At 58.4% G+C, this 57054-nt stretch carries 54 protein-coding genes and 1 other RNA gene (2 of these 55 only partly in view); 23 read left to right on the forward strand and 32 right to left on the reverse strand.

The genetic code is table 11. The annotated features are described in order from the left end of the window. The 3 genes from BCS36_RS10870 to BCS36_RS10880 all read right to left on the reverse strand — a co-directional run. Positions 1 to 96: the start of a DMT family transporter gene (locus BCS36_RS10870; protein ID WP_291302914.1), read on the reverse strand. The gene continues 840 nt to the left of window position 1, outside the view; 96 of the gene's 936 nt are visible here — the first part of the coding sequence; it begins with the start codon at positions 94 to 96; its stop codon lies beyond the left edge, outside the window. 411 nt (positions 97 to 507) lie between these two features. Continuing rightward, on the reverse strand, positions 508 to 1422 hold the full coding sequence (locus BCS36_RS10875) for a D-alanine--D-alanine ligase (RefSeq protein WP_291302915.1): 915 nt from the start codon (positions 1420 to 1422) through the stop codon (positions 508 to 510). After that, a complete protein-coding gene (locus tag BCS36_RS10880; RefSeq protein ID WP_291302916.1) occupies positions 1385 to 2041 on the reverse strand; it encodes an HDIG domain-containing metalloprotein in 657 nt (218 codons plus the stop codon). The genes BCS36_RS10875 and BCS36_RS10880 overlap by 38 nt, the downstream gene beginning before the upstream one ends. 656 nt (positions 2042 to 2697) lie before the next feature. On the opposite strand from BCS36_RS10880, the gene BCS36_RS10885 reads away from it, so the two are divergent. Continuing rightward, positions 2698 to 2928, forward strand: coding sequence for a hypothetical protein (locus tag BCS36_RS10885; RefSeq protein ID WP_291302917.1), 231 nt, complete (start codon positions 2698 to 2700; stop codon positions 2926 to 2928). A gap of 180 nt (positions 2929 to 3108) precedes the next feature. Here BCS36_RS10885 and BCS36_RS10890 read toward each other — a convergent pair whose 3' ends face one another. From BCS36_RS10890 to BCS36_RS10910, 5 genes are all read right to left on the reverse strand, one after another. After that, positions 3109 to 4395 carry a lytic murein transglycosylase gene (locus BCS36_RS10890; RefSeq protein ID WP_291302918.1) on the reverse strand — a complete coding sequence of 429 codons (1287 nt, stop codon included), beginning with the start codon at positions 4393 to 4395 and terminating at the stop codon, positions 3109 to 3111. Positions 4396 to 4397: 2 nt separating this feature from the next. Beyond that, positions 4398 to 5126: a helix-turn-helix domain-containing protein gene (locus BCS36_RS10895; protein ID WP_291302919.1), complete on the reverse strand. Its 729-nt coding sequence runs from the start codon at positions 5124 to 5126 to the stop codon at positions 4398 to 4400. Then, entirely contained in the window at positions 5126 to 5974 is an 849-nt protein-coding gene (gene hflC / locus BCS36_RS10900) for a protease modulator HflC (RefSeq protein WP_291302920.1), read from the reverse strand. The genes BCS36_RS10895 and hflC overlap by 1 nt, the downstream gene beginning before the upstream one ends. Next, on the reverse strand, positions 5974 to 7137 hold the full coding sequence (gene hflK, locus BCS36_RS10905; protein WP_291302921.1) for an FtsH protease activity modulator HflK: 1164 nt from the start codon (positions 7135 to 7137) through the stop codon (positions 5974 to 5976). Before hflK ends, hflC begins: the two co-directional genes overlap by 1 nt. A gap of 525 nt (positions 7138 to 7662) precedes the next feature. Next, a complete protein-coding gene (locus tag BCS36_RS10910) occupies positions 7663 to 7923 on the reverse strand; it encodes a hypothetical protein (RefSeq protein WP_291302922.1) in 261 nt (86 codons plus the stop codon). 76 nt (positions 7924 to 7999) lie between these two features. Here BCS36_RS10910 and BCS36_RS10915 point away from each other — a divergent pair, with 76 nt between their 5' ends. Then, the gene (locus BCS36_RS10915) at positions 8000 to 8311 is read left to right on the forward strand and encodes a hypothetical protein (RefSeq protein ID WP_291302923.1); all 312 of its coding nucleotides are present in this window, start codon (positions 8000 to 8002) and stop codon (positions 8309 to 8311) included. A gap of 194 nt (positions 8312 to 8505) precedes the next feature. Here the strand turns inward: BCS36_RS10915 and BCS36_RS10920 are convergent, their stop codons facing one another. Continuing rightward, the gene (locus BCS36_RS10920; protein WP_291302924.1) at positions 8506 to 10164 is read right to left on the reverse strand and encodes a ribonuclease J; all 1659 of its coding nucleotides are present in this window, start codon (positions 10162 to 10164) and stop codon (positions 8506 to 8508) included. 38 nt (positions 10165 to 10202) lie between these two features. Beyond that, positions 10203 to 11528: a TolC family protein gene (locus BCS36_RS10925; RefSeq protein ID WP_291302925.1), complete on the reverse strand. Its 1326-nt coding sequence runs from the start codon at positions 11526 to 11528 to the stop codon at positions 10203 to 10205. A 79-nt stretch (positions 11529 to 11607) separates the two neighbouring features. Between BCS36_RS10925 and BCS36_RS10930 the strand changes: the two genes are divergently transcribed. From BCS36_RS10930 to ffs, 11 genes are all read left to right on the forward strand, one after another. Next, complete coding sequence (locus BCS36_RS10930) at positions 11608 to 11811, forward strand: hypothetical protein (RefSeq protein WP_291302926.1); 204 nt, start codon at positions 11608 to 11610, stop codon at positions 11809 to 11811. Positions 11812 to 12383: 572 nt separating this feature from the next. Then, positions 12384 to 13079 carry a protein TolQ gene (tolQ, locus tag BCS36_RS10935; protein ID WP_291302927.1) on the forward strand — a complete coding sequence of 232 codons (696 nt, stop codon included), beginning with the start codon at positions 12384 to 12386 and terminating at the stop codon, positions 13077 to 13079. Between the two features lies 1 nt (position 13080). Beyond that, positions 13081 to 13539, forward strand: a complete 459-nt coding sequence (locus BCS36_RS10940) for an ExbD/TolR family protein (protein ID WP_291302928.1) — start codon at positions 13081 to 13083, stop codon at positions 13537 to 13539. A gap of 8 nt (positions 13540 to 13547) precedes the next feature. Beyond that, positions 13548 to 14519 carry an energy transducer TonB gene (locus BCS36_RS10945; protein WP_291302929.1) on the forward strand — a complete coding sequence of 324 codons (972 nt, stop codon included), beginning with the start codon at positions 13548 to 13550 and terminating at the stop codon, positions 14517 to 14519. Positions 14520 to 14738: 219 nt separating this feature from the next. After that, complete coding sequence (locus BCS36_RS10950; RefSeq protein ID WP_291302930.1) at positions 14739 to 14909, forward strand: hypothetical protein; 171 nt, start codon at positions 14739 to 14741, stop codon at positions 14907 to 14909. Between the two features lie 126 nt (positions 14910 to 15035). Further along, positions 15036 to 16265: a TonB C-terminal domain-containing protein gene (locus BCS36_RS10955; RefSeq protein ID WP_291302931.1), complete on the forward strand. Its 1230-nt coding sequence runs from the start codon at positions 15036 to 15038 to the stop codon at positions 16263 to 16265. A 30-nt stretch (positions 16266 to 16295) separates the two neighbouring features. Beyond that, the gene (locus BCS36_RS10960) at positions 16296 to 17612 is read left to right on the forward strand and encodes a translocation protein TolB (protein WP_291302932.1); all 1317 of its coding nucleotides are present in this window, start codon (positions 16296 to 16298) and stop codon (positions 17610 to 17612) included. Between the two features lie 226 nt (positions 17613 to 17838). Then, on the forward strand, positions 17839 to 18306 hold the full coding sequence (gene pal / locus BCS36_RS10965) for a peptidoglycan-associated lipoprotein Pal (protein ID WP_291302933.1): 468 nt from the start codon (positions 17839 to 17841) through the stop codon (positions 18304 to 18306). Between the two features lie 478 nt (positions 18307 to 18784). Further along, on the forward strand, positions 18785 to 19756 hold the full coding sequence (locus BCS36_RS10970) for a D-2-hydroxyacid dehydrogenase (RefSeq protein ID WP_291302934.1): 972 nt from the start codon (positions 18785 to 18787) through the stop codon (positions 19754 to 19756). A 2-nt stretch (positions 19757 to 19758) separates the two neighbouring features. Beyond that, on the forward strand, positions 19759 to 20649 hold the full coding sequence (locus BCS36_RS10975) for an amidohydrolase family protein (RefSeq protein ID WP_291302935.1): 891 nt from the start codon (positions 19759 to 19761) through the stop codon (positions 20647 to 20649). A 29-nt stretch (positions 20650 to 20678) separates the two neighbouring features. Next, positions 20679 to 20768, forward strand: an RNA gene (ffs, locus tag BCS36_RS10980) — signal recognition particle sRNA small type. A gap of 330 nt (positions 20769 to 21098) precedes the next feature. Here ffs and BCS36_RS10985 read toward each other — a convergent pair. Further along, complete coding sequence (locus BCS36_RS10985) at positions 21099 to 21875, reverse strand: FCD domain-containing protein (protein WP_291302936.1); 777 nt, start codon at positions 21873 to 21875, stop codon at positions 21099 to 21101. Between the two features lie 284 nt (positions 21876 to 22159). Here BCS36_RS10985 and BCS36_RS10990 point away from each other — a divergent pair, with 284 nt between their 5' ends. After that, positions 22160 to 23407, forward strand: coding sequence for an NADP-dependent malic enzyme (locus BCS36_RS10990; RefSeq protein ID WP_367209440.1), 1248 nt, complete (start codon positions 22160 to 22162; stop codon positions 23405 to 23407). A 719-nt stretch (positions 23408 to 24126) separates the two neighbouring features. Here the strand turns inward: BCS36_RS10990 and BCS36_RS10995 are convergent. The 10 genes from BCS36_RS10995 to BCS36_RS11040 form a co-directional block, all read right to left on the reverse strand. Next, on the reverse strand, positions 24127 to 25506 hold the full coding sequence (locus BCS36_RS10995; protein WP_291302938.1) for a sigma-54 dependent transcriptional regulator: 1380 nt from the start codon (positions 25504 to 25506) through the stop codon (positions 24127 to 24129). A 4-nt stretch (positions 25507 to 25510) separates the two neighbouring features. Beyond that, a complete protein-coding gene (locus tag BCS36_RS11000; protein WP_291302939.1) occupies positions 25511 to 27094 on the reverse strand; it encodes an ATP-binding protein in 1584 nt (527 codons plus the stop codon). Positions 27095 to 27103: 9 nt separating this feature from the next. Continuing rightward, positions 27104 to 28444 (reverse strand): glucose-6-phosphate isomerase, encoded by a 1341-nt coding sequence (locus tag BCS36_RS11005; protein ID WP_291302940.1) that lies wholly within the window; start codon positions 28442 to 28444, stop codon positions 27104 to 27106. A 261-nt stretch (positions 28445 to 28705) separates the two neighbouring features. Continuing rightward, complete coding sequence (locus BCS36_RS11010; protein WP_291302941.1) at positions 28706 to 29092, reverse strand: hypothetical protein; 387 nt, start codon at positions 29090 to 29092, stop codon at positions 28706 to 28708. Beyond that, a complete protein-coding gene (locus BCS36_RS11015) occupies positions 29089 to 29601 on the reverse strand; it encodes a YchJ family metal-binding protein (protein WP_291302942.1) in 513 nt (170 codons plus the stop codon). Before BCS36_RS11015 ends, BCS36_RS11010 begins: the two co-directional genes overlap by 4 nt. 244 nt (positions 29602 to 29845) lie before the next feature. Beyond that, complete coding sequence (locus tag BCS36_RS11020; RefSeq protein WP_291302943.1) at positions 29846 to 30766, reverse strand: hypothetical protein; 921 nt, start codon at positions 30764 to 30766, stop codon at positions 29846 to 29848. Positions 30767 to 30801: 35 nt separating this feature from the next. Continuing rightward, on the reverse strand, positions 30802 to 31116 hold the full coding sequence (locus BCS36_RS11025; protein WP_291302944.1) for a hypothetical protein: 315 nt from the start codon (positions 31114 to 31116) through the stop codon (positions 30802 to 30804). A 68-nt stretch (positions 31117 to 31184) separates the two neighbouring features. Beyond that, the gene (locus tag BCS36_RS11030) at positions 31185 to 31778 is read right to left on the reverse strand and encodes a DUF4881 domain-containing protein (protein ID WP_291302945.1); all 594 of its coding nucleotides are present in this window, start codon (positions 31776 to 31778) and stop codon (positions 31185 to 31187) included. A gap of 13 nt (positions 31779 to 31791) precedes the next feature. Beyond that, a complete protein-coding gene (locus BCS36_RS11035; RefSeq protein WP_291302946.1) occupies positions 31792 to 32856 on the reverse strand; it encodes a sulfite exporter TauE/SafE family protein in 1065 nt (354 codons plus the stop codon). A gap of 11 nt (positions 32857 to 32867) precedes the next feature. Next, a complete protein-coding gene (locus tag BCS36_RS11040; protein ID WP_291302947.1) occupies positions 32868 to 33173 on the reverse strand; it encodes a DVU0150 family protein in 306 nt (101 codons plus the stop codon). 244 nt (positions 33174 to 33417) lie between these two features. On the opposite strand from BCS36_RS11040, the gene BCS36_RS11045 reads away from it, so the two are divergent. The 8 genes from BCS36_RS11045 to BCS36_RS11080 all read left to right on the forward strand — a co-directional run bounded on the left by BCS36_RS11045 (position 33418) and on the right by BCS36_RS11080 (position 45711). Further along, complete coding sequence (locus BCS36_RS11045; RefSeq protein WP_291302948.1) at positions 33418 to 36318, forward strand: sigma 54-interacting transcriptional regulator; 2901 nt, start codon at positions 33418 to 33420, stop codon at positions 36316 to 36318. Positions 36319 to 36353: 35 nt separating this feature from the next. Then, a complete protein-coding gene (locus BCS36_RS11050; RefSeq protein ID WP_291302949.1) occupies positions 36354 to 38915 on the forward strand; it encodes a PEP/pyruvate-binding domain-containing protein in 2562 nt (853 codons plus the stop codon). Positions 38916 to 39137: 222 nt separating this feature from the next. Then, the gene (locus BCS36_RS11055) at positions 39138 to 40391 is read left to right on the forward strand and encodes an MFS transporter (protein WP_291302950.1); all 1254 of its coding nucleotides are present in this window, start codon (positions 39138 to 39140) and stop codon (positions 40389 to 40391) included. A gap of 822 nt (positions 40392 to 41213) precedes the next feature. Then, on the forward strand, positions 41214 to 41840 hold the full coding sequence (locus BCS36_RS11060; RefSeq protein WP_291302951.1) for a rhodanese-like domain-containing protein: 627 nt from the start codon (positions 41214 to 41216) through the stop codon (positions 41838 to 41840). A gap of 115 nt (positions 41841 to 41955) precedes the next feature. Then, entirely contained in the window at positions 41956 to 42825 is an 870-nt protein-coding gene (locus tag BCS36_RS11065; RefSeq protein ID WP_291302952.1) for an MBL fold metallo-hydrolase, read from the forward strand. 156 nt (positions 42826 to 42981) lie between these two features. Further along, the gene (locus BCS36_RS11070; RefSeq protein WP_291302953.1) at positions 42982 to 43488 is read left to right on the forward strand and encodes a DUF1269 domain-containing protein; all 507 of its coding nucleotides are present in this window, start codon (positions 42982 to 42984) and stop codon (positions 43486 to 43488) included. A gap of 93 nt (positions 43489 to 43581) precedes the next feature. Continuing rightward, the gene (locus BCS36_RS11075; protein ID WP_291302954.1) at positions 43582 to 43872 is read left to right on the forward strand and encodes a hypothetical protein; all 291 of its coding nucleotides are present in this window, start codon (positions 43582 to 43584) and stop codon (positions 43870 to 43872) included. Between the two features lie 741 nt (positions 43873 to 44613). Beyond that, the gene (locus BCS36_RS11080; protein ID WP_291302955.1) at positions 44614 to 45711 is read left to right on the forward strand and encodes an NADH:flavin oxidoreductase/NADH oxidase; all 1098 of its coding nucleotides are present in this window, start codon (positions 44614 to 44616) and stop codon (positions 45709 to 45711) included. A gap of 351 nt (positions 45712 to 46062) precedes the next feature. Here the strand turns inward: BCS36_RS11080 and BCS36_RS11085 are convergent, their stop codons facing one another. The 10 genes from BCS36_RS11085 to BCS36_RS11130 all read right to left on the reverse strand — a co-directional run bounded on the left by BCS36_RS11085 (position 46063) and on the right by BCS36_RS11130 (position 55858). Beyond that, positions 46063 to 46203, reverse strand: a complete 141-nt coding sequence (locus BCS36_RS11085) for a hypothetical protein (protein WP_291302956.1) — start codon at positions 46201 to 46203, stop codon at positions 46063 to 46065. Positions 46204 to 46285: 82 nt separating this feature from the next. Next, positions 46286 to 46591: a hypothetical protein gene (locus BCS36_RS11090; protein ID WP_291302957.1), complete on the reverse strand. Its 306-nt coding sequence runs from the start codon at positions 46589 to 46591 to the stop codon at positions 46286 to 46288. A 520-nt stretch (positions 46592 to 47111) separates the two neighbouring features. Beyond that, positions 47112 to 47657 carry a hypothetical protein gene (locus BCS36_RS11095; RefSeq protein WP_291302958.1) on the reverse strand — a complete coding sequence of 182 codons (546 nt, stop codon included), beginning with the start codon at positions 47655 to 47657 and terminating at the stop codon, positions 47112 to 47114. Between the two features lie 222 nt (positions 47658 to 47879). Continuing rightward, complete coding sequence (locus BCS36_RS11100; RefSeq protein ID WP_291302959.1) at positions 47880 to 49106, reverse strand: sulfite exporter TauE/SafE family protein; 1227 nt, start codon at positions 49104 to 49106, stop codon at positions 47880 to 47882. Between the two features lie 1393 nt (positions 49107 to 50499). After that, positions 50500 to 50901: a 4Fe-4S binding protein gene (locus tag BCS36_RS11105; RefSeq protein ID WP_291302960.1), complete on the reverse strand. Its 402-nt coding sequence runs from the start codon at positions 50899 to 50901 to the stop codon at positions 50500 to 50502. 3 nt (positions 50902 to 50904) lie between these two features. Further along, the gene (locus BCS36_RS11110) at positions 50905 to 51987 is read right to left on the reverse strand and encodes a nickel-dependent hydrogenase large subunit (RefSeq protein WP_291302961.1); all 1083 of its coding nucleotides are present in this window, start codon (positions 51985 to 51987) and stop codon (positions 50905 to 50907) included. Then, entirely contained in the window at positions 51984 to 52463 is a 480-nt protein-coding gene (locus tag BCS36_RS11115) for an NADH-quinone oxidoreductase subunit C (RefSeq protein ID WP_291302962.1), read from the reverse strand. Before BCS36_RS11115 ends, BCS36_RS11110 begins: the two co-directional genes overlap by 4 nt. Positions 52464 to 52481: 18 nt before the next feature. After that, positions 52482 to 53039, reverse strand: a complete 558-nt coding sequence (locus BCS36_RS11120) for an NADH-quinone oxidoreductase subunit B family protein (protein ID WP_291302963.1) — start codon at positions 53037 to 53039, stop codon at positions 52482 to 52484. Between the two features lie 12 nt (positions 53040 to 53051). Continuing rightward, positions 53052 to 53903 carry a respiratory chain complex I subunit 1 family protein gene (locus BCS36_RS11125; protein ID WP_291302964.1) on the reverse strand — a complete coding sequence of 284 codons (852 nt, stop codon included), beginning with the start codon at positions 53901 to 53903 and terminating at the stop codon, positions 53052 to 53054. Next, positions 53903 to 55858: a proton-conducting transporter membrane subunit gene (locus BCS36_RS11130; protein WP_291302965.1), complete on the reverse strand. Its 1956-nt coding sequence runs from the start codon at positions 55856 to 55858 to the stop codon at positions 53903 to 53905. The genes BCS36_RS11125 and BCS36_RS11130 overlap by 1 nt, the downstream gene beginning before the upstream one ends. Before the next feature lie 422 nt (positions 55859 to 56280). On the opposite strand from BCS36_RS11130, the gene BCS36_RS11135 reads away from it, so the two are divergent. After that, the gene (locus BCS36_RS11135; RefSeq protein WP_291302966.1) at positions 56281 to 56547 is read left to right on the forward strand and encodes a hypothetical protein; all 267 of its coding nucleotides are present in this window, start codon (positions 56281 to 56283) and stop codon (positions 56545 to 56547) included. A 506-nt stretch (positions 56548 to 57053) separates the two neighbouring features. On the opposite strand, the gene sdhE is transcribed toward BCS36_RS11135, so the two are convergent. After that, on the reverse strand, position 57054 holds a 1-nt sliver of the coding sequence (gene sdhE, locus BCS36_RS11140; RefSeq protein ID WP_291302967.1) for an 8-methylmenaquinol:fumarate reductase membrane anchor subunit. It continues 854 nt past the right edge of the window; a 1-nt sliver of its 855-nt coding sequence is all that appears in the window; its start codon lies beyond the right edge, outside the window; the stop codon is cut by the window's right edge — 1 of its three bases falls inside, at position 57054.

Below are 57054 nucleotides of genomic sequence, written 5' to 3' on the forward strand. Positions count from 1 at the left end.
ACGCAACAGCACCTTGGTCGAAATAAACGTGGTGCCCCATACAAGAGTGCAGAACAGGGCCGCAAGATGGCCGGGCAGTTTTTTACTATCAGACATAAGACCGTAACTGTTGGAGGATACCCGTCATAAAGGCGCTGCAATCTCCCGCCGCGCAGCATTGTCTGCGTCAGGGAAGCCACAGCCCGCCCCGGTAGCGCGCAATGACGCGCTACCGGGGCGGGCCGGTCAGTGCCATGTCCTTGCCATATCCCCAGGCTTGCAATAAGGCTGCCTGCAAAAGCTGCCCCTGAAGCGGATTACCGCTGAGGATACGCATCCCAAAGGCCGCAATTCACCCGCTGCAACGCGCGCCGGCGCAGACAGACTGCACTTGCGGCGGGCGCTCACGCGGTTGTCGGAACAATTTCACGCGCAGACGTCAGGCGACCAAGGAGCCGTACGGCTGGCGTCCAGAAGCCTTATGGCTGCCACAGCATCGCCTGTGACCATGCCCGACGCTGCGAAAAACTATTTTTTGGCGCAGTCCGCCAGGCCCAGTTCCATAAGGCGCTCAAGCAACTGGCCAAAATCCAGCCCTATGGTTCTGGCTTCACGCGGCACAAGGCTGGTCGCGGTCATGCCGGGCAGCGTATTGACCTCCAGAAGCGTGAGGCTTTCATCCGGGCCAAGGATGAAGTCTGCCCGGCTGTAGCCCCTGAGGCCAAGCGCCTTGTGCGCGGCCAGGGTCAGCTCCTGCACGCGAACCGTAATCTCGTCGCCGATGGGCGCAGGGCATATTTCGCGTGCGCCGTCCTGCGCGTACTTGCTTTCGTAGTCGAAAAAATCGCCAGCCACAGGCTCGATAAGAATGGGGGGCAAAGGCTCGTCGCCCAGGATGCCGCACGTCACTTCCTTGCCATGCAGCACTGGCTCCATAATGACCTCTTCACCGGCAGCGAATATCTGGCCCATGACGTCGTCAAGCTCGGCGCGGTTGGCGGCGCGGCCAAGCCGCAGTGAAGACCCGCCGGTATTGCTTTTGACAAAAAGAGGATACGGCAGGCGCGGCTGCCAGCCCTTTTCGGGCGGCACGGGCACAAATTCCCAGTCGGCGGTGGGCAGGCCAGCAAGGAGGAACAGCTGCTTGGCCGCGCACTTGTTGAGCGCCAGAAAAGAACCCGCCGGGCCGGAGCCCTGATAGGGGCAGTCCACGCGCTCAAGCATGGCCTGCACAAGACCGTCCTCACCCGGCGCGCCGTGCAGGTTGATGAGGGCGAAATCATGCTTTCTGGCTTCATCCAGCAAGCGGTTGAAGTCGGCAAGAAGGTCAAAAAAAGTGACTTGATGGCCGCGCGCTTCCAGGGCCGGAACCATGGCCCGCGCGCCGTTCAGTGAAACCTGACGTTCAGGGGACCAACCGCCCGCAATCAAAAGAATCTTCATACAGAGTCCACCCCAACTGCGCCGAGAGCGCGCTTTCAATATTTTTTCCCTGACGGAAGGCGGCGTAAATTCCTTCACGGGCAGCCTCGCTGTGGCCATAGCGACCCAGCAGGTCGTCGTACCGCTCCTCCAGGCTGACGCAGGCATCATGCCTGACCCTTTTGTCAGCATACATCACGAAAAATGGCAGAGCGCAGATGCTGCTTCCTTCAGGAAGCGGCCACGGCCACCAGACATGCATCATAACGCCCTGAGCGATGGCGTAATTGCCGGTTTCTGCCACTGTCCAGGCAGCGCCCACCTGGGCATGGCTGCCGCCGTGGCGCACGCAATAGGTCTTGGCTATGTCGTGCAGCAAGCCTCCGGCGCGGACTTCATCCACATTGACGCCAAATCCGAGATCTGCGGCTCTGGCAGCCAGAGACGTGGCAATGTGGGCCACCAGCAAGGAATGCCGCCGGATGTTAGGCAGCATGTCGTATTTGTCCCAAAGGGCGAAACAGGCCTCATCACCGGGAACGGTGTTCGCCTGCCGCCCCAGGCCGGGCAACCGTGGAAGATCGGCCAGAGGACGTGACGTCCCTGCCGTGGAGGAGTCGGACCGCGATGTGCACTTCATGTCGAAAGTATGCCACCCGATGGGCGCGATGGCAAGAAAAGCTGCGGGGAACGTGCGTTCCTGACGTGCGCCCGCCTGGACCAGATTCCCACTGAACCATGTGATATTTCAATTTTCCATTCTGCCGAAACATGTGATCTTCGGCTGACTCCGCACCCCGTAGCGCCACGCTGCTCACGCGCGCAGCGCTGGAGCATTTACCCTTGTTCAAAGGTAAAGTGCCCCAAAAAAACGTGCGTCCGGCGCTCGCTAGAACGCCGGACGATTTGCGGGCACACTTACCGCAAATACCCACTTCATGCCCATGTCCGGCTTGCGCCGACGCGATGGAGAATGAACGGGCCGGAGCCGGGCACAGCCCGGCATCGTGGCTTTGGCATTTCTGCAAACAAGAGTGTTCCAGAGATGTTCCTGTTGACGGGACAGGCAGCCACGCATGGGGCAAAGCCCCATATCTTGTTTATCGACTGATGAAAGAATTCCTTGAGAGAAACCGGCGCCCTTGAACAGGGTTACCTTTATGAATATATGTTTTCAAATATCATGTCACGCCTTTTGAGGCGCTTCAGCGAGAACAAAACGCGCATGTCAGCGTGGAGCCGCGTGCCGAGCAGGCCGGGGAAATTCTACCCTACTCTGCTCCGGATCAGATCCCCATGAAATACTTCACAGTTCGATTTGTCATTCTGCTGAAGAATACGATTTCCAGCAGAATTCACGTCACGCTATGGCGCGCTGCGCTCTTGTCAGCGTCAGGACATTTGACCTTTTTCAAAGGGAAAATGCGCTATTTTCCATATTGCCATGGTCAGATCATTGCCGCAGCGTTGCGGCTTGCGGGCGACGTTTTTATTGTTTGCGCCGCGCTCGCAGTGATCCGGCAGTGAACACGGCTTCCGTCCGCTCCTGGGGGCGCTGCCGTCGTTCATCCGCCTCTGCGCCATTGGCGTCCGTTCAGGCAGCAGGCGGAGGATATAAGGGCGACACGGCTTTGGGAGCCTTGGCTCCAGAAATACGGATGCCGCGCCAGCCCCTATGAAAGACGGCTATTCGGGCAGCGAAAGAGCTTAACGGGGCGTTTTCTGGCTGCCCGACGGTACGCCGCCGGATGCCGCCTTGCCCTTGGGCAGAGCTTTTCCGCCCTGTCCGGCGGTTCCGCTGTTGCTGACCTTGGCCTTTGGAGCGGTTTTTCCCGGTGTGCCAGGGCCGTCGGCTTTAACGGGAGCCGCAGGTTTGGCAACGAGGTCAGCCAGGGCCAGAATGGTGTTGGCGTAGACCACCGATTTATTGTAGGCCATAAGCACTTTGTGCTGCTGGGCGCGGTTTATGCCCGGCTTCCAGCCATGGCGCGCAAGATAGTTGGACAGGCTGGCCACGGCGTCGGGAACGTGAAACAGATCCACCTTGCCGTCTCCGTCGCCGTCCGCGCCATAAGCCGCAATGTTGGAAGGCATGAACTGGCACAGGCCCACGGCCCCGTAAATGGAGCTCGGCAAATACCGGGGGTCCAGATCATCCTGCAAAATATGGGTTACCAGAGCGCGCACTTCCTTATAGGCCCAGTCGGCGCGCTTGGGCATGGTTTCGTCAAACCAGGGCAGATGCTCTTCATAACCCGGCATGCGGGGCAGCCATTGGCTGATATCGTCAGGCTGGCGGCTTACCGCCATGCTCGCCAGAGTGAACAACGCGTTTTCGGGCACATCGGCAAGAATCTTGCCCAGGCGCGTCTCCACAAAAAGAAGAGCCACAGCCACGGACGAGGGCACGCCAAATCTGGCCTGGGCCTGACTGAAGGCCAGCTTGTGCTCGGCCACAAAATCGCGGCACAGGCGCGCGTTCTGTTCTGTTACGACGCCTTTATAGTATTGCATTGTCGGAGGCGTTACGGAGGGCGGCTTGGGCATGAAGCGGCTTTTATACAGCTCAAGCATTTTGCGGCCCATAGGCGACTGGCTGGGCAAGGGCGCCAGGGTGGCCAGCAGGGCGTCCACCCTGGGGCCTAAAAGCCCATCGGCGGCAAGCCGCTGGGCCAGCGGCTGCCACACGACGGGAAGCCCTTCACGGCTCTGTCCGGCAGGGGCGCCGGACGGAGGTTGCAGAGTTTGACCGGTAGGCGTCACAGCGGCTTCGCCGCTTTGATGAACGCCCGGCAGAACGCCCTTTGCCTGAAGGTCAGTGGCAGTGGTGTTGCCATATCCCGCAGATGTCGGGCTGGCCTGGTCTGGGGGGGACACGGGCTCGGTGTGCGCGCCGCCACAGGCAGCCGCAAGCATACAGCACGTCAGACAGCAGATCAGCCAGACATTCCTGAACAAAGGCAACGCCACGTCACCAACCTGGCTCAGGCTCATTCTTAAAGTTCCTGAAGAATCCATACCACCCGACCTAACAGACGCTTGGCCAGCAGGTCCGGCGTGAGTGCAGTTTCAGGAAAATCCGACGAATCAGAGCGCAATATATAACCATCCTGGGAGCCATTCAGGAACACGCGCCGCAGGATCACGCCCTCGTTGGGCGCGAAAAGCGCGTATATGCGTCCCGAAATCACGTCCTTATCCAGGGTGTCCACTCCAAGAAGAGCGTCGGACATCACCGTGGGGATCATGTTGGTTCCACGCATGCGCAGCACACATAGTCCGTCTCGCGTAAATGAATGCGGCAGGGATATCTTGCCCGCTATATCCAGAGACGGTCTCGGCTGGTCGTCGCTATAATCAGAGCGCATCTGATAAATGGAAGCCACAATTCCTCTGGCCAAAGTATCGCCGTAGTGGGCGGCGCTTTCAGCCAGTGAGGCAGGGGCGTCCTGCGGCATATAGCCCTGTTCGGTACGCAGGTACATTGGGCCTATGCCCTGTTTGAGCCAGTCGGGGTTTAGCCCGAACTTTTCAAACAGTTTCATAAACCAGTCGCCAGGCACTGAATTACGTCGTTTGGCATCAGAGATGCTCGACTGACGTATGTCCAGCACTTCGGCTAATTCAACCTGGGTGCGGCTGTTTGTCGCCAGCTTGATACGTTCGTATATTTCTGCAAAGGCAGGCATGGTCTTGGACTCCGTAACGCGGCGAAACCGCGTCATCAATGTTGAGGATTAAGAAGAGGCGCTTCGTTGGCCAGCACCATCTTGCTGTTCTCCTTGAGAGATTTTCGCATGGCTTCCAGCCAGCGTTGGTACGCGTAAAACTGGGGAGCCTTGTTATAGGATTGTGCGTAGACAGAGGCGGCTTTGGCATCGCCCGTGCCTCGCGTAATCTGCGCTTCGCGCGCAGCTTCAGCCAAAATGACAGCGCGCTGGCGGTCTGCATCGGACCGGATACGCGTGGACTCTTCTTCACCTTCAGAGCGGTACTGCTTGGCCTGGCGTTCACGCTCGGCCCGCATACGCCCAAAGATGGCACGCTGGTTTTCCGGCGGCAGGTCTGTGCGCTTGATACGCACGTCCAGCACTTCGACACCGTAACTGTGCATCAGGGCTGAAACTTTATTTGTCACTTCCTTCATGATGGCCGCGCGGTGAGATGATACAACTTCTGTAAGCGTGTATGCGCCCACCAGGGCCCGCAACTGGGAGTAAACAACATCGTCAAGTCGTGCTTGCGCGCCAGGGATGGTGCGCATGGTACGATAAAACTGCAAAGGATTAATAATCTTCCAGCGGGCGTAGTTATCAAGCACAATGGCCTTCTTATCTACCGTAAAGGCCTCACGCGAGCGGGCTTCGTAGTCCAGCACCCGCGAGTCGAAGTACACCACATTCTGGATAAAAGGCATCTTAAAGTGCAGTCCGGGTTCATACACCCTATCCAGGGGTTCACCCAGTTGCAGTACCAGGGCTGTCTGCGTCTGATGCACAGTAAAAAAACATTGACTGCCCACAACCGCGACAACCAGCAACACTATCACTATTGTCAAAGAATTATTACGCATCACTTCTTCTCCAAAACCCGGGGGGCAGCAGGCGCGCTCAGTCCGGGCAAGGTCAGGTAGGGCAGGGCCCGCGATGCCGCTGGGCCGTCCATGAGCACCTTTTCGTCAGCGTTGGCAAGAATGTCTTCCATTGCTTCGTAATAAAGGCGCTGTTCCGTAACCTTGGGAGCCTTGCTGTGCTCCGCGCTCAGGGCGTCGAAGCGGGCGGTTTCACCTTCGGCGTTGCGCACGCGCGTGGCCTGATAGGCTTCCGCCTCGTTGAGCATGGCCGCCGCCTGACCCCGTGCCTTGGGCAGAAGTTCGTTGCGGTAGGCTTCAGCCTCATTGATGATGCGGCTTTTGTCCTCTCTGGCGCTGGCCACATCCTTGAATGCGTCAATAACTTCCTGCGGGGGGTGCACGTCCTGCAACTGCACGGCCAGCACCTGAATGCCCGCTCCGTAACGGTTAAGAATCGTCTGCAAAAGCTGCGTGGCTTCGCTCTGGATCTTCAGCTTGCCATCAGTGATGGCCGAGTCGATCTGGCTGTTGCCGATAACCTCGCGCATGGCCGCCTCGGCCGCGTTGCGAACGAGGGCCGTGGGCGCGCTGACGTTAAAAAGATACTGAACCGGGTCGTCAATCTTGTATTGCACGCTGAACTGGACGTTGACAATGTTTTCATCCCCGGTGAGCATCGACGCTTCTTCCGGAACGGTGCGTACCTGTCCCTGCTGGAAGGTCGCGCTCTGCCCCACGGAACGGAACCCTACCTCACTGCGAAGCACCTGGGTTACCTGAGGCTTGTATACGCTTTCAATGGGCGCGGGCAGCGCATAGTGCGGCCCGGGGCCTTCAGTACGGTCATATTTGCCAAACCGCAGCACAACGCCCTGTTCGTCAGGGTTGATTATATATATGCCTGACAGCAGCCAGAGAACCACCACGCCAAGCCCTACAAGCAAAAACCCTCTCCCGTTGGGGAACCGTAACTGCGAAAGCTTCTTGAAGGGGTTGTCGTCCCCTCCGCCGGGTCTATTAAAAGGGGTACGCTTTGCCCGAGGGGCTTGCTGGCGTTCCTGCCCTTCGTCATCGGGTTCTGTCTCTCGTTGTGGTCGGGGGGGAGGATTGCCTCCCTGCTGCCGTTGCCGCTTTTCTTGTAGCTTATCCCAATCCCAATTCATGACGGAGTTTTACCTTTTTTACGTCGTAGCATGATCCCGACTTTTTGAAGCCAGGAAACACCTACGTTTTAGTATGGTGTGAAGTGGTAAAAATAGGGCATGAATGCTGCGCGGTCAAGAACACCGTGCCAGTTGCGTAAACAAGTGCATACTGGATAAGGTATAGACCTTTCTTCGTCAAGACTACCTAGTAATTTACTAGGCTGGCTTGCGAACTTCCGTATTCTCCCTTCTATTCACACCGTAAAGCTCACGCACGAAATTCAAAAAATCGGGCAATCCATAACTGCAAGGTATACGAAACCGCCGAGGCCTGACGTTGCATTTGCAATATTTTTAAAAATTTTTGCGTATTTTATGCAAAAATCATTGGACTGCCGAACTTTGCGCCAAATCCAGGCTGGCGTAAGCGCGGCCGCAGGCCGCAAAAAGGCGGCCAGACGCACCCTCGCGGCGCTGCGGTTACATGCCGCAAGGCGCGCCGGGTGTTCTGCCCGCAGAGACAATGTCGCAATGCGCGTAGCGTTAGTGTGCCAGTTGCACTACATACCCTGTATCGGCATCAACGCTTGGGCTGCGCAGCCTGGCTCCGGCAAAGGGCACAACCCGCATCACATCCACCACCTCAGCTTTGACGACAAAACCGGGAGCATACAGCAGACCGTCCCGAACTTTCTGACCTCCGCCCTCCTGCCAAAGCAGCAGGCCGAAAAATAGCCCACAACCCGCAAGGGCAGTGCACAACACAACATAAGGAAATCTGGCAGCCTCGCTTGCCTTGTTCATGACAGCTCCTTGCGGCAGTTTTTACCGCCGTCAATATCTTGTCATGAAAAAAGCAAGATCCATGCCGTTAAGGCGCATGTCGCGCGGCATTATCCGGCAGGGGCTTCTTAAAAAAGACGAAAGCCTCACCTCAAGCCCACGCCAGACAACGCGAATTTCGCGGCACACTCCCCCAGTAAACGCCGGAACCCACAGCAGCGCTCAAAAGCGCGCCAGAGCCTTTGCCCTCTGTTCCGCACGGGCTGAAGCCACAATCCTGAAATTTCCGGTCTGGCCGCGCGCCCAGGACAAGCGCCAGGACCTCTGGTCCAGCAGCGCCATGCCGAAGGTCTGCGCAGCCAGTGGCCGCCGTCGGGCCGTCTGGCCCCGAGGGCCTAACGGCACGTAACAGCCCATATTGGCCCATACTGCCCGTAACGGCCAGTCATGCCAGCCAAGATCAGGCCACAGACGCAAACATATATTTGCAGCGCATACGGCGCGCCCTTTACGACGTCTGGCAACTCAGACAAACCGCGTCTGGCCTTCACGACAGGCGTCTGCCCGGCGCAGCCGCCAGAGCGGTTTTGCCTTGAAGCCGCGCTAAACCTCGCTGATAATGGCCACCACCACAGGATCGCGCTCAAGCACGCGGCGGAAGAACCGCCGCAGCGACGAGCGTATGCCCTCCTGCATGCGATTGAGCTGTCCGGGACGAGCCGCTTCAATTTCGTCCAGCACAAGGCACTTGGCGTCTTCAAGCAGATGGCTGTAGTGCTGCTCGAACACAAATCCCTTGGAAATCATCTCCGGCCCGTGCAGTACGCTGCCGGTTTCAGAATCCACGACCAGCACGACAATAACCATGCCCTCATCGCCGAGGATGCGGCGCTCACGCAACACTGCGTAGCCCACGTCGCCAACGCCCTTGCCGTCCACGAGCGTACACTCCACGGACACCTTCTGCTCCAGCCTGAACGAGTCTTCCAGCAGGGTCAGGGGCTGCCCGTCCTCCAGAAGAATGACGTTCTCTTCTTTGACGCCACACTCCACAGCCAGACGGCCATGCTTTACGAGGTGCTGGTACTCGCCGTGCACGGGCACAAAAATCTCGGGCCGTACGGCCTCGAACATTGCCCGCAGTTCTTCGCGCTGGGCGTGGCCCGAGGCGTGTATGGCGTGGACGCTTTCATACAGCACTTCCGCGCCCATGCGATACATTTCATTGATGAGCTTGGACACGGCCTTGGCGTTGCCCGGTATCATGCGCGAACTCATGACCACGGTATCGCCCTTGCGGATCTCAAGCTGCCGGTGGCCGCCAAGCACCATGCGCGACAAGGCCGACATGGGTTCGCCCTGCGCGCCCGTGACCACAAGAACCTGTTCGTTGTCAGGAAGGTCGGGCACGCCGTTGTGGGCGTTGAAAAACTGCGGCGGCAGCTTGGCGATGCCAAGATCGCGGGCCATCTCTATATTGTTGGCCAGGGATTTTCCGCTGATGACGACAGTGCGCCCGAATTCGCGCGCGAGGTCGAACACTTCCTGTATCCGCTGGATATGACTTGAAAAAAGCGTAATGACAATGCGTCCTTCCGCCCTGGCAAAGATCTTTTCCAGCGAATCCTTCACTTCCCGTTCCGTGAGGGAATGCCCCTCACGCATGACGTTTGTGGAGTCTGAAAGTAGAAGGCGCGCGCCCTGCGGCCCCGCGAAATCGCGAAAAACGCCAAGATCAGTGCCCGTGCCGTCAAGAGGATGCGGATCAATCTTGAAATCGCCGCTATGGACGACGCGCCCGATGGGCGTTTCCACCCCAAGGCCGAAGCCTTCAGGAATGGAGTGACAGACCGGAAAAAAATGGAAGGTCAGATCGCCCAGCGGCAGCACCGTTTGCGCGTCCACGGGGCACAGTTCCGCCCAGTCGAGAATTTCACGTTCGCGCAGCTTGTGTTCCACAAGGGCAAGGGTAAACCGCGAACCATAGATCCGCGTGCCCTTGAGTTCGGGCAAAAGCCAGGGCAGAGCCCCTATGTGGTCTTCGTGCCCATGCGTGAGCACAATGCCGAGCAATCTATCCTTTACGGCGCTGACTGCGCCAAAATGCGGGATAACCACGTCCACGCCCAGATGGGCGTCGTCAGGAAACATGAGGCCGCAATCCACCATGACCACACCGCCAGCTGTTTCCCACAGCTGACAGTTAAGGCCGATTTCCCCAAGGCCCCCCAGGGGCGTAATAGTAAGGTAGGGTTCTTTCATTCCTCTTTCGCTTGTGCTTGGCGCTCCAGGCATTCGGGTCAGCGCCTCATGAGTTCCGGTTGAAATTCGCCCATGGCCACATACAATTGCGACAGGGCAGTAAGGTAGTCGGCCTTGGCTCCCGTCAGGGCTGCCTGGGCCGTGGTGAGCTTGGACGATGCGTCCAACACGTCAAAGTTGGTGCCCACCTGTTCCTGGTAGCGGGCCAAAGCCACATGGTAGGCCTCGGTGGCCTGCTCCACGGTTTTTTCCGCCACATTAATGCGTTTTTCTGCTTCGCGCACGGCCAGCAACTTGGACTTGATGTCATACCCCACGCTGAGCTTCAGATTTTCCGCCTCATAGCGCATCTTGGTGACAAGCCATCCGGCTTCCTTGTCAGCGTAATAGGTAGTGCCCCACTGAAAAACATTCCAGGTGGCGCGCGCGCCCACTTCCCAGGTCTGCGAACGCGAGCCGTTGCCGCCGTCCTTTTGCAGGTCGGGCGTGTTGCCGCTCTGGGTTATGTTGTAATAGCCCTCTACCTGCGGATAATAGTCGCTCTGTACCGCCTGCTGATTCTTGCCGGCAATCTCCACCGACTTGGCGGCCATGTACAGATCGGGCCGCTGGCGATAGGCAGCCTCAAGGCATTGCTCCAGCGACCGTGTAAAAGGCACGTGGACAAGCTGCCCCGTGTAATTTACCTGCGCGGTGGCCGGAAGCCCCAGCAGCGTGTTCAGCCGGGCATAGCTGGTTTCACGATTGTTTTCAGCGATGATTACCGAGTTTTCCGCCTGGTACACGTCAACCTCGGCCTGCAGCACATCCAGCCTGGGGCGCAGACCCACATCAAAGAAGGCCGTGGTGATGCGCAGCTGATCGCGCAGACGCGCCAGAGCGTCACGCTCGCTGCGCACGCTCTCTTCATAGCGCAAAAGATTCAGAAACTCCGCCTGCACCTGTTCCGTCATGGACAGTTCGGCATTGCGCAGGGCCGCCTTGTCGCTGTCGGCCTGGAGGGCGGCCCGCTGGTAGTTGGCCAGCAGCTTGAAGCCCTGAAACACCGGCTGTGAAATCTCCACTCCCCAACTGTAGGTGCCCATCTTTGGCGGCTTGACCGTGGCAGGATTGCTTGTTCTTTCCTGCTTGGCCGTTGAATAGCTCATGCCAAGCCTGGGGCCGAAAGCGCCGCGCGCGGACTTGCGGCTTTCTTCCGACGACCGCCCCTGCGCTTCCTGCGAACCGAGACTGGGGTTAAACTCCAGAGCGCGGTTCACGGCGTCGTGCATGGTGATGCGCAGCGCCTTGCCCTCGTTTTTTCCCGTACCTGCCGCTGTTCCGTCTTGCGGCCCAAGGCTGCGCTGCCCCTGAAAAAGCGGCACAGCAGCCCCTGGCCCCGTGCCGCGCTGCGCCGCATCGGAGGGGGAGCAAAAAAAGGCCAACAGGAGTACGAGAAAGAGGATGGACGAGCGAATCACTGAAACCGCCGTAATTGAAGAGGTGGCACGCGCCCTGGAAGCGGCGTATGGAAAGGTGGCTCTCGCATTGCCTGCATACAACGCGCAACACGTCATTGGCAATACAGCCCGGCACACCCTTGACGTGGCGCTATGGCCAGCCTGGCATGGCCCCGGCTGGCTCGGCAATATGCGCCCAAGCATATAGGACTCAATGAAAAAAATAAATATAAAATATTCCATGCCGCCAGGTGGCATCACCCCCCATCCAGCGCAGGCCGGGCATTTTTTCACCCGGCTTGCCAAAAAAACTTCTTCATATACTATCTGTACCGTGCACGGCACAGCGGGCCACACGCAAAACGGCGGCATTCAGGCCGCCAGACGCGCTCTACAGGTCCTTCACAGCCTGTTTTTTCAGCAAAAGGCGGCAAGCGGACAAGGCCGCCGCCACGCGCAACTGCCTCATGCAAGACTGCCCAACTCTGCGCCGCGCGGGCGCAGATCCGGTACTTTTCAATCATCGGACTTGACGAACCGCCCGGACAGGTGCATTCCGTTCCGGCGTGCAGGTTTAAAAACCCCGGCCAAAGCGGGCCAGGGGCAAAAGGTCTAAAAAAAATCTTGAAACTTTGCCCCACTCGTTGCATTCTCCGCCAGAGCCTTATGCGGCTGTGACGGCGCTGCCGTCATGACCGGCGCTTTTTTGCGTCCTGCGTTCCGGCACTACTTGCGGCGATTTGTGAAAAACACGGCTGCTGCGCACTTATGGAGAACTTCATGGAATTCAGTTTCTTTTCAATGATTGCCCAGGCGAGCCTGGTGGCCAAGGCGGTGCTGGCTCTTCTGGTCGTTATGTCCATTATCAGCTGGGGGCTGATGATCCAGAAATTTTTCGCGCTCAGCGCCGCCAACAACAAGGCGCTTAACGGCACGGAAGGGTTTGAAAAAGCCCCCAATCTGCGTGAAGCCGTGCAGTCTCTCGGCGCAGATCCCGCATCTCCCCTCTACTATATAGCGCATCAGGGCGTGCTGGAATTCAACCGCTCCAAGGAGCTTGGCAACAGCAGCGAAGTTGTGGTGGACAACGTCCGCCGCGCCCTGCGTCAGGGTGTGGGCAGTGAACTGGCGCGCTTGCAGCGCTCGCTCTCGCTTTTGGCCACCACGGCCAATACCGCGCCCTTTATCGGCCTGTTCGGCACGGTGTGGGGCATCATGAGTTCGTTCCACTCCATCGGCATGCTCAAATCCGCCTCGCTGGCCACCGTGGCCCCCGGCATTTCCGAAGCCCTGGTCGCCACCGCCATCGGCCTCGCTGTGGCCGTGCCTGCCACCATCGGCTTCAATATCTTTATGGGCAAGCTTTCTCAGGTGGACACGCTGCTGGTGAACTTTGCGGGCGTCTTCCTGAACCGCGTACAGCGCGAACTCAATGCCCATCGGCCCGTGCAGCGTACGGGCGCCACGGAGATGTAGCATGGGAGCCAACGTCGGAGGCGGCAACAAATTCGTTTCGGATATCAACGTCACGCCCTTCGTGGACGTCATGCTGGTGCTGCTCATCATTTTTATGGTGGCAACGCCCATGATGAGCCAGGGGCTTGAGGTTGACCTGCCCCAGACCACGCAGGTTGAAGTGCTGCCCACAGAAGCCGACCATATGGTGCTTACCGTGCGCAACGACGGCAAGATATATCTGGACGAATACGGCGTGGACAGTATGGAAGACCTTGAAGGCTACCTGCAGCGTCTGGTCAAAGAAAAAAATAAAACGCTCTTCCTTCAGGCAGACAAGGCCGTACCTTACGGCACTGTGGTGGAAGTTATGGGACATATCAAGGCCGTCGGCATTGAAAAGCTCGGCGTCATCGCCGAACAGCCCGATCAAGCCCCGGCCAAGGGCGGCAAAAACGCCCCTGCCCGTGCCCCGAAGTAGGTTTTCGTATGCGTCTGGCCTCCTATGTTCTTTCCCTGTGCCTGCACCTGGCGGCTTTTCTGCTCATCTGGTTCTGGCCCAGCACGCCGCCTGTCCGGCTTGACGCGCCTCCTGTCATGATCAGCCTGGTGGAGGGCGCGCCTGGCGGCAACCGTACGCCTTCCCCCATTCTCGGGCATATGGGCGCGCCGGGCGACGGGCCTCTTGCGCCCACTCCGCCTGCGCCCAAGGCAGAAGTTGCTGCCCCGGAACGGGTTGAAGTAAAACAGCCTTCTCCCGTGACGCCGCCGCCCAAGCCCGATGTGGCCCCGGTCAAGAAGCCCGAACCCAAGCCGGAACCAAAACCGGAACCCAAGCCCGAGCCCAAGCCGGACGCTACGCCCGTGGCCGCCAAAAAAGAAAACAAGCCCAAGGAACCGGAGAAACCCAAGGAAGCTGAAAAGCCCAAGGATCAAAAAAAGCCGGAACCTGCCAAAAAAGACGACAAGAAGGACGACAAGAAAAGCCCCCAGAAGTCAGCGGAAGATCCGGTGGCCGCAGCTTTGCAGCAAGCCAAGCGTAACGCCACGTCGCGTGCCGATTCCGGCGACAGGGGCAATGCCGTTGAGCAGGCCCTTGCCCAGGCCCAGAAAAGGGCTGGCGGCAATCGCGGCGGCGGCGGCGGCGAAGGATCGGGCCCTGGCGGCGGCGGACTCGGCGACGTCTACCAGGGGCAGGTCATGCTGGCGGTGCGCCCCAACTGGGGCTTTACCTCGGCAAGCCGCAGAAATCTGAGCTGCGTCGTACATGTGCGCGTGGACATGCAGGGCAAAGTGCAGCAGGCCGTCATATCGCAAAGTTCTGGCAACTCCCAGTTTGACGCCTCCACGGTGAACGCCATCATCCGCACCAGCCAGAGCGGGGACTTCCCCGCCCCGCCTTCTGCGGAATACGGCGACATGGACCTTGTGTTCACCTATGACGAACTGATGGGCAGATAACGCCAGCAATCCACATCCGCGAAGGGATCTGAGGCCGCGATGCCGCTTTTGCGCATGACGACAGGTCGCGTTCTGGTTCATATGCTCTGCACTTTGTGAGCCTCGCATTCCTGCTGGCGTCATGAGCTGGGGCGGCATCAGCCCCTCAGATCCCGCCCGATGCGCAAAAAACGACAGAAAACGCGCCCTCCCCGGCCAACGCCAAAACCGCCGGGACAGATGCCTGAAAAGCTGCGTGGAACTGGCTTTCACATCGGCGCACTGCTGTGGTTCAAGAATCCGATAGCCGCAGCAGTGGACAAGAGCGGCAAAGTACAGCAGATTACAATGGTGCAACGCTCTGGCGCGAACAGTTTGACGCCTTGCGGCCAAGGCCATTACGCGCACTGACAGAGAAGAAGGTTTTGCGCGCCGCCTCTGATCAGGATTGTCAGATAACTTTTTTCTTCACTATGGACGGAGACATGAAACGTCCTTTTTAACATACAGGCTATTCTGTGCCTACAGGAGGTAACCATGCCGTCCGCGCAGCGCACGTCGCTTCTCTATTTTTCCTGCAGACTGTTTCAGCTTTTTGGCATACTGGCCCTGAGCCTCACGGCGACGGGGGCTTGGGCCGCCGCCATGTCATCAGCGGACGCTTCTGGCGGCTATGCCGGTAAAATGCTTGATAAAATAGTGGACATATGGGCCCCGCCCCCGGCCCTGAAAGGGGACTTTCAGGTTCAACTCAAAGTGGGGATCGACGGCAAAGGCCATGTGCTGAGCTGCACCCCGGTGCGCCCATCCGGCATGGAAGCGCTGGACAGTTCCGCCTGCGGCGCAGTACGCCAGATAGGCTCCTTTGGCAGAACGCCGCATGAAAAACCGCTGGAAGTGCACCTGTCCTTCTGGACAGGCACGCCCAAGGGCAAGACGCGCAACCAGATCCCGGACGATGCGGAATCGCTGCGCCTTGAGGAGCGAGCCCGCGTCAAGGCCGAGGCCGCCAGGAGCGACAACATGGCCGCTGGCGCGGAAGAGCGCGCGCGCCAAAGGGCGGAAGAAGCCGCCAAGGCTACCGGCAAGGATCTGCCCGATATCAGGCCCACGGTTGTGGCTCCGACGCCGCCCGTCAAAGAAAGCTCCGGCGGCAAGAAGGAAAAAACCGCCGAAAAGGCCGCGCCAGTGACAGGCCGTAGCCAAGACAGCACCCCGGCCAAGGTAAGCCTTGGAGGCCCGCAGTCAAAAAAGGATCAAGGCAAGGACAAGGCAGGCGAAAGCGCCACACCGGCGAAAGCAGCGCCCCTGACCATCGCGCCATCTCCCCTGCCGGTCGTAGCCGATGCAGGGCAAAAGGCGTCCGCCTCAGGCGACGTCGCAGGGCCTGCAGGCCGCAGCGTGGCTCCCTCCCCTGCCATTTCCAAGTCTGCCGCAGGTCAAAAAAGACTCTACGGCCCGGAAAATAAGGCCCAGCACAAATACGGCAAAAATTACGACAAATATTTTTCCAATGTGACACGGCAGCTTGCCGAGTCTATCATCATACCGGTTGAAACCCCGCCCGGTACCTATTATCCTACGGTGCGGCTGAAGGTGAACCCCAAAACAGGGGCCATTGAGGATGCCGCCCTTACTGAAAAAAGCGGCGACAAAATGCTTGATTCCTTCGTGCGCAAAGGCATTGGCAAGGTTGGCAGCATCCCGCCGCCACCCGAAGGGCTTGACGCAACGCTGGATATAACTCTTACCCTGGTGCGCCGTTAGCGCGCCGATGCAACAAGGACTGCTGACGCCATGAAAAAACTGCTTCTTCTCCTGGCTCTGGGGCTCTGTCTGGCCCTGGGAAGCGGGGCACAGGCCGCCATGCGCGTGGACATTTATGGTCCGGGCCAGAACATCGTCAATCTGGCTCTGGCCGCGCCCCTCAAAGGCCCGCAAACGCCAGCCTCGGGCATGGGCGCAGACCTGCAAAAGATTGTTCAGGAAAACCTGAGCTTTCTGCCCTTCATGCGCCTGACCGACCCCAAGGCCGTGCTGGGCGGCGTGGTTCTGGCCGGTTACGAACCGCCCTCACTGGATTTCAAGCGCTTTCAGCTTGCCGGGTCTGACATAGTGGTGACCACCTACTGGCCTGAAGGCGACAGCGGCACCCGCCCGGTGCAGATCCGCGCCTTTGAAACCAACACCGGCGGCCGCCTTTTCGGCAAGGAATATCCCAAGGTCAGCTCCCGCGATCTGCCCGAAGTGGCGGACCGCTTCTGCGCCGACCTGCTGGAGGCCCTGACGGGCAACGGTTCCTTCTTCCGCTCCACGCTGGCCTTCGTCAAGAAAAACGGCAAGATGGATTCCAACGTCTGGCTGGTCAAGCCTACGGGCCGCGATCTGCGCCAGATCACCAATATGCCCGGCGAGGCCATGTCTCCTGCATGGTCCCCTGACGGGCGCTTTGTGGTCTTTACCCAGATTGATCCCCAGTCGCACGCTCTGGGCGTTTGGGATCGCGCCACCGGCAAGGTGCAGCGTATCCGCTTCCCCGGCAACGTGGTCATCGGGCCTGCGTTCATGCCCGACAACAAGGTGGCCGTGGCCCTTTCCAACGGCAAATACCCCGTCATCTTCCAGCTCAACCACGTTTTCCAGAAAGAAAAGGTGCTGGAGCAGAGCGACGCCATCAACGTCTCGCCGACCTTTGACTCCACCGGCACCAAGATGGCCTTTACCTCCTCGCGGCTGGGCGGGCCCCAGATCTTCCTCAAAGACCTCAGCAGCGGCTCCATTACGCGGGTGAGCAAAAACGGCACCTACAACTCCGAAGCCAACCTCTCGCCTGACGGCACCCTTGTGGTTTACAGCCGCATGACGGATTACGGCCACCGCATCTTTGTGCAGGACATGCTCACGGGCATGGAGCGCCAGGTGACCTTTGGCCCCGGCAGCGATGAGCAGCCCGCGTTCTGCGCAGACAGCTACTTTATCGCATTTTCGTCCTCACGCGGCGGCGGACGCGGCATTTACCTGATCACGCGACATGGCGGCGACGCCAAACGGGTGCCCACCGGTGGAGGAAACACCTCATTTCCTCGTTGGGGCATGCCTGGGGTGCAAAAATAATTATTACGGCTGATTGATTGGATAAAAATATTTTTTACCCGGTTTTCAAGGATTTCACGCCATGCCGGGTAAAAAATATTTTACGAAAGTGGGCCGAAAACCCAACACACTTCTTGACAAAAATTACGGTGCAGATACCATCTGTTATGCAAGGGCAATGCGCCCTTATGTGTGCAGAAAGGAAAGGTATTAATTTCTTGGAGAATGAGCTGTTCAGGAGGACACAATGAAACGCTACGCTCTTATTCTCGCTCTGGTTATGGCTCTGGCCGCCGGTTTTGGTTGTGCAAAAAAGACCACTGGCGAACCCGGCTATGACGATGGCATGACCCCTGAAATGCGCGCTGCTGTTCAGCAGATCACTGATGGCCGCGTGTACTTCGCTTTCGACAAATTCAACGTTGAAAACCAGTACAAAGAAATGCTGAAGCAGAAGTCTGATCTGATGAAGCAGTTCCCCAGCATCCGCGTTCGCATCGAAGGCAACTGCGACGATCGTGGCACCCAGGAATACAACCTCGCCCTTGGCGAACGCCGCGCCCGCGCTGCGTACGAATACCTGGTTATGCTCGGCGTGAACCCCAACCAGCTTGAAATGATCAGCTACGGCAAGGAAAACCCCGCCGTGCAGGGCAACAACGAAGCCGCTTGGGCCAAGAACCGCCGCGACGACTTCCGCGTGATCGCCCACTAGACCTCTGGTCTGTGTGACGAACTTGAAGGCCACCCGCAAGGGTGGCCTTCTTTGCATTCTGTTTCCCACCACTAAAATACGGTATATTTAGCGCACCCACGGCAGCAGCGCTCTGGCGGCTGCACGGCAGACGCCCGCCGCGCGCCGCAGCGGGCGTCGCACCATTGAGAATATCCATTCTCAATGGTACGTTGCGCCAGATCAGAGAACCTTTGAAGCGCTTTGCAGGTCAATTTGTCATTCTGCCGAAGAATTTGATGTTCGGCAGAACCGCGCCACGTTGCGGCGTTGCACTCTCGTGCAGCGGCAGAGCATTGCATCTTTGAAAAAAGCAACATGCTCTGGCCATCTCAGAGGCGGACAGATTCACGCACTGTCAGGCTCAATGCCTGCTCAGACCAACAGCGGCCTCCCTGACCCGGGCCACTTGCGGAGGCTTCCGGCTCGGGCTACACTGCCCACAAGCGAGGATATTTCAATGAAGATTGTCATTCTTGACGGTGGGGTGCTCAACCCCGGCGATGTAGACTGGGGCCCCATCAAGGCTCTGGGCGATGTAACCATTTACGAGTCGACCACCAGGGACCAGCTGGCTGAACGGTCCAAGGGCGCCGACGTTCTGTTGACCAACAAGACCCCGCTTCTCAAGGAAGACCTGCCCGCCATTGAAGGCGTGCGCATGGTGGGCGTGCTGGCCACCGGTTACAATATCATTGATGTCGATGCGCTGGCCCAGCGCGGCATACCTGTGTGCAATGTTGTGGCCTACGGCGTGAGCGACGTAGCGCAGCATGCCATGGCCATGCTGCTGGAACTGTGCCGCCACACCAGCCTGCACACTGAGAGCGTAAAAAACGGCGACTGGCTGAAATCAAAGCAATGGTGCTACTGGAAGCTCCCGCCTGTCTGCCTTGAGGGGCTGACCATGGGGCTTATCGGTTTTGGCTCCATTGGCCGCCGTATGGGCGAACTGGCGCACGCTTTCGGCATGAGCGTCCTTGCCCACTGCCGAGTGCCCAAAAATCCGCCCACCTACAGCCCCTTTGCCTTTGCCACGCTGGAGCACCTCATCTGCTCTTCGGACGTCATTTCCCTGCACTGCCCCCTGACCAAGGAAACGCGGCATATAATCAACGCGAAAAGCCTGTCCAACATGCGCAAGGGCGCCATACTGCTCAATACTTCCCGTGGGCCGCTTGTGGACGAGGCAGCCGCCGCCGAGGCCCTCAAAAGCGGCCAGTTGGGCGGACTTGGCACGGACGTTCTTTCCGAAGAGCCGCCCAGCGCTGACAACCCGCTGCTCACAGCCCCCAATACGCTTATTACGCCGCATATCGCCTGGGCCACTACCAGGGCGCGGCAGAACATCATTGACCTCACTGCGGAAAACATCCGCCGCTGGAGCGCGGGCACGCCCGTCAACGTCGTAAATGGGGTGGGCAACGCCTAGCCATGTACATCGACATCCACACCCACGCCTTTCATCCCAAGATTGCGCACAAGGCCGTGGAGCACCTTAACGGACATTATGATGTTGCCTGCGCTGGCAATGGCACTATCGACGATCTGCTGCAACGCGAGCGCAAGGCCGGAATCGACAGGTGCGTGGTGCTGTGCGCAGCCACAGCGCCCGCACAGGTCATTCCGGCAAACAGTTACGCCATCAGCCTGCAACGGGCCTACCCCGACCAGGTTATCGCCTTTGGCACGGTGCACCCCGGTTATGAGCAGTGGGAAGCGGAACTGGACCGCCTGGAGGCGGCTGGCATACGCGGCATTAAGCTGCACCCGGATTTTCAGGGATTCTGGCTCAACGACCCGCGCCTTTTGCCCATCTTTGAGGCATCTCAAGGCCGCTTTGTGTTTGAAATGCACATTGGCGACAGAATCTCCCCTGAAAAAAACCCTTCCTGCCCCTACAAGCTGTCGGCCATTCTGGACGCCTTCCCCCGGCTTCAGGTCATTGCCGCGCATTTCGGCGGCTACCGCATGTGGGCGCACGCGCTCAAGACCCTTATGGTCAGGGAGCGGCCCAACCTCTGGTTCGACACGTCCAGCACCACGCCCTTTTCGACCCCCATGCTGGTCAAAAGGCTGCTGGCGGCCTGCCCCCCGGAAAGAATACTCTTCGGCACGGACTGGCCGCTTTACGATCCGGTTGAAGAACGCCAGCGGTTACAGCAGATGGGCGGCTTAAGCGACAGCATGATGGACAGGATACTGAGCAATGCCGCCGCCCTGCCCGGCCTGCTTGATCGGGAAAAAACCAGGATCGGGGCCACACTGGAGAACCAGCGAGCCCAAATGCAACACACTGCCGGAACGACACTGGCCGGGCATTGACAGCCCACATCTTTGCAGGTAAAGCATTTGCCAGGCCGGGCGGCGGCAACACTGCCAACTCCGTCAGGTCCGAAAGGAAGCAGCGGCAACAGACGTTGCCGGGTGTCCGGCCTATAAAAGCCGCAACGGAAACTCCGTTGCGGCTTTTACTTTTTAGGGCATTGCCCCTTGTTCAAAGGTAAAATACTCCAGCTGCGCGGCAGTGCAGATTGACCCGCCAGAGCCAGCCCCGCATCCGTCAGGATGCTCATGCAGTAAATGCGCCCCGCGCTCTCGTGCAGCGTTCGAGCATTTACACTTTTTCAAGGTTAACATGCTCTGGATATAAAGCATGTACCGCTTGAAACGCTCGAGCCCGGCAGGCAAGAGCCTGCCTGCCAGCATTTCGTGGCAAGGATTTTCAGAAAAATCCTTGCAGAGCAGTTAATTCATTTCATTCGCAAACGGATTTAACGGCTTTTTTCCGTATCAGACATGACATCCACCTGATAAATGCCGCGCATTTCTCCCAGGTGGGCGCGCATGGCCTCTTCAGCCGCATCGGCGTCACGCTGCTTCAGCGCTTCGTAAATCCGCACATGGGCTTTGTATGCCAGTTCGCTCTGCTTGCGCACCTGCATGGAGGCGTACAGGGGCGTGATCAGCCAGCCCGCAAAGCCGTTGGAAATGATGTCCAGAAAACTGTTCGACACGCAGTGGACAAGGTAGCGGTGAAAATCAATGTCCGCCTCGGCAAATTCACGTATTTCCGAATTGTCCAGCAAGGTGCGCTGCCGTTGCAGTATGCGCTCAAGTTCGGCCAGATGCTCGTCTGTCATATGCCGGGCCGCATGACGCGCCACCGCCGTTTCAAAAAACTGTCGCAGATCGTGCATCTGCCGCCAGCCGTCATGCGTGCTGGAATAAATTTCCATAGTGGCGCGCATTTCGCGCAGCAGGGGGTTGAGCGTAAGCCGACAGACCCGCGCGCGCATGCCGGGCGACACTTCTATAAGGCCCATGCGCGCAAGGGCTGAAAGCGCTTCGCGCACAGCAGGACGCCCCACGCCGAATTCATCCATAAGTTCACGTTCAGAAGGCAGTTTTTGCCCCACCTGGTATACGCCAGATTGTATATCTTCCAACAGGCAGGACAGCACCTCCACATGCACGCGCGGACGCTGGATGCTGCGCCTTCTGCCCTGCAGCCTTTCCGCACTGCCATTATTCGCATTGGTGGTCGTCATGGCGCTATCTATCTCCTTTAGACAGTAAGTAATCATGGCATGGATAACCTTGCCACGCGGGTTTTCAAAATACAATTGGCATCACAGGTCAACATGCCCCACTTGCCAGCAATGGACGCAAAGAAGCTGTTTGCTTGCCTCGGCTCTTCCTGTATACCTACGGAGCAGCAAGGATTACGGCGCACAGCGCCCCTTGCCATTTTTTTCGTCTTAACCGCCCGCGAGGCCGTTCATTTCGACCCCCCAGGCAGAACACGTCAGTCAAGGAGTGTATCATGTCTCGTATCAAGAATCTGCGGGATGAAGCCCTGGCCATGCACAAGGAGTATCAGGGCAAGATAGAGGTGCGCGTCAAAGTGCCCGTGAATGACGCCGATGACCTTACCCTGGCCTATTCGCCCGGTGTTGCCGAGCCCTGCATGGAAATCTACCGCCAGCCCGAAACGCTTGATGTCTATACAAACCACTCCAACTTTGTCTGCGTGGTTTCCAACGGCACTGCTGTGCTGGGCCTGGGAGACATCGGCCCTGCCGCCGCCATGCCAGTTATGGAAGGCAAATCCCTGCTCTTCAAAACCTTTGGCGATGTGGACGCCTTCCCCGTTTGCGTCAACACCAAGGATACCGCTAAAATCGTTGAACTGGTGGAACTCATGTCGCCCACCTTCGGCGGCGTGAACCTTGAGGATATCAAGGCTCCTGAGTGCTTTGTCATTGAAGACAGCCTGAAAAAGAACGGCATCTTCAAGGGCCCCATCTTTCACGATGACCAGCACGGCACGGCTGTTGTCACGCTGGCCGGGCTTATCAGCGCTCTCAAGATCGTGAACAAGAAGCTGGAAGAGATCACCGTCGTCACCAGCGGCGCAGGCGCAGCGGGCATTGCCATCATCAAGCTGCTCATGGCGCTTGGCCTGAAAAACGTCATCATGTGCGACTCGCGCGGCCCCATATGGGAAGGACGCCCCGATGGCATGAACTCCTACAAGGAAGACATCGCCCGTCGCACCAATCCCCAAAAGATCAAGGGCGGCCTGGCCGACGCCATCAAGGGCGCGGACGTCTTCATCGGCGTGTCCGCTCCCGACACCCTCACTGAAGACATGATTCGCAGCATGGCCAAAGACCCCATAGTCTTCGCGCAGGCCAACCCCATTCCTGAAATCTGGCCGCTGCAGCGCGCCAAGGACGCCGGTGCCAAAGTGATTGCCACGGGCCGTTCAGATTGCCCCAACCAGATCAACAACGTGCTGGCCTTCCCCGGCATCTTCCGCGGGGCTCTGGACGTGGCCGCCACGGATATCAACGACGCTATGAAAATTGCGGCAGCCTATGCCATAGCTGATCTGGTCAAGCCGGAAGATCTGAACCCCGAGTTCATCATCCCCTCCACGCTCAACCCCGAAGTAGCGCCGCGAGTGGCCGCCGCCACAGCCAAAGCTGCCATGGAAAGCGGCATTGCCCGCAAGCCGATGGACCCTGAAGTTGTGGCCCAAAACCTCAAAAAACGTCTGGCCAACCGCAAAGGCTGATGCCCCGGGCCGAACCGCACATAGTTTCTGCAGTTCCGGCGGCTGCCCAAGGCAGCCGCCGGACAGAAAACTGGCTACCCTGTCTTCCCTGACCTGCTGCCTTTTTTGTAAAAAAGGCATTAAAGCGCTTTCTCGCTGAAATTTCCCTGCGACTGCGCGCAGACGCCCGCCACGAAGCGCAAGCGCTGCCTGTGGCGCTGAAACGCAGGTGAGCCTGAGTCTTCAGGCATTGAGAACACGATTCTGACGACTGACACTCTAGCTGATCAATCAATCAGCATTTCTGGGTGGTTGTCGCCCTTCACGCGCTCCCAAAACCGCGTTCTATTCGAGCAGCCCTGGCCACAGTTTATGCAGTGGGGTATCCTTACGTAAAAAATCAGGTTTGACAAGTTAAATAAGGATACCACTGACCACTCCACCGACAAAGGCAGCAGGCTGCGCCTTTCTGTTCCGACTCAACAGCGGAGCATCTTTGAGAATATGTATTCTATAAAATTTTCTTTAGCAGCATACCCCCTGCACGCCAGTCGTCACGCCGTTATTTGCCAGCGCTTTTGCCCCGCCCATACGCGAACAGGCCCGTCTTCCACAGAAGACGGGCCTGTTCGCACATTGTACAACAAAAAACCAATAAAAGTTTTAGGGGGTGGGGGCGTGGGGGAGGAACCCCTTTTTCAAAGGGGTCCCTCCCCCACAAAACATCTCAGTAAAACTCTCTAATGCCCTGTTATGGCATACTTTTTCAGTTTGTACTGCAGCAGGCTTTTTGAAATACCAAGATATTCCGCAGCTTTGACCTGCACAAGATCCGCCCGCACCAGCGCTCTGCGGATGAGGGCGGCCTCAATTTTTTCCAAGGTGTCGGCAAGGTCCAGCTGCACGGGCAAAAGGTCCACGGCGCTTTTGAACTGCGACTCTTCATCACGGATCTCTGCGGGCAGATTGTCCACATTGATGACCGCGCCGGGCACCAGCACAAGACAGCTCTCCACCACATTTTCAAGCTGCCGGATATTGCCCGGCCACTCGTAGCCCGTCAGGTAATTGAGGGCCTCGGTGCTGAAAGTTTTGGGGGGCATGGTGTTGTCGGCACAGACTTTTTCCACAAAGTGGGCCACCAGCAGCGGGATGTCTTCACGGCGCTCGCGCAGGGGCGGCAGGGGAACCTGCACCACGTTGAGCCTGTAATACAGGTCATCACGAAACGCGCCCTTTTCCACCAGGGCGGCAAGGTCCTTGTTTGTGGCTGCCACCACGCGGATGTCCACCTCGATTTCTTCGCCGCCGCCCACGCGCTCGAACCGCCGTTCCTGAAGCACACGCAAAAGCTTGACCTGAAGATCGGGCGTGAGTTCCGCTATTTCGTCCAGAAAAAGCGTGCCCCCGTCGGCCTGTTCAAACCGGCCGCGCCGCATGGCCACAGCGCCGGTAAAGGACCCTTTTTCATGACCGAAAAGTTCGCTTTCCAGCACGCCGGGGTTGAGGGCCATACAGTTGACGGACACAAAGGGGTTGTCCTTGCGGGGGCTTGTATAGTGGATGGCGCGCGCCACAAGCTCCTTGCCGGTGCCAGATTCGCCGGTGATGAGCACCGTGGAACGGCTGGGCGCGGCCCGCTCGACCATGACAAGCACGTCGCGTATGGCGCGGCTGCGCCCCACGATCTTGTGCACGCCGTAGCGGTCTTCCATAACTTCCTGCAGCAGGCGGTACTGCCTGTGCGCGCGGGCGAGTTCCACCGCGTTGTGGATGGAAAGCAAAAGCTCGTCATTGGAAAAAGGCTTGGTAATATAATCAAAGGCCCCGTACTTCATCACGTCCACAGCGCTTTCGATGGATCCGAAGGCCGTCATGATGAGCACCGGAATATAGGGCCAGCTTTTTTTGACTCTTTCAAGCACCTGACGCCCGGTGACCTTGGGCATCTTCATGTCCGTCACCACCACGTCGACTTCGCTTTCTTCAACAAAGGCCAGGGCGGTTTCGGGGTCGCTGATGGCGGTGACTGCGTATCCTTCGTCTTCCAGCAGGGTTTGCAGAACAAGCAGATAGTTTTTTTCGTCGTCAATAATAAGAATATGCGCTTTTTCGCTCATAAGACTATTCCTGTGCCCCGGTATGGGCCTCGGGCAGCAGCACACGCACAAGAGCGCCGCCTTCCGGGCCGTTTTCCAGCTGGATCACGCCGCCGTGGCTGGTGATAATGGACTGTACGATAGGCAGGCCCAGCCCTGTGCCCCCATCTTTGGTCGTAAAGAAGGGATCCAGCAGATTGCCCACAATGGCGGCGTCAAAGCCCGGCCCGGAATCAAGAAATTCCAGCCGGACATGGCCTTCGCCGTCGTGGTTGCCGCTGATGCGCAGGATGCCCGGCCCATCCATTGCCTGTTGTCCGTTAACAAGGATATTGTAAAAAGCGCGGTACAGCAAATCCTTGTCGCCGTGCACAAAGAGAGATTCGTGAGTTTCACGCTCCACCGCGATGCCGCGCCGGGCCATGTCGCCTTCAAGAAAGGCCAGCAGCTGATCCAGCACAAGGCTCACATCAACAAGGTCCTGCTTGGGCTGACGGGGGCGGGCGTAGTCCAGAAAATCGTTTACCGTCTGCGACAGACGCACGGATTCATCAAAAATGGCGCCCAGGATGCGCCGCGTGCCCGCATCGGCCTTGTCTGTGCGGCGTTGCAGCAATTCAGCGCTGGAGCGGATGATGCCGAGGGGATTACGTATTTCGTGGGCAATGCTGGCAATGACGCGCCCCATGCTCACAAAACGCTCGTTACTGTGCAACTGCTTTTCAAGTTGCCGGTTTTTTTGCATGCGCTCGGCCAGCACGCGCTCCGAACGGTGGATAAGCATGAGCAGAAGGCCAAAAAGCACCACGGACGACATCAGGCACATGACCACAATGATGCCCTGAAAGGTCAGCACCTGCTCATAGTCGCCCGTAATATCCTGCGTCAGCTCCAGAGCGCCCATGATGGGAGCCTCCTGCCCGGGCTGCAGGGGTTCGCCCTTCAGCGGATAGAGCACCCGCAGAACAAAGGTGCCCTCCTCCAGCGGCAGCCTGAACGGAGCCTGCCAGGCGGGTATGGTCGAGACGATATCAGACGAGGGTGGCCCGCCGTGCAGGATGTCGTCCAGATTGGCAGGAGAAAGCCCGGCCCGGCCGACTTCTTCCTTGTGGGTGGAATAGGCCACCAGCCGGGAAAAATCATAAATGCGCAGGCGCTCCACCGGCAGCCCCTGAATGACGGACTGCACGACCTGGTCAAGTCTTTCGTACTGGGCGGGCTGGCGCAGGGCGATGCGCCCGTAGCCCATCAGCGTAGGCAGGGCGAAACGCCGGAATATCTGGCTGTTGAGGTTTTCTACCAGCAGGCGGGCAAAGCCCTCCTGACGGGTCAGCAGCGTTTCGCGGGCCGAATTGGAGATAAAGAAAGAAAGCCCCAGACTGGTGAGCAAAATGACCACCAGTGAAAGCCATGACAAAGGGCGAGCGTAGCTCAGCGGCAGGCCGCCGTCAGCTTCGCCCTGTGAATTGGGAACAGGCCCGCCCGGATTGCTCGGGCTCCAGTCCTGAACGCCGCCCACATACGGCTGCGCGCAGTCCTCGGCCTGCGGGCCACGCGGCGCGCTGCCCGAATCACTGTTCGCTGCGCTCCGCTTTTTTTTGAAGAACATCTGCTTTCCTTAAAATGCCTGCTCTTGTATGGGCACGGCCATAAAAGTATCCAAATCCGCATGCTCGGTCACATAGCCGGGCGCGCCCAGGCGGGCGTTGGCCAGGCGCTTGCCCAGCTCCACCGCTGGCTGATCCAGCGGGTTCACGCCCATGAGCCAGCCAGTAAACAGGGTCGCCGCCTCCATCAGCAGCATAAAAGCCCCGGCGGCCCTGGGGCCAGTGCCGTCCATATCAATGCGCACCAGCGGCACCTCATTCATGCAAAGGGCCATGCGCGTGCCTAGGGCCTCGGCTTCAAGCAGCGCGCCCAGAGGCTTGCCACGCAGCCATGCCCATTCCTGCGGCAGATCCTGACCAAAGGCGCGGCCTGCGGCCTGCCCCCGGCTGGTAAGGAAGATGCAGCCCTTGTTGCGCGGGCCGCTCAGAAACATCTGGTTTACCGAATGCTGATCCGTAACGCCCGTGGCAGCCACAGGCAGGATGCCCTGGCCGTCCTTGCCCAGACTTTCCGCCCACAGCTGCGCAAACCACGGGCCGAGGGCCGCCCATTGCGGCACGTAACAGAACAGGATGAGCTCGCTGTATTCCTGCAATTCCAGCGCTCTGGCCCAGCAGGCAAGCGCATAGGAAGGATGTTGCCCCAGGGCGCGCGGGTTTTCCACCAGATGACGGGCCACACTGGCCGCGCCGTCCAGGAGGGCCTGCCAGTCAATGCCCAGAAATCCGGCGGGCAGCAGTCCCACAGCGGAAAGCACCGAATAGCGCCCGCCCAGATGGTCCGGGACTTCCAGCGAAGCCAGACCGTGCAGGGTGGCCTCCTGCCGCAGATAGCCGGATGTGGCGTCGGTAACCACCACCATATGGTCGTGCCAGCCTTGGCCCAGAGCGTCCTGAAGCCACTGGCGCACAAGAAAATACTGGGCCAGGGTTTCAATGGTGCCGCCAGACTTGCTGATGCAGACCACGGACGTGTCTGCCGCCTCAAGGCCGCCAAGCAGGGCTTCAAATTCTTCAGCGCACACATTGTCGGCAATCCACAGGCACGGCCCGTCATGCCCCGGCCTGTCCTGGCCCGGCGCAAAGGCTTTTTGCAGTGCCCGCGCGCCCAGAGCCGAACCGCCTATGCCCAGAACAAGCATGTGCCTGAGGGTGCGCACCTTTTCAAGAACAGGCGGCAGATCCCGCTCAAGCGTCGCCCTGTACGGCATTGAAAGAAAAGGCAGAACGCCCTGAGCCAGCTCACGCTCAAGCCGGACGCCCAATTCGGCGGCTTTGGCCTGAAGAGGAGCGGCATCCGCCGCGTTCAGCCTGTGGCTGTAGGCCCGCGACCATTCAAGATAATGAGACATAGGCTTCTCCCTTATACCTTTTGCCAGTCATTATACCGGCCCAAGGTGTAAAGCAATTTCAAAACAAAACTGCTTTGGCGGCGACATGGACGGGCTCCCTGAAAAATAGCGGCGCGCCTTGTATTTGCCCGGCGCGGCCCGCCTGACAGCAATCCGGCTGGCGGCGATCCGGCTGGCGGCAACCTGTTTGGCCTTAGCCAGCCTGAACCCGATCAGCCTGGCCCTAGTCAGCCTGGCGGCAGCCCGCGTGCGGAGCGCGTTTCACAGCAGACTCAATGGTTTGGGAGCAAAAAAACGACGGCGTACCAGCTTGTAGGTCTGGGGGCGCACGCCGAAACGGTAACGCCACAGCGCACAGGTCTCACGCGTGGCGCAGGCGCGCACTTCTTCCCTGTCGCCAGCGCAGAGCATGCACTGCCGCCGGATTGCGCGCAAAGCCTGAAGCCCTGCCTCCGCCTCGGGCGCGGGGCAGGGTTCGTCAGGCAAAGATGCAAGACGCCATTCCCAAAGGGGGCAATGCCTGTCCGTACAGGCGCGCACAGCCCTGCCCGATGCGCCCTGGCATTCAAGGCAGAACTGGCGGATGGCCGTCAGCGGCCCGCTTTTGCCGCCGCCACGGGCAGGCGTATCTGTGCTTCGCTGACTCAAGCTTTTCCGGCTCCACAGCATTTTTTGTATTTCTTTCCACTGCCGCAAGGGCAGGGATCATTACGCCCGACCTTGACCTCCGGCCTGCGGTAGGCTTCAGGCCGCAAGCCGACGCCGTCCACATAGTAAACCTTGTCTTCGTGCCGGGCAAAGAAGCTGCGTTCACCCAGCTGCCGGGGGATGCCTTCCATTTCGTAGTAGGCGTGAAACTCCACCACATCGAAAATTTCGCCGTTCCGGCCCGCAGGCACGCCGTCTTCCACGCGCCCGACATCAAGCCGCAGCCAGTGGACATCCTTGGCCTGTTCCGTCAGCTTTTGCACGGAAATGTCATCCCGGTAGTCCGGGTGCGTGCTGTCCACAAGCCATTGATACCGGCCAAGCACATAGGCCGAATACCGTGAGCGCATAAGCGTTTCGGCATCATTGGGCCAGACCGACCCATCCATATAGGGGGCGCAGCACTGGTCCAAAGAACGCCCGCTGCCGCAAGGGCACTGTTGTAGCATGAAATCCACCTTGGTTTTGCGCCCGTAATGGGCATATAACCCATAAATATTAACGCATGCCCGCACGGGCGGCAAGAGCGGGAAAGGGCTGACCCTCGGGTTTGCGCCAGCCTTTGCGGGCCTATGCGCAAAAAATCCGCCCTGGCGGCGCTCCTTCGGGAACAGCCGGTCCAAGGCGGACTGGATATGGTAAATGCGGCATGCACAAAGGCGCGTATGTGCATGCCGCGCAACGCCGGTTGGCTCAGCTTGTGGGGGCCGGAGGAGACTGCGAACACGGGGGTCGCAGGCAGACAAGGCAGCCGGGCCGCACGGCGAAATAAATTTCTTTTTGTGCCGGGCCGGATTCATGTTGTACCGGGCCGGATTCTTTTTGCGCAGGGGCACGCCGCGAGATGAAAAGCTGCAACGATCCCTTGGCCGCCGTACCGGCGCGGGCATGGGCCAGCACCACGCCTTCAGTGGTGATGACAGCACAGACGGTTCCTTCATACGGCGGCCGTGAACCGTAAAGGAAGCACCACAAGCGCACGCCGTCTTTTTCTTCCTGAACCCGTACAACTTCGCCGCAACCCATGCGCACCAGCATGCGGATAAGCCTGCTGCCCTGCCGGTAAACGCCCACGCCAACCAAAAGCGCCAGGCCGACAAAGCCCGCCGCCAGCACAAAAGGATTGACCCCGGTCAGCCGCAGGACAAAGGACGTGGAATGGGCGCGCATGTCATTGGCATCGGCATGCACCTGCACCGTATAATTTTGAAAGGTGCTGGCAGCAGCGCCCCTGAAGGCAACCCGCATGCGGTATTCACCAGGTTCCGCCTGATTTTCGGCGCTTACCGCGCCGCGCCACATGCCGTTGCCGAACCAGTATCCCGCAAAGAAGCCTTCCAGATTGAAATTCAGGGGAGCTCCCGCCGGGGTAAAGCTTACTTCGATATCCCGCATCACGGGGTTCTTGATCGTCAGCGGGCCTGAAAGCGCCGCCGTTTTTCCCGGCAAAAGCTCAAGCGTGTTCGCCCCTGACCGCATGAGCCCCTGAAGCCCGTCCACCAGTCCCAGCAAAGCCACAGCCAGCAAAACGGCGCAGACCAGCCCCAGCCTGTGCTGGCGCTGGCGGATGCCCTGACAGGTTTCCCAGGTGTTGGCGTCAAGAACTGTCTGCATGGGCAAATCATATCCTCTGCACGTGGAGGCGGCAATCATGAGCGCTGCACCGTCAAGGACTGCTGCGAAGGCTCCAGCACGCGCCAGCTGACAAGGCTGAGCCCCTTGCGCGGCAACTCCACCATGCTCTGCCCTTCAGCGGGAAACCGCCGCCGCACCAGCCGCGTCAGCCAGAAAGCTCCGGCCCACAGCGGGACGGAAATGCCAAAAAACCAGGCGCAGAAAACGAGTTCAGCAGAATTAAAGCTGTGCGACGATTGATACATGGCCGCAAAAACCGCCGCCACCATGAGCGCGTTGCCCACTACGCGGATGCAACTGATATAAAGGTGCTGCTTGTAGCTGTTCATTCTGCTCTCCAAAGGCTTTTGCCGGGGCGGATTTATGGCCCGCCCCGGCAGTGTGACACCGTGTATGCTTACTTGCTGAAGATGTTGGTCTTGCTCACGTTCATGATGCGGATGGCCTGATCCTTGTCGCTGGTGCGGAAGGCGATGCGCATCTCGTTGCCGGCCGTCCAGGCATAGATCGGCAGGTCGATTTCGCTGGCGGGCACCTTGAAGGTGATCAGGGCGCTCAGACGGCTGGAGTACACCGTAACGGTCTGCTGTTCCTTATCCACAACGGGGAAAGTCTTGCCAGCCACCTTGGGATGCTTGGGCTGGATGTTCTTTTCCACGTCCACGAACTGCACGGGTATTTCACGTACGGCCTTGGCATCGCGGTCATAAATGAGCACGGTGTTCTTGGCCAGGTCGATCATCAGGCGGCCGCCCACTGCAGGAACGGGGCCCATTTCGCCGGGGGCTGCGGGCAACTTGTAGGTATGCGCGCCGCCACTGTAATGGGGATTGAACTGGTCATGGGTAACGTCAACAACAATGGTTATTGATTTGGCTTCGGGGTTGAAGGCCACGCAGCGGCCCTGCTCCACCCCGCCTTCAAAGTTGCAGGCGGCAAGAAAAGTGGTCAGTCCAAGAACCAGTATAAGCAGCAAACTACGAATCTTCATGGCTGTGTTCCTCCTAGCTGTTCGCTGCCCGCATCTTCTTGGCGGCCAATTCCGCCTTGGCGCCCTGCACCATCTTCACCGCGATGTAGATGGAAATGGCACTTACGAAGCCAAGCACTTCAACTGTGGCCATAGGGCCAAGCAACCAGCCCCAGGACGGGAATTCAGCCTGAAGGAGCTTGAGCACGACCGACATAAGGCAGCCGAGCACGGCCAGACCAAAGACAAAACGGATGCCGTAACCCTTGACGTACTTGGTGGCCACCACGCCTATCTGCGCTCCAACGGCAGCGCCAGCCAACATGATGAGGGCGGCCAGGAGCTCCACGCGACCCTTGTACGCGTAGGACGCCGTTCCATACAGGCCGGAAATGGCAACTTCAAAGAGGTCCGTGCCCACTGCCAGATGGGTGGGGCAGCCCACAAGATAGACGAGAGCGGGCATACGGATGAGACCGCCGCCGATACCGAGGATACCGGCCAGCCAGCCCGTGAAAAAGCTGACCGCGATGGGCAGCCACGCTGAGCAGGTGATATTGGCGTGCTTGAAGTGTACAACGGGAGGAATCCTGATAGCTTGCAGGCGTGAAGCCCAGTCAATACCCACAGCGGTGGCGTCCAGTTCCTTGTGCTGCGCCTTGGCCTCGCGCTCCTTGCGGCGGCGCACGGCGGCGTCGTGGAAAACCAGCCAGGCAATGGAGATGAGCAGCACGACATAGAGCCAGCGCACGACCTTGTCCACCGAACCGATGCGCTCAAGCCACATGACCATCTGCGCGCCGATTTCAACGCCGATGACCGTACCGATGAGCATGGTGATGCCCAGCATGTAGTCGACGTTGCCGAACTTGCCGTGACGCATGGTAGAAATAAGTGATTTGCCGGCCATCTGCGCAACGTCAGTGCCAATGGCAAAAGCCATTGGGAAGCCCAGGATGTTCAGACCCGGGGTCACCATCCATGCGCCGCCCAACCCGAAGAAGCCGCCGATAATACCCACGCCGAATCCAAGAATGATCAGTCCCGGCCAAAAAATGTTCACGCCGGAAATGGGCATCAAAATATACAGCCATTCCATACTGTGCCCCCTTACTTTTCGGCCAGTTCGCGGTGCTTGAGGTCAATGCCGATGTGCGTCATGACGATGTCGGCCAGCCAGCCCAGAATGCACCCCACGATAGGAATGATGAGCATGGTCAGAATGGCGAAAAACAAATGGCTCTCATTGTACATCTCAGCCCACCAGTACAGGATGCCGTCCAGCTTGCGCGTATCGGCCACAATGACCACCGCCGCTTCCTTTCCTCCGCCAGCTGCCAGGGCCAGACCAGGCATGGCGGCAAGCATGAGCGCGCAGCCTGCCAGCCACGTCATGAGCTTGCGCATCTTTCTCATAAAACCCTCCAGTCAGTTTGCGTTCCCTTTAGACTCTTTTCGGCTGCTCCCACACCGGGCCACACCGACTGTCACGCAGTGAATGTGAAAAAGATAGCAATCCTCGTGCCATTGCATGATATTTGCCGTAATTTGCTGTTTTTTCCCTTTGTTTGCACGAAATATCTTGCCAGCTTTTCGCAACTATTCTATAGTCGACACAAAGATTGCGCTTTTTTGCGCAACCACAAGAGGGGGCTCCCTGATGCGCTTCTACAGAACGCTTCCCGGCGGCAGCACGTTGGACATCACCTCTTTTTTCATGAACCGCAGCCTTGTCAGCCGCATGCTCATACTGGGCCTCCCCCTGCTGACCGTGGTTCTGCTTCTTATCTTTGTTGCCACAGGCAGCAGCATCGAAAACATCGTCAATCGCGCAATAGCGCGCAACGCGCAGCTTCAGGCCCAGGGCATGAGGCTGGCCCTTGAGCACGCGCTGGCAGAAACACGCAACCAGTTGCTCATTCTGGCCGCCGGATCAATGGACCCGGCGGACATGAAAAACAGGCTGGAGTTCCGCACGAAAGCCAATGGCCTGCGGTACCGCGAGGTCGCCTACCTGGGCCTTGCCCCCGAAAGCCGCTACCTTCTGCTCAACCACGAGGGCCAGGTCATCAATGTGCCCATGCATGTGGCGCTGGACAGCCCCTCGAGCCCCTTTCACAACCTCAGCGGCGAACAGCGGCCAGGATATGTCAATGTGGGGCAACCCATGGAGGCCGTGTACTCAATGGTGCCGGTCAACAAATCCCTTCAGGGCCTGTCTCTTCATGTGCTGCGTTTTTTTACGGCCGTGCACGACAGTGAGGGCAACTTCAAGGGGTACCTGCTGCTGTCCCTCGACATGAAGGACCTGCGGGACATCGTCTCGCGCTATTCATCCCCCGAAGCCCCCATAGCGGCGTCAGGTACGGAAACCCGCGTGCGCAGCCTGTTTTTCGACAGGGACGGCTGGATGCTCTTTCAGTCCGAAACGCCCGACGCGGCTCTGGCAGGCAAAAATCTGGCCAACGACTCCGTGCGGGCGGGATTTTGGGGAGACTACGGGCGTCCCGGCTTCAGCATGGCTTTTCGCCCAAGCCCGGAACATATCAACTACTGGAGCATGGTTGCCGACGTGCAGGCAGGGCAGGCCAACCAGCTGCCCATGACAGAAAGCAGCACCGTATGGAGCAACGGCCAGATGCGGGTGGAGCGGGTAAGTTACGTGCCCATCAGCTTCACGCCCGGCTCGGACGGCGACCCCATTGTGCTCGGCGGCCTGGCCGTTCTGGATACCAGTTTTACGACCACCCGCACCGGCATGCAGGTCATGGGCATATACGCCGTCAGTTTTCTTGGGGGCATGCTGCTTTTGACGCTGAGCCTGTGGTGGCTGGCGCGCCAGATGAGCAAATCGCTCAACACCCTGGGGTGGGCGCTGCACAAGCGCAACATCACGGGTGGTTCCGACGACCTTGATCTGCCGCCCCTGCCAAGGGAACTGGAAGGCGTGAAGGCGGACATCAACACCCTGCTGGGACGTCTGCGCCAGGCCAGGATACAGCGCCTCAGCCACGAGGCCCTGCAGGACGCCCAATGGCAGCGCGAACCTGCGCCCGACCTGCCCCACCCTGAAGACCTGCCCGCCAGCGGCCTTGTGGGAACATCATCCGCCATGCAGATCCTGTATGACCAGGTGCGCAAGGCCTCTCAAGTTCTGGCCGACGTGCTTGTCATCGGCGAAACCGGCACAGGAAAGGAACTTGTGTCCGAAGCCATACACCGCCTGAGCGCGCGGGCCTCCGGCCCGTTTATCACCATCAACTGCGGCGCGCTGGATGAAAACCTGCTTATGGACACCCTGTTCGGCCATGTGAAGGGTGCCTTTACCGAGGCCCGGCAAGCCAGAAAAGGCGCTTTTCTGGCGGCGGAAGGCGGCACCCTCATGCTGGACGAAGTGGGCAACGCCGCGCCCAAGGTGCAGCAGGCGCTGCTCCGCGCGCTGTCCACCCGGCGCATCCGCCCTCTTGGCAGTGATCAGGAGGTTCCCTTTGATACGCGCATCATCGCCGCCACCAACGCTTCCCTGCTTGAAGACGCGCGCGAGGGCTCCTTCCGCGAGGACCTGTATTACCGCCTTGCCGTCATTACCATCCACACGCCTCCCCTGCGGGAGCGAAAGAGCGACATTCCCTCGCTGACCGTGTATTTTCTGACTGAAGCCGTGAAGTCCCGGGCCAGGGCGGACGAGATGGATGCGGCAGGCGACGCCGACGTAGAAAGCAACGGCTCTGCGTCCACGCCGTCTTCCCGTGTGGTCAAGGGGGCAAGGATGCCCAACGCGGCGCAGATGCCGCAAGTAAGCCGTGGCGCGCTTGCCAAACTCATGGCCCATACCTGGCCCGGCAATGTGCGCGAACTGAAAAATACGCTTACCCGCGCCCTGACGTTCTGCGAAGAAAACATCCTTTATGCCGAAAATATCCAGTTGGGGCCGATAGCCACGCCCAATGGCGGCAATGCCGCCGACACCCGTGAAAAACAGGTGGCTGACCCGCAGATGCAGGATGCGCGTGACGGCCTGCAGGGCCGTGGTGGCGCTGTAGCGGGTGGCGCCGGCAACGACGCCGCAACCTGGGGCGACCCGCAACCCTCCAATGGGGCAACGGTCATGGCCTCTGCGGATTGTTGCGAAACCCAGGCTTGCGGGCAGAATTCTTCTTCCGTGCCCGGCTCCGCGTCACCGGTATCGGGCTTCACCGCCTCTGCCAGCCCTCCACGCCAGACGCCGCTGCACACCCCCGGCTTTGAACCCGCTCCCGGCCAGGAATCCGCAGGGGCTTCGGCCTCGGTCAGCAGCGCAAACACCGCTGATGCCGCAGACGACACGGCAAACACGGTCATGCCCCGCCTCAACTCCCGCCAGACTGAGATGTGGCCGCGCCTTGTGGCCATGGGCAGCATAAGCCGCCAGGAGTATCAGCAGATGCTCGGCAAGGACATTTCCATGCGCACGGCGCAGTACGATCTGCAACTCTTTGTGCAGATGGGGCTTGTGCGCAAGGAAGGCCGCGGCCCGGCCCAGCGTTATGTGGTTGTTGGCGGATCTCTTTCCGAAGGCTGATACAACGCCTCTAACAGCATACCAAGGGTGTTTTCGTGGTCAGCAAGCTGAAAAAACTTTTTGGCCGCAAGCCGCGTATCACGCGCGAGCAGGCCATGGTCGCCTTTCATCGGCGGTATGCCTCGTTCAAGGAACTTTTGCAGGCCAACGCCGACCTTGCGGGCATTCTGGCCGGTCTTAACGCCACCCAACAGGGCGAGCGCCATATGGAAACCAGCGAAGTACGCAAGGAGGCCCGTCGGGCCATCTTTCGCTGCGACCGTATGATCACCACGCTCAATGACATTTCCAATCAGCGGCATCAGGATCTGCATGACGCCTTGCAAAATATTGCCAGGCGCATTGAAAAAGAGCTGGACCAGCGCGCCAGCGGCGATGTGCCCACCCTGACCCTTGATCTCACTGAAATAGACGCCAGCATGGCCTACAGCGTGGGCGGCAAAAACGCCAACCTGGGCGAACTGCGCAACATGCTGGATCTGCCGGTGCCGCGCGGATTCGCCATCACCATCCGGGCCGGGAGCATTTTTCTTTTGCGCACTCCCGGGCTTTTCAAGAGCATATATTCCCTGCTGCGCTCCATAGACCCGGAAAAACCGGACAGCGTCAGCGCCATTGCCCGTCAGGTGGAACAGCTCATTTGCGAAGCGCCAGTGCCGCAGGAGGTTGAGGAAGCCCTGCTCAAGGCCTGGGACACGGCCTACGGCGACTCTCCGCAGATGGTCGCGGCCCTGCGCTCAAGCGCCATTGCTGAAGACGGGGTGCAATCCTTTGCCGGGCAATACCGCAGTCTGCTCGGCGTTACCCGCAATGAGCTGATTCCCGCCTTCAAGACAGTGGTGGCCAGCCTGTTTTCTCCCCGTGCCCTGGCCTACCGCGCCGAGCACGGCTACGCCCTGGACGCCACGGGCATGGGCCTGTGCTGTCTGGAGATGGTGCGCTCCCGCGCCGCCGGGGTGGCTTTTTCGCGCCATCCCGTAGACCTGCGCTCCAACAGCATTGTCATCAACGGCTTGTGGGGATTGGGCGAAATGGTGGTGGACGGCTCCGGCACGCCCGACCAATGGCTTGTTTCACGGGCCACGGGCAAGATCACCAAGGCCACCATCGCGCACAAGGCCGTGCGCCTGCGGCTGGTGCGAACCGAAACCGGGGTGGAAAGCGAACTGACGCCCGTGCCGGAAGACCTGCAGGACGTGCCCTGCCTCAGCGACGATCAGGTGCGCCAGCTTGCGAACATGGTTATGGAGCTGGAACGCCATTACCAGTATCCGCAGGATATGGAATGGGCCGTGGATGAGGACGACCAGATTGTGCTGCTGCAAACGCGCCCAATGGGGCTCGACAGCATGGCGGAAGAAAAGACGGCCCCCATCCTGGGGCATCTGCGGCCCCTGCTTTCCGGAGCGGATGTGGCGGCCAGGGGCGTGGGCTGCGGCCCCGTGGTCTTTGTGGGCGACGGCGAGGATATCACGCATTTTCCTGAAGGCGCCGTGATGCTTATGGACCACTCCTCGCCCAGCGCCATGTCGGCCATGCGCCGGGCCTCGGCCATTATTGCCCAGACAGGCAGCCTCACGGGGCACATGGCTTCCATATGCCGCGAATTCGGCGTGCCCACGCTCATGAACATACCCGGCGTCACAGGCGTGCTTGCCGCCGGGCAGGTGGTGACGGTAGACGCCCTCACGGGCAGGATCTTTGACGGCGAAGTGCCGGAACTGCTGGCCCTGCGGCTCACCCGCCCCCAGGCCAGAGCCGACAGCCCCGCCCTTGTGCTGCTGCGCCGCATTACTCCCTATATTCTGCCCCTGCATCTGGTGGACCCGAGGGCCGACACCTTTACCCCCAAGCACTGCACCTCGCTGCACGACATCATGCGCTACGCTCATGAAATGAGCTATTCCGAGATGTTCAAGATATCCGACAGCGTCTCTGAAAACAGCGCCGGGGTGGCCAGCGAGCTTGTCAGCTCCATACCGCTGGACCTGTACATCATCGATCTTGGCGGCGGGCTGCGCAACCCGGAATCGCGCCGCGTGCACCCTGACGATGTGACCAGCATACCCTTCAAACACGTTCTTGACGGCATGCTCAACCCCGCCGTGCAGGCGCGCGGCCCGCGCCCCATAAACATGCGGGGCTTTTTATCCGTCATGGGGCAAAGCGTTATCGGCGGCAACCAGGAAGGCTGCTCACGCTTTGGTCAGCGCAGTTACGCCATTGTTTCCGACCGCTATTTGAATTTTTCATCCCGCGTGGGCTATCACTACGCCATTCTGGACACATGGTGCGGCGACTCCCTGAGCAAAAACTACATACGCTTCGAATTTGCGGGCGGAGCGGCCAGCGATGAACAAAGAGTGCGCAGGGTTCGCTGTATCGGCCTGATACTCAAAGAACTCGGCTTTACCGTTGAACTGACGGGTGATAGGATACGCGCACGTTACCAGAAGTATCCCAAGCCAGAACTGTGCGCCCGGCTTGATCAATTGGGGCGTTTGCTTATCATGACTCGCCAGATGGATATGCTGATGGTGGATGAGGCGGCTGTTGCCGCCTGTGCCGAGAAGTTTCTCAAGGGCGAGTATCATTAGAGCATGCTAGCTTTGAAAAAGTGTACATGCTCTAAAGCTGCACGAGCGTGCAGATCGCCGCAACGTGGCGTGAATTCTACCGCAAATTGCATGTTTCGGCAGAATGACAATTTTGAAATGCTTCGCATTTCAAAGATAATCTGATCTGGCCGCAGCTTCACCCGAAGCAGCCGCTGGCAGCCCGTGGCTGCGGCGGTCGCGGCGTAAACCTGTTGAGGCCCCATGCCGTCCGTTGCCGCTTCGCCCCTGCCTCCAGAGTGCCGTCCCGCATCCCCGGAGCCGCCGCAAACTCTTTTGAGCCGTGATTTTATTCTGCTGTTTTGCATGACAATGTTCTGCAACAGCTTTATTGCCGTTTTCTACTGCTTTGAGCAGTGGCTTGAGGCCATGACCATCAGCCCCAACTGGCGCGGCGTGCTGTTGTCGTCAATGTTCGCCATGGTATTGCTGTTCCGCCCGTTGGCCAGCGTTTTTCTGCTGCGACGCGGCAAGCTCATGGCCATGACGCTTTCCATCATCGTGTCAAGCTGCGTCATGCTGGCCTATGCGCATGTGGGCGGCCCGCACGTCATCGGCCTGATCTGGATATTGCGCATTGTGCAGGGCATTGCCCTGGCCGTTTTTTCAAGCTGCACCGTGGCCGTGCTGGTAAGCTGCATCCCCAGGGGGCAAAGCGCTCGCGGCTTTGCCATCTTCTCGCTCACCATGCTGCTGCCCTACTCCATCATACCCGCCGCAGCGGAACCACTCTTGCCCCTTCTGGGCGGCGAGACCGGTCTTTTTGCCGTCTCCGCCCTGCTGGGCCTGCCCTCGCTGCTCATGCTCATTCCCCTGGCTCACAGACTGAAAACGCCTGAAATGCCCCCCGAGGAGGGCGGCGGCATTTCGCGCCGGGCGCTGTGGCAGTCCGTAAGCCATTCCGGGCTGTTCTTCGTTTATATGGCCTGCCTGAGCTTCAGCATCATGACCATACTGGCCATATTCTTCATCAAGGGCCTGTGTTCGGTCACGGGTGGGCAACCCGCGTGGTTTTTTTCCGTCTATACCCTCACCATCATTCTGGTGCGGCTTGCAGGCAGCAACAGGCTGGACGCGCTGCCCCGCTACAGGGTGACGCTCGTGTGCAGCCTTGTGCTGTCGTTCTGCATGCTTGGGCTGGCCTGGGGGCCGCTGTGGGCCTTTGTGCCCCTTACATGCCTGTACGGCCTTGGGCTCGGGCTGCTCTACCCGCTGCTGGCCGCCGCCGTGTATGACCGTTCCACGCCGTCCACCCGCTCCATCAACTCCAACGTGATGATGGCGACGTTTGACGCCAGCGGCATGCTGGCCCCGCTCATTGGCGGCATGGTGGTCAACGCGGGCTTCGGCTACAGGGGCGTGTTCACGGCCACCGCCATTTCCGTATTTTTATGCGCCTGCTGCATGTTGGCCGACAGACTGCGCATGGCCATGCGCGAACGCGCACAGACCACGTAGACAGACTGCCCCTGGGAGCGTGCATTCGCAAAACTCCACGCCAATGCCAGCGCAAGCCGCCAGCAGCGCTGACATTGCCGCAGTCATGGCGGCTGCGGTTGGGCAGCTTGCGGGCCTTATGGATGGCAGCAGGATGTCATGAAGCAATCCGCATTGTTGCGCATGCCGCCTCGCTCCGTACTGCCCGGCATGCCTTGGCTTACGTCTGTTCAGGCGTATCAAGCCACCACGGCTGAAGCTTTTGTAGCGCCCGCGCTGCAAAGACCAAACGTTCGAGGCATCCGCACGACACAACCATCCGGGGCATCCACACGCCCGGCACCGCTCAGCACGGCCCAACCGCCCGTAACGGTGTGCGCTTCCTGCACCGCACCGCCCGCATGGCCCGCTGCCAGCATTGCTTCCCGCCCCGGCCCGCCGCTGCCAGGAATTCAGTCAGCCTTACGCGCACGGGCTGCAACCGCCCGCGCGACTCCGCCCCCGCAGCTTCTACTACATGCCTACAGGCCGCTGAACCGGTTCGCGCAATGCCGCAGCCGGGCGGCTCTTCACACACCGGCGCGCGGGTTCAAAGCGGTATCGCTTCAAACCATACTTTACAACTCAATATTACAATTTATTTATTGTAAAACTGGCCAATTATGCCGCCACTGCGGTACGCCATTTTCTTCACATGAAGAACAGTCCGTACCGCTGTTGCAATCCCATGCAAACTATATCACTATATTTATGGAAGGATACCGCCTCGGACAACCTCTCTGCCTTATCCCGAACTCCATTCACACTACATACATCCCGGCATAGCCGCCATAAGGAGATGATATGTCTACTGTTCAAAGCATGACCGCAAAAGAGCTCCACAGTATGGACTTACGGCAGGCGCTCATTGTGGATGTGCGCACGCCAATGGAATACGTTGAAAAACGCCTGGCAATGCCGACGGCCCTTGCGCCGCTGCTGGACCTGAACCCGCGTGATACGGCCCTGCGCAACGGCGTGCTCGCCGATACGCCCATTATCACGTTGTGCCACTCTGGCTCGCGCGCCAAAACCGCCGCTGAAAAATTTGCCGAAGCAGGCTTCAACAATGTCCGCTTTCTTGAGGGCGGCCTGGACGCCTGCCAGAAAGAAGGATTCGCCACCGTGGGCGCGGCCCCTGCCACAACCGGCGGTTCTGTTCCCTCGCTGGAAAAGCAGGTGCGCCTCGCGGCGGGGCTCCTTATCCTGCTCTTCGTGCTGTTGGGCTTCTTTGTCCACCCGGGCTTCTATCTTGGGGCGTTGTTTGTCGGCGCGGGCCTGACCGTTTCGGGCCTCACCAACTGGTGCGGCATGGCCATGCTGCTCATGTACGCGCCGTGGAACCGACAGGGAGCTTCGTGCTCCAGTGGCGGGGCATGCCCCATTGGCGGTGGCAAGGGCGGTAAAAGCCCTGGCGCAAGCTGCCAGTAGGCGCGAAGCCGACGCCCTTTCTCCGGCAGTTGGCAGACCGGCATAGAGCCCTGTCTGTAAGGTCACTCAACCGTTCCCGTTTCGGCAAAGCCCGCCGATGCCCAAGGAGTTTACCATGGCTGCACCCAATGTGCGCGGATTCTTTGATCCCATTACCGCTACCTGGACCTACGTGGTCTGGTCCGATACAGATACCCAGAAGCGTTGCGCCGTCATTGACAGCGTTCTTGATTACGACATGCCCTCAAGCCGCACGACCACTACGTCCGCTGATGCTGTCATCACCTTTGTGCGGCAGAAACAGTTGCAGGTTGAATGGATTCTTGAAACCCACATCCACGCCGACCACCTTACTGCCGCCAGCTATATCAAGGAAAAGCTGGGCGGAAAAATTGCCATCAGCAAGCATATTCTGGACATTATCCGCACCTGGGTTCCCATTTTTCAGACAGCGGACGACACCCCTGCCGATGGTTCAGACTTTGATCATCTGTTTGACAATGATGAAGAATTCACCATCGCCGACCTCAAGGCCAGAATCATCCATACCCCCGGGCACACCCCGGCGGATACGACATATATTATTGAAGACACCGCCTTTGTGGGCGACACCATCTTTTTGCCGGACGTCGGTTCGGGCCGTTGCGACTTTCCTGGCGGCAGCGCCGAGGATTCCTATGATTCGTCGCGCAAGCTCTTTGCCCTGCCCGACCATTACCGCATCTACGTTGGGCATGACTATCCGCCTGACGGCGCGCGCGGCCCCGAGTGCATGGCCACCGTGGGCGAACAGAAATCAAAAAACACCAGACTGCATACTGGCATTGATAAAAACAGCTTTGTCGCGCAACGCAAGGCCGACGACACCGGCAAGGCAGTGCCCGCCCTGCTGTTGCCTTCCATCCAGGCCAATATGCGCACCGGCAGATTTGGCGCTGCGGTCAACGGCATCCAGTACGTGAAGTTGCCCGTAAACAAGCTGTAGCCCGGAATAGCCAAGGTTCACCCAATGTGGCCTCTGCCGCTCACGGTTGCCTTGCTGCGCGGGTCGGCGTATACTACTAACCATAATCATTAATTATTTAATGATCGCATACAGCCGCGCCTTTTGCGCGGCAACGTCGACAACCAAGGAGCATCCATGCGTACACTTATTGCTGTAGCCTACCCCAATGAAACCCAGGCCAGTGAAGAACGCGTCAAATTTTTAAAAATGCAGAAGTCCTACCTTGTGGACCTTGAAGACGCAGTGGTAGTTACCCGCAAACAGGACGGCAAAGTCAAGCTGCACCAGCTTTTCAACCTCACGGCCACCGGCGCGTTGAGCGGCGGCTTCTGGGGTACCCTCATCGGCCTGATCTTTCTGAATCCCCTGCTGGGCCTGGTGGTGGGCGCGGGCGCGGGCGCTGTGGGCGGCGCGCTGAGCGATGTGGGCATCAATGACGACTTCATGAAGCAGCTTGGAGAAAAACTCAAGCCGGGTTCGTCAGCGCTCTTCGTGCTGGTGGATTCTGAAATTACCGACAAGGTGCTGGCTGAACTGCGCGGCTCCGGCGGCGAAATCATCCAGTCCTCGCTCTCGCATGAGGATGAAAGCCGCCTTCAGGCTGCGCTCAGCGCCGCCAAAGATGCCGCCAATAAAGGCTAGATGCCCTGACAACTTTGAAATGCTTTGTGGGGGAGGAACCCTTTTGCAAAAGGGTTCCTCCCCCACGCCCCCACCCCCGAGAGCATTTTCGCATTGAGAATATCCATTCTCAATGCTTCCAAGACACCCGCTTCGGCGCGTAACCGCGCAAATAAATTGCGTTTACGCCTCCGCAGCGAACGTCTGCTCCCGCATCCGCCAGAGCAATTTCAAAGTGAAATTGCTCTAAAACTCCTGGTATATTTTGTGCTGCGGGCGTCTGCTCACGCAGCGGCCGAGCAATTTCTACACGGAATTGTCCTGGCGATGGACGTTGCGCAGCAACAAGCAAAAAGCACTGCCCGCTTTGGGGCAGTGCTTTTTGCAACACCACTTTTTGCCTGAGATTACAATAACGTCCTTTTCTGGGGCAAAAGCCTCTGCCGCGTGCGCGATGCACGGAACCGCTTGCGGGCGTTGTCAACCTGAAGGAATCGGCCATCGAAGGGCGCAAACGGCAGGCACACCCGAAGGCCCCCCCCCCGTGTTGACGAACGTCATGCGGCGGGGCTGCAATAGCGGCAGGGCCAAAAGCGGGGTCAGAATAGCTGCGAGGGAAGAATAACTGCGGGGGAAGAAGGCGCGCCCCTTCTTCCCCCGTTTCTGCGACGGCCCCCAAGTGCTGCTTAACGCGAGCCTCCGTTGGCGCCTTGCGGGCGCATGGCGTCCGCAGCCGCATATCTGTTTACGACAGGCCGCCTGCTGCTGAAAAACCGCCGTATGGCGGCTACCTTTGCAGTGTTTTGCTGGCTTGACATAATTGCAGGTAATTTTTTGCCTTATATCACCATTACAAACAAGGTGCAAAAGAAATCCCGTGCCGCGCCTGAAGCGCGCCGCGCTCAGAGCGCCCGAAAATTGGCGAGGTCAGGCCTGCAGCAGCGCTGTATTGTGTACATGCCGTAAAAAACCGCGTCCCTTCGGCACCCCCAGGCGCGGCACTTGCCCTGGGCAGGGGCAGAGAGCATAATGAAACCATGTTGACCCGCAACAGCGGAGTTAAGCCTGTTTACCCTGGCTGCACCAGACACGGAAGAGCCAGGGGCAACGAATTTACGGCCCCGTGGCCGTGAGGCAGGAGTTTGCATGAATACCCTTTTTTCTCCCATCACCCTCGGCGGGCTCAAGCTTGCCAACCGTATCGTTATTCCGCCCATGGACCAATATTCTGCGGACGAAGGCCGCCCGACGCAGTGGCACCACATGCACTACGGGCACCTGGCCGTTTCGGGCGCAGGACTGCTTATTGTTGAAGCCACCGCTGTGGAGCCGGAGGGCAGAATCTCTCAGGCTGACCTTGGTCTGTGGAACGACGAGCAGGAAGAACTGCACCGCCGCATGCTGGACTTTATCGGCACATTCTCCTCCATACCCGTGGCCCTCCAGATTGGACACGCGGGGCGCAAGGGCTCCACAGGCCGCCCATGGGAAGGCCGCGGCCCCCTCACCCCGCAGGATGGCGGCTGGCCCGTGTACGCGCCCTCGGCGCTGCCCTTTGACGCGGCCTCGCCGATGCCTCTGGCCCTCACCGAGGCCGATATCGACCGCCTGCTGGAGGCCTTTGTGGCAACCGCGCAGCGCGCCGTGCGCGCGGGCTACAAGGCCATTGAGCTGCATGCGGCCCACGGCTATCTGCTGCACGAGTTTCTCTCGCCCCTGTCCAACAAAAGGGACGATGCCTACGGCGGCAGCCTGGAAAACAGAATGCGCTTCCCCTTGCGTGTATTCGCGGCTGTGCGCAAAGCCCTGCCCGCCAGCGTTCCTGTTGGCATGCGCGTTTCAGGTTCGGACTTTGTCCCCGGCGGATGGGATGTGGCTGAATGCGCCATCCTGGCGCAGGAACTTGAGAAGGCCGGAGCCGCCTACATTCACGTCTCGGGCGGCGGGCTTTCGCCAGATCAGCAGATCAATCTGGCTCCCGGCTATCAGGTCGGTTTTGCCCACGCCATCAAGCAGGCGGTCACAAGCCTGCCAGTCATTGCCGTAGGGCTCATTACCGAGCCTGAACTGGCTGCGGGCATTATTGTCAGCGGGCAGGCCGACATGGTGGCCATCGGCCGGGCCATGCTCTACGACCCCCGCTGGCCCTGGCATGCGGCGGCAGCCCTTGGCGCGTCCATTGCCGGTGCACCCTCGCAGTATTTGCGCTGCCAGCCGCACAAACTGAAAACCCTGTTCGTGTAGCAGGTTCGTAGCGTGGGTATTTTGTGTGGGGAGGGACCCTTTTGTAAAAGGGCCTCCTCCCCCACACCCCACCCCCTAAAACGTTTATTCATACGTCAGTCGGCGATGGGCAATACCCTGGCACTTGCGCAGCCTTACGGCGACAGAACCTCCGGCTGGGCAGCGCTTTAAAGGCGGTCTGCCCCCTGCATCAAGCCCAAAAGGCGGGTTCCTGCGAACCCGCCTTTTTCTATACAAAACGGGAGGCCCGTAAGCCGGGCCTCCCCAAAACAGCGGTCAGCATCAGTCGTGAAAACAACGTCGCTGAAATTATGCGTATTGCCGGGTCTGGAGCCTCCAGGGAAGCACTGATTAAAGAGCCTCCTGGAAACGCGCAGTTATTTCTTTTGGCAAGGCATGATCTTTTTTTGAAGCAGGAGTGGATCTTCCGTCCTCGACTGTTTCAAAAAAGCGAAGCAACGCCGCCAAACGGAATAAAATCAGCGTTTCCATAGGGGATGGGGCGTGGGGGCGGGACCTTTTGCAAAAGGGTCCCGCCCCCACAAAGCATTTCAAAGCATCGTTACGCCTACGCCTAGCCCTTGGAACCGCGCTTGGAGGCCTTGAGGGGGTTGACCTTCTTGGCGGATACGGTTTCGCTCTTGATAAGGTTCTGGTTGTTGGCCCACAGTTCTTCGGGGTCCAACCCCAGGGCGCGCAGCCTCTCGTTAACATTCTGGCGCGCGGCGCTGTAACGGTTGGTGTCGGCAAGAGGTTTGCCCACGTAATTGGGCGTTGTCATATACAGGCCGGTACTGTCGATGGCCAGCAGAAAGGTTGCGTTGTTTTCTTCAACGGTCTGAATGACCATCTCCTCTGTGGTGCCAAAACGTGTGTACATGCGGGATCTCCTTATGGTGACGAGCCGGGGCAAAACCGGTTCGCGCGGCATGCCCCATCATTGAGAAAATGAATTTCATTGTCAAGATAAAATCCCTGGCCGCTCTCTCACTCACTCGATATCACAGCCCCACGGCAACCCCATATACCTGATCAAAACATGCCGAATCAGCAGGCAGTGGTTCTCTGGCTACTGTCCGAACAGGCCTATGCCACGATGAATTAGTACACATTCTGTTCATTGCGGCAAGCCCCTGGCCAGGGTGCGCAACATGTTCAGTCGTGGCGGCAAAAACTCCCGACTTTGTGGCGCATGGCGCGGCCTGGAAAACCCGCTCCCGGTGAACCTCCAGGGGGGTACTCTGAATCGGGGCACCTTTAAAAAGCTTCACATTTCAACGTGCCATTCTGCCGAAATGTGATTTTCGACAGAATCCCTGCCATGTTGCGGCGCGCTGCACCTTCGCATCTCGTTAGAGCATTTGACCTTTTTCAAAGACAGAATGCTTCAGGATACAATCCTAGGGATACATGACGTTTTGCTGCGAAAGAGGCTCTCTTTTGCGCAGTTGCAGCTTTCGCCAGACCTTTGAAAAATACATACGCAGCGGGATGTAATACAGCAGAAACCAAAAAACCATGCCCGGCTGGTTGCCGAACAGCGGCAGATCAAATGGCAGAACCGGGCTCAGCAGGCCGAACCGCAGCTGCATCCAGGCAAACACAATAGGAACCGGCCACAGAGAGGCCACAAAAAGCGCTCCACTCAGCGAAAAATGGTAACCAAAGGCTTCGTGCCCCTGCCGGTTGACGGCCTTGAAGGTTTCCTTGCTCCCGGTGGAGAGCGCCTGCTCGCTCAGCGTATGATAGTGCTGCATCTGATCCTGATATTTCTTCAGGCGTTTGGCATGCAGCCTGTTGGCCAGGCTCAGGGTGACAAGACCAAGAAGCACGCAAATGAGCGCCAGGCAGCCCACGCCAAAAAAGTAGCCCACTTCCGGATGCGGTATCATCCGAAAAGGCAGCACCAGAACGGGATCGAGCCAAACAAGAAATGTGTCTATCATAAGAAATACAAAAGCACCTTGTGTCTTCAGGGTTTGTTGGCGGCTGAAATGGTATGCCTGTACCATAACGCAATGGCGCGGCGGAGACAATTCTCCGCCGCGCCATTATTTTTACATCTGGAACCGGGACCGCCGGTGCGCTTGAACCCCGGGATCAGGCTGACCAACTGCCGGGTCGCCGACCTTGAGGATTACGCGTTCCACGGCGGCCGTACGTAACTGCTAGCCAAACATCTTGATTTGGAAGAAGCCGCGCAGCACGTAGTCTGTGCCCACATAGAGGGCCAGCACGATAAAGAGGCGCTTGAGCCAGATTTCAGAGAAGAAGCGGGAGGTGTAGGGACCAACGATGGAGCCCACAGCCACGCCAAGAAGCTCGATGCTCACCAGATTCCAGTCCACCAGCGCGCCGTGCAGCATGAGGGTCGTGATGCCCGTGATCATGCTCACCAGAACGGCCAGAGCGGAAGTGCCCGCAGCCAGATACATCGGAAGCTGGGTCACGCTGGTGATGAAGGGAACCAGCAGGAAGCCGCCGCCCACGCCAAGGAAGGCCGCGATACTGGCGATAACAACGCCGCCGATGAAGGGCAGCAGCGGGTTGAAAGAAAACTCGACGCCACAGAAGGTGAACACACAGCGGGTGAGGCTGAAGGATATGAGGCTCACGCCAGTGGGCGACTTGGCGCCGTCGCTTTTGCTCTTGGCGGCGGCTTCAAAAGCCTTGGCGGCTTCCTTGGCTTTGGCCTTGGAACGCTGCCCGGCGGGCGAGGTTTCCCAAATAAGATACAGGCCCAGCGCCAGCACGAACATACCAAAATAGCCCTGGTAGGACGAGAAGTTCAGCTTGCCAGCGGTGAGCGAGGTGGACAGATACGCGCCCACAATGGAGCCAAGACCCAGAGCAATACCCAGGGGCAGCACCAGACGCTTCATACGATAATAACTGAAGGTACTGATAACGGCTGAAAGACCGGCAAGCATCTGGTTAGAGGCACGCACAGAGTCGGTGACAGCCTTGTTGAGCGGTGTTTTGCCGAACGACTTGGCATAGTTGCCAAGGCCGTGCACGCTCATGTGCCCCACACCTGCCATAACGCCGCCAAAAGCGCCCACGGTGGAGAATATCCAGCCCACCCACAGGGCCCAGCCAAAGGCCAGTATGAGGTTAACCTTGGGGCCGCCGGGAATGCCCAGGTAGCCGACTTCAGCAGCGGCATTGTACGTTTCGGGGGCGACCTTGAGCTGCTCGGCAATGGCTTTTTTCAGCCCGGCTGGCACCGACTGCAGATGTGCAGCGATAGCAGGATCATCAATGGCCTTGGCCGGTGCCTTGGCAGCTTCAGCAGCCGGAGCAGCCGGAGCCTGCCCTTCAGCAGCAAAGACCTGACCTACGGTAAACAGCAACAACAAAACTAGACTGCCGCCAACCATCCATCTGTTTTTCATAAAGTTTCTCCTCCAGGTTTACTTTATATACGACCAGATCATGCACGTCTGCTCGCGCAGACAGCGCAGATATGATCCCAAGCCCCGAATCATTGAGAAAAAAGTTAAACAATTCACATGAGATAAGTGAAAATAAGCACTCACCTTGCAAAAGGCAAGCACTACCGCAAACCTGTGGCGCCAGAGTCGGTCACTTTGTTTGAGGTACAGGGGTGCTTTCCTTAGTATCGTGTATAAACATTCATTTTGCAATACCATATCACCAAAAAACATTATCACGACCACATAAAAAATACCTGTCCATTCAATACAATATCTACATACTTAAAAACAACCATACGCAATGTGTCTACAAAATCAATTCATATACAAAACAGTAAATACAATTTGTGACAGGTATTAACCATTTTTCCCATGTTATATAATAAATATAGCAACATACTAATTACATTTCATTCATAAATATATTTTTGTTACTCCAAAGCCAACAGCAAAATGGATACATGTGAAAATTGGAGATAAAGTAAGAATGTCTCGCACCAGTGTCATCAAAAATTGGTAATAGATATTTTTACGATAGGCCGCGATCAACTCTTTGAGGCTGTCCCGTTACAAATCCCTGCGAGCTGGAATTCACATACTGGCGAAGCACAGTGCTGGCCCCACTCCTTGTCGCAACCAGTTCAAGCAGGGAATGTTCCAGCAACTCTGGAGCGTTTTTCCCCTTGATCACATTGACTATGAAAGACTTCACATTTCAGTTTGTCTTTTTGCGGCAAAATATAAATTTCGGCAGTGTCCCCGCCATGTTGTGAAACACTGCACTCGCGTGCAGCGTTAGCGCCCCTGCCCTTTTTTAAGGTCAATGCGCTAAAATGCTCGAACGCGCGAGAGCAGATGCCCGCCGTGAGGCATAAGGGCAGGCGCTCCCATTGCCGCAGGTTCTGCGGGGTAAGACGGCGGCGTGTACCTGCGCAATCACGCGGCCCAATAGTCGCGCCACAACCCTTGAAAAGAGGCCTTTCAACGCAGGCCGCACCAGCAATGCAGCGCCAAAGACACGCGGTGGGCGAAAGATACGCAGCAGCCAATGCCGCGCTGAAGTTGTGTCCGCGAAAGAAAGATGCGCAGACCAGCAGTAGCCGTGGCGATAGTACGCCTGCGACCAGAAAACGCGCGGTCCGTGCCTCAAGGTTGCCCCAAGATTGCGCAGGTATCGCGCTGATATTGCGCTGATACTGCGCCGTGACCAGAAAATGTGCAGGCCGCAAACTTGCGCCCAACATCGTGCTGTAGCCGAAAAAGTACGGGCGGCCAGCAAATATAACAAAAGACCGCCCTGTAAAGGCGGTCTTTTGTTATATCCGACTACGGCGTGGGTGACGCCGTGGCCCTATTCGCTTTCAGTTTTATCCTTGGCGCTGGCCTCTGCCTTGCCCTTGGCTCCGGCGCTTTTCTTGACGCGCGGCGTGCCTGTGCGCAGCACCCTGAACTTGGTTACCGAGGGTTTGCGGTGCGTTGGAACCTGCATCAGGCATTTGGTGGGGCATTTTTCCACACAGGCCGAGCAGTACACACAAAGGAAGGGGTCATACACCCATTGGCCTGCCTTGGCGTCCACGGTGATGGCATCCGTGGGACAAACCTTAGCGCAGGTACTGCAGAATATGCACCTTTCAACATCATTGGTTATTACGCCCCTGTATGCCGGGAAGGGCTCACGCTCTTCCAGCGGATACAGCCGCGTGGAGGGCTTACCCGACAGGTTGCGCAACACGTTTTTGAGCATGTACATGAGCTACCTCTCTGTGCAGGAGATGCACGGGTCTATGCTGAGCACTATGACCGGCACGTCGGGCAGTTTGCAGCCCGGCAACATGTGCAGCAGGGGCGGGACGTTGGCGAATGTTGGCGTACGCACCCGCATGCGTTCCAGATACTTCGTGCCATTGGCGCGTATGTAGTAGAACAGCTCGCCTCTGGGCTGTTCAACGCGGAAGACGGATTCACCATCAGGATTGCCGGGCACCTTGACGGTAAGCTCGCTCTCCGGCAGGCGGTTCAGGGCTTCGCGGATAAGATCCATAGAGTGCAGCACTTCATAGAAGCGCACCTTGGAACGTGCGTAGCAGTCGCCGTCGTTTTCCACAACAGGGATAAAGTTAAGGTCGCTGTAGGCTGCGTAGCCGTGCATGCGTTCGTCGATTTCCCATCCGCTGCCGCGCAGGGTGGGGCCGGCAGCGCCGAGCAGGCGGGCGTCGTCCTTGCTGAGGTAGCCTATGCCGCGCGTACGTTCCTGCACGGTATAGTCATCCAGCATGGTGTTTGTGAGTTCGCGCATGCCCTTCTGCAGTTCGTCCAGACGGCCAAGCATCCAGCGGATCTGGTCGGGCGCGAGGTCGCGGCGCACGCCGCCCACCACGTTGACCGACAAGATCACGCGGTTGCCCGCTGTGGCTTCACAAATGTCCATGACATGCTCGCGGATGCGCCAGAACTGCTGGAACACGCTTTCAAAGCCGAAAGCGTCCGCAAAGAGGCCCAGCCACAAAAGATGCGAATGGATGCGGTGCAGTTCCGACCAGATGACCCGCAGGAACTGGGCGCGCGGCGGAGCCGTGATGCCCATCATGTCTTCAATGGCGTTGCAGTAGCAGTTGGCGTGGATGCAGGAACAGATGCCGCAAATACGCTCCACCACAAAGACCATCTGGTTATAGTCCTTGGTGCGCACGAGGCTTTCCAGGCCGCGATGCACGAAGCCGAGCTGGGGAATGGCCCCCACAACGGTTTCGTCCTCCACCACGAACTTGATGTGCAGAGGTTCGGGCAGCACAGGATGCTGCGGCCCGAAGGGAATCACTGTGGTGCGGTTGCTCATGCCTGATCTCCTTTAGCGGATTCTGCCTTGGCGTCATCCTTGGCAGCCGCGGCGGGACGCCGGACGGTGGTCATAGTGAAATACGGGGCGTGGGTAACTTCGCCTTCCAGATACATACCGCCCTGGTAGTCCAGCGGCAGGCCCGCAAAACGCACGCCAAACTGGTCCTGGGTCTCGTTTTCAATAAGCACCGCGCAAAAGTAAATGGAGCTGATGCTCGGGATGGGCGTATCCTTGTTCACATCCATACGCAGGTGCACCATGCCCTTGGCGTCCGTGGGCGCCCACACGCACAGTTCGGGATTGTGGCGCAGGTCGGACATGGTGAGGTTTTCGTCAAAGTGATAAAACAGTCGCAGGGTGTTCTCATCAACGACCGTCTGCGACATGGTGACAAAACGGCATTTGGCGTTGGCCAGGCGCTGCACTTCAGCAAGCAGCGTGTCGGGCGTCACGTCCTTGGCTTCAAAAAACATGATTGCATCCTCTCCGGGCTAACCCGCGTTTTGCTGTGACTTGTCGCCTTCGGCAGCGGGGGCTTGTTCGTCCCGAGCGCCAGCGGGCGTTCCGTCTTCGTCGCCCGGCATGAAGGTCGCTTCGGGCATGGGGCCCATGCCCATCTTGGCCTTAAGCACTGCCAGAGCTTCCACCACTCCGTCAATGATGGCTTCGGGCTTGGGCGGGCAGCCCGGCACAAAGACGTCCACGGGGATGATGTTGTACGCGCCGTTAAGCACATTGTAGGTATCCTTGAAGACGCCGCCGGAAAGGTTGCATGCGCCTATGGAAACCACAGCCTTGGGCGAAGGCATCTGATCATAGATCTGCTTGAGCACGTGACGGTTGCGGTGGTTGACCGTGCCGGTAACCAGCAGAACGTCCGCGTGCTTGGGGTTGCCAGCGTTGACAACGCCAAAGCGCTCCACGTCATAAATGGGCGTGAGGCAGGCCAGAACTTCAATATCGCAACCGTTGCAGGAGCCGCAGTCAAAGTGGACTATCCAGGGAGACTTCAGACGGCTCTGCTTTATCATTTTATCTACAAAACCCATATGCCTGCCTCCTTACGCCACATACAGCCATAACAGATTAACCAGGGCCAATCCCATGCCGAGCAGCAGAGACTTCTTCTGCACCATCCACTGCCAGGTGAGCCGGGCCGTGACGTTGTCGATGAGAATTTCCGTAAACAGTGAGGCAACCACCAGCGTGGCCATGCCAATGACGCTGGTATGCCAGAACATGGCGCAAAGCCCGAGAATGAGTATCAGGTCAAGCCAGTGGGCCACTTCAATGATGCCCAGGAACGGACCCGAATATTCGGTCTGCACGCCCTTGACCAGTTCCTGATGTCCGTGATGGCTGGCCGAGATATCAAAGGGCGACTTGCGCAGTTTGATGGTCAGGGCGTAGCCGAGAGCCAGGAACAGCAACGGCATCTTGAGCAGCAGGGGCTGCTCCTGCGCAAAGACGGCTTCAATTGAGAAGGAGCCCGTGCACATGGCAAAACCCACAAACACCAGAATGAGTATGGGTTCATAGGCCAGCATGAGCAGAAGCTCGCGCTGTGCGCCGATGTTGCTGTACGGCGAGGGCACGCACAGCGCGCCCACCACCTGAAAGACCGCGCCCACCGTGAGCACGAAGAACAACAACAGCAGGTCGCCGCCCATAAAGAAGATGAGCAGGGACAGGGCCGATGAAGTGAGCGTCATATAGGCGCTGAAAACCAGCCATGCGTTGGTGACGTAGGCTTCTTTGCCGAACAGTTTGAGCACATCGTAAAAAGGCTGAAGCAGAGGCGGCCCAAGACGCGATTGCAGGCGCGCCGTGACGCGGCGGTCCACCCCGGTCAGCAGCCCCCCCAGCAGGGGCGACAATATCAATCCGCCGATAGCACTGAGGATGGACAGCATCAGAGCAGACCTCCTACCAGGACGATGAGAAAGGCCGTGGAAATAATATCAATGGCCCTTGTGATGGTGCCTTCGCCAAAGTACTGAGTCAGATAGAAGTTGGACAGGCGCACGGGTTCAAAGGCGTTCATGGGTCCCTTGAAGCCTATCTGCCCTGCCTGCTCCTGCGTCAGGCCGGAGAAGTACGGCTGCGTATGCGCCCCGCTGGGCACCTTTCTGGCCACCTTCCAGGCGATCCAGGCTCCGAGGCCAAGCAGGATGAAGAGCAGGTAAATCCAGAAGTACCCCGCCCCGCCCGTGAGCGACGCGCCGGGGATGAAGCCTTCAGGCTTGAGGCCGAAGCGGGCGTACACGCCAGCAACGGAAGGTTCCACAAAGGTCTTCAGCACCATCGGGGAAAAGAAGGAGAACACGATGGCAAGGCCGCAGAGCGAACGCAGGGCGAACATGACCGAAGCCTTGGGGTTACCGTGCGCCGGCCGTTCGTGCAGATTGGCCGAAGAAACCAGGATGCCCGCCCAGCGTGCCCAGAACAGCACCGTGAAGGCCGACCCCAGCGCAATGAAGAAGATGATGGGCGTCATGGCCTGGGTGGCGCGCGCGATGGCTTCAATGGCCATCCACTTGCCTATGAGCATGCCGAAAGGCGGCAGCATCATCGTAAAGATGCCAATGGCCGTAATAATGGCCGTGCGGGGCATCTTGCTGTACAGCCCGCGCATATCTTCGATATCGCGCGATCCGATGCGCTGCTCAATGGCGCCCACGCACATGAAGAGCAGGCCCTTGGACACGGAGTGGTAGATGATGATGGTTGTGGCCGCCATCATGGACGCTGCGGTATTGATGCCCACACAGGCGATGATCAGGCCAAGGTTGGCGATGGTGGAATAGGCCAGAATCTTTTTGGCATTACTCTGGCTGACCGCGAGAATGCAGGTGCCCACAAAGGTGAATGCGCCGAACAGCGCCACGATGGTGGACATAGTGGTGTCTGCAAAGGCCGGGGCCATGCGCAGCAAAAGATAGGTGCCAGCCTTGACCATGGTGGCGGAGTGCAGCAGGGCCGAAACCGGAGTGGGAGCTACCATGGCTCCGCACAGCCAGCTTTCAAACGGCACCTGGGCCGACTTTGTAAAGGCAGCCAGACAGAAAAAGGCGAAAGGCAGCAGCATGGCTGTGCTCTTTACATCCATAGACGTCATTTTTTGCAGGACGATTTCAGTGGACAGCGTGCCAAGGCTCTTTTGAACAAAAAGCATGGCCGAAACAAAGGCGAGACCACCAAGAACGTTCATCCACAAGGCGCGATAAGCATTGGCATTGGCTTCCTGCGTCTGATCATGACTGATGAGCAAATAGGAACAGAGGGTTGTTACTTCCCAGAAAAAAAACATCCACGAAAGATTGTTGGAAAGCACCAGGCCATTCATGGCCCCAAGAAAACAGAATATAATGGCGAAAAAACGGGGTTTGCGCGATACGCGCAAATGCAGATGCTCTTCATGAATATCCATGTAGCCCAGGCCGTAGATGGTGATAAGACCACCCACGACGGTAATGATGATAACCATGATAAGCGAAAGGCCATCAGGCGCAAAGGCCGTGATGGGCGCTGCTCCGTCCGCAAGAACGAACTTCAGGTAGAGAAGACCCACCAGCTGCAGCACCGTCATGCCCATGACAGTTCTGCTGCCGAGTTTCCAGCCCAGTCCCAGAATATAGAGCAACAACAACAGGTCAAGCAGGCTGAACAGGCTGTCCAGCGGTACGCCACAAAATGATTCCGCCTCCAGGCGGAACGTGCCGTGAGCTCCCATGATCACGGCGGCCAGCGCCATCACCGCAACCGCTGCAGGCACGAGCAGCTTACGGCTGCGGTCAAGCTGTGTGAAATAGAGTACAAGCGCTACAATGAACGGCAGCGCCACACAGCAAAAAACAAGTGTATTCATAATTTTTGCCCCACTACATTGTGAGTTGTGAAAATATTCACCCTAAAATTGTCCCTCACAACATAAAACTAATGTGTTTCCTCCTTCCTTGCCAATACATTTAGCTTTTTCTAGAGTTAAACGAACTGGCATTTTGCGTCAATAAGAAAGAAAAATCCTTCGTTCATTGGTTAAACAGTCCATAAAAATTTCGTGTCGTTACTTGCCTTTCGCTCAATATGCTTTCATTTTTTTTATTTCCATAACAGCGGTCTTGTCCTGCTCTTTTCTGCGCTTCATTTTTGGGGCAAGTCTCAAAATTTGGTTTTCGGGTAAATTACCAGGCAAATGGCATTGCGCGCAAACTCTGTACCGGTGTTTCATGTGACAATAAGTACAGTCAAGCCCTGCGTGCAACAGTTGCCAGAACAAAATGTCGCAGCATGAAACAGTTCAGAAAAAATGTTCAAGCGCCAGTTTCGCCTGGCGGCGTGCATGAAAGCACAGTCCTTTGGTCTGGTTTTTACGATCCGCGCACAGTCATTCCGACGCTAGCGCGCCGCTTGCCCCTAAAAAGACCAGATCAGCCCGTCAGCGCTGCACCCTGCCTTTTGCACAGGGATGGAGCAGATCAACGCTGCAATGATGTGATGCCGGGAATCCGCTACCCCAACTACCTGCTTCAAAACAGAAATCCTTCAAAATTTTAGAGTGATTTAACTTTTACATTGCTCTGACGACTGCGTGAACAGACGTGGCTCCGGAGGGCAAGCGCAGTTTATACTGCGCGGTTAAACGCCCTAGTGAGCGTGCCGTAAACTTTGAGAATATACATTCTCAAGGCTAATTTGCTCAAGGGGAAGGGGGCGCGAAAGAGAGGAGACCCGCTTTCAAAAGGCTCTCCCTCCCCCACAAAGCGCTGTAATATGGCAGCGCTCGCCATTCAGCCCTAGAACCTGCCGACCCTGTACTCCCTTTACGCCAAAACACAAAGGCGGCCCTTTTCATGACGGAAGCGGGCACTCACGCGCTTGCCGGATGAAAAGGGCCGCCTGACGTTGCGTCATTAGAGCATTTAACACTTGAAATGCTTGCGTTCGGCGGCAAAAGCCTGCCCGCTCGCATTTCGTGGCAAGGATTTTCAGGAAAATCCCTGCGGAGCAGTTAACGCATTTCATTCGCAAACTGCTCTAAAAACGCGGTCAGCTATACGGCGT

It is taken from the genome of Desulfovibrio sp. MES5, assembly GCF_002237645.1.
Classification (GTDB): Bacteria; Desulfobacterota; Desulfovibrionia; order Desulfovibrionales; family Desulfovibrionaceae; genus Desulfovibrio.

Excerpts from the sequence above, each read along its gene's own strand:
- BCS36_RS10875 (WP_291302915.1), bottom strand. The coding sequence starts at position 1,422 with ATGAAGATTCTTTTGATTGCGGGCGGTTGGTCCCCTGAACGTCAGGTT.
- BCS36_RS10880 (WP_291302916.1), bottom strand. The coding sequence starts at position 2,041 with ATGAAGTGCACATCGCGGTCCGACTCCTCCACGGCAGGGACGTCACGT.
- BCS36_RS10885 (WP_291302917.1), top strand. The coding sequence starts at position 2,698 with ATGAAATACTTCACAGTTCGATTTGTCATTCTGCTGAAGAATACGATT.
- BCS36_RS10890 (WP_291302918.1), bottom strand. The coding sequence starts at position 4,395 with ATGAGCCTGAGCCAGGTTGGTGACGTGGCGTTGCCTTTGTTCAGGAAT.
- BCS36_RS10895 (WP_291302919.1), bottom strand. The coding sequence starts at position 5,126 with ATGACGCGGTTTCGCCGCGTTACGGAGTCCAAGACCATGCCTGCCTTT.
- hflC (WP_291302920.1), bottom strand. The coding sequence starts at position 5,974 with ATGCGTAATAATTCTTTGACAATAGTGATAGTGTTGCTGGTTGTCGCG.
- hflK (WP_291302921.1), bottom strand. The coding sequence starts at position 7,137 with ATGAATTGGGATTGGGATAAGCTACAAGAAAAGCGGCAACGGCAGCAG.
- BCS36_RS10910 (WP_291302922.1), bottom strand. The coding sequence starts at position 7,923 with ATGAACAAGGCAAGCGAGGCTGCCAGATTTCCTTATGTTGTGTTGTGC.
- BCS36_RS10915 (WP_291302923.1), top strand. The coding sequence starts at position 8,000 with ATGTCGCGCGGCATTATCCGGCAGGGGCTTCTTAAAAAAGACGAAAGC.
- BCS36_RS10920 (WP_291302924.1), bottom strand. The coding sequence starts at position 10,164 with ATGAAAGAACCCTACCTTACTATTACGCCCCTGGGGGGCCTTGGGGAA.
- BCS36_RS10930 (WP_291302926.1), top strand. The coding sequence starts at position 11,608 with ATGGACGAGCGAATCACTGAAACCGCCGTAATTGAAGAGGTGGCACGC.
- tolQ (WP_291302927.1), top strand. The coding sequence starts at position 12,384 with ATGGAATTCAGTTTCTTTTCAATGATTGCCCAGGCGAGCCTGGTGGCC.
- BCS36_RS10940 (WP_291302928.1), top strand. The coding sequence starts at position 13,081 with ATGGGAGCCAACGTCGGAGGCGGCAACAAATTCGTTTCGGATATCAAC.
- BCS36_RS10945 (WP_291302929.1), top strand. The coding sequence starts at position 13,548 with ATGCGTCTGGCCTCCTATGTTCTTTCCCTGTGCCTGCACCTGGCGGCT.
- BCS36_RS10950 (WP_291302930.1), top strand. The coding sequence starts at position 14,739 with ATGCCTGAAAAGCTGCGTGGAACTGGCTTTCACATCGGCGCACTGCTG.
- BCS36_RS10955 (WP_291302931.1), top strand. The coding sequence starts at position 15,036 with ATGCCGTCCGCGCAGCGCACGTCGCTTCTCTATTTTTCCTGCAGACTG.
- BCS36_RS10960 (WP_291302932.1), top strand. The coding sequence starts at position 16,296 with ATGAAAAAACTGCTTCTTCTCCTGGCTCTGGGGCTCTGTCTGGCCCTG.
- pal (WP_291302933.1), top strand. The coding sequence starts at position 17,839 with ATGAAACGCTACGCTCTTATTCTCGCTCTGGTTATGGCTCTGGCCGCC.
- BCS36_RS10970 (WP_291302934.1), top strand. The coding sequence starts at position 18,785 with ATGAAGATTGTCATTCTTGACGGTGGGGTGCTCAACCCCGGCGATGTA.
- BCS36_RS10975 (WP_291302935.1), top strand. The coding sequence starts at position 19,759 with ATGTACATCGACATCCACACCCACGCCTTTCATCCCAAGATTGCGCAC.
- BCS36_RS10985 (WP_291302936.1), bottom strand. The coding sequence starts at position 21,875 with ATGACGACCACCAATGCGAATAATGGCAGTGCGGAAAGGCTGCAGGGC.
- BCS36_RS10995 (WP_291302938.1), bottom strand. The coding sequence starts at position 25,506 with ATGAGCGAAAAAGCGCATATTCTTATTATTGACGACGAAAAAAACTAT.
- BCS36_RS11000 (WP_291302939.1), bottom strand. The coding sequence starts at position 27,094 with ATGTTCTTCAAAAAAAAGCGGAGCGCAGCGAACAGTGATTCGGGCAGC.
- BCS36_RS11005 (WP_291302940.1), bottom strand. The coding sequence starts at position 28,444 with ATGTCTCATTATCTTGAATGGTCGCGGGCCTACAGCCACAGGCTGAAC.
- BCS36_RS11015 (WP_291302942.1), bottom strand. The coding sequence starts at position 29,601 with ATGCTACAACAGTGCCCTTGCGGCAGCGGGCGTTCTTTGGACCAGTGC.
- BCS36_RS11020 (WP_291302943.1), bottom strand. The coding sequence starts at position 30,766 with ATGCAGACAGTTCTTGACGCCAACACCTGGGAAACCTGTCAGGGCATC.
- BCS36_RS11025 (WP_291302944.1), bottom strand. The coding sequence starts at position 31,116 with ATGAACAGCTACAAGCAGCACCTTTATATCAGTTGCATCCGCGTAGTG.
- BCS36_RS11030 (WP_291302945.1), bottom strand. The coding sequence starts at position 31,778 with ATGAAGATTCGTAGTTTGCTGCTTATACTGGTTCTTGGACTGACCACT.
- BCS36_RS11035 (WP_291302946.1), bottom strand. The coding sequence starts at position 32,856 with ATGGAATGGCTGTATATTTTGATGCCCATTTCCGGCGTGAACATTTTT.
- BCS36_RS11040 (WP_291302947.1), bottom strand. The coding sequence starts at position 33,173 with ATGAGAAAGATGCGCAAGCTCATGACGTGGCTGGCAGGCTGCGCGCTC.
- BCS36_RS11045 (WP_291302948.1), top strand. The coding sequence starts at position 33,418 with ATGCGCTTCTACAGAACGCTTCCCGGCGGCAGCACGTTGGACATCACC.
- BCS36_RS11055 (WP_291302950.1), top strand. The coding sequence starts at position 39,138 with ATGCCGTCCGTTGCCGCTTCGCCCCTGCCTCCAGAGTGCCGTCCCGCA.
- BCS36_RS11060 (WP_291302951.1), top strand. The coding sequence starts at position 41,214 with ATGTCTACTGTTCAAAGCATGACCGCAAAAGAGCTCCACAGTATGGAC.
- BCS36_RS11065 (WP_291302952.1), top strand. The coding sequence starts at position 41,956 with ATGGCTGCACCCAATGTGCGCGGATTCTTTGATCCCATTACCGCTACC.
- BCS36_RS11070 (WP_291302953.1), top strand. The coding sequence starts at position 42,982 with ATGCGTACACTTATTGCTGTAGCCTACCCCAATGAAACCCAGGCCAGT.
- BCS36_RS11080 (WP_291302955.1), top strand. The coding sequence starts at position 44,614 with ATGAATACCCTTTTTTCTCCCATCACCCTCGGCGGGCTCAAGCTTGCC.
- BCS36_RS11085 (WP_291302956.1), bottom strand. The coding sequence starts at position 46,203 with ATGGAAACGCTGATTTTATTCCGTTTGGCGGCGTTGCTTCGCTTTTTT.
- BCS36_RS11090 (WP_291302957.1), bottom strand. The coding sequence starts at position 46,591 with ATGTACACACGTTTTGGCACCACAGAGGAGATGGTCATTCAGACCGTT.
- BCS36_RS11095 (WP_291302958.1), bottom strand. The coding sequence starts at position 47,657 with ATGATAGACACATTTCTTGTTTGGCTCGATCCCGTTCTGGTGCTGCCT.
- BCS36_RS11100 (WP_291302959.1), bottom strand. The coding sequence starts at position 49,106 with ATGAAAAACAGATGGATGGTTGGCGGCAGTCTAGTTTTGTTGTTGCTG.
- BCS36_RS11105 (WP_291302960.1), bottom strand. The coding sequence starts at position 50,901 with ATGTACATGCTCAAAAACGTGTTGCGCAACCTGTCGGGTAAGCCCTCC.
- BCS36_RS11110 (WP_291302961.1), bottom strand. The coding sequence starts at position 51,987 with ATGAGCAACCGCACCACAGTGATTCCCTTCGGGCCGCAGCATCCTGTG.
- BCS36_RS11115 (WP_291302962.1), bottom strand. The coding sequence starts at position 52,463 with ATGTTTTTTGAAGCCAAGGACGTGACGCCCGACACGCTGCTTGCTGAA.
- BCS36_RS11120 (WP_291302963.1), bottom strand. The coding sequence starts at position 53,039 with ATGGGTTTTGTAGATAAAATGATAAAGCAGAGCCGTCTGAAGTCTCCC.
- BCS36_RS11125 (WP_291302964.1), bottom strand. The coding sequence starts at position 53,903 with ATGCTGTCCATCCTCAGTGCTATCGGCGGATTGATATTGTCGCCCCTG.
- BCS36_RS11130 (WP_291302965.1), bottom strand. The coding sequence starts at position 55,858 with ATGAATACACTTGTTTTTTGCTGTGTGGCGCTGCCGTTCATTGTAGCG.
- BCS36_RS11135 (WP_291302966.1), top strand. The coding sequence starts at position 56,281 with ATGAAACAGTTCAGAAAAAATGTTCAAGCGCCAGTTTCGCCTGGCGGC.